Genomic DNA, 57671 nt, shown 5'->3' with positions numbered 1-57671 from the left:
CGGCAGTTCGGCGGGCGCGGCCGGTTCGGCGACGGTCGGCTCGTGGGCGAGCAGGCCGGCGATCTTCTCCAGCGCGGCGGCGGCCGACTGGTAGCTGTTCAGGAACATCGCCAGCTGGTCGATCGGGTCGTAGAGCCGGCGCAGGTAGAGCACGAAGGCGGTGAGCACGCCCAGCTCGACCGTGCCGTCGGCGACCAGGTAGGCACCGAGCAGCACCACGCCGGTGGTCCACAGGTTGGCGGTGACGCGGGAGAGGCCGACGTAGCGGGCGATCTCCAGCAGGCCGTCCGCCGTCGCGGTGGCGGACTGCCGGTTGACCACGGCGAAGGCCTCGTCGTTGGCCTTCTCGCGGCGGAAGGCCTGCACCGGGCGGATGCCGTTCATGGTCTCGGTGAAACGGACGATCAGTGAGGCGGCCGAGGTGCGGGAGCGGCGGTAGACCCGGCGCGAGCGGCTGCGGAAGGACCGGGCGATCAGCGCCAGCGGCAGGATCGACGCCAGCGAGACCAGGCCGAGCCGCCAGTCCAGCACCAGCAGCAGCACCGAGATGTAGCAGACCGACAGGAGGACGGTCAGCAGCTCCTGGAGGCCCTCGGAGAGCAGCTCGCGCAGCGCGTCCACGTCGCTGGTGGCGCGGGAGATGATCCGGCCCGAGGTGTAGCGCTCGTGGAAGTCCAGGCTCAGCCGCTGGGCGTGCCGGAAGATCCGGCCGCGCAGCTCCAGCAGGATGTCCTGGTTGACCCGGGCGCTGATCTTGATGAACGCCCACTGCAGCAGCAGGCTGAGCAGCGCGCAGCCCAGGTAGGCGCAGACCACCGCGATCAGCGGGCCGCTGTCGCTCTCGCGCAGTGCCGGGATGCCGCGGTCCATCGCGATGGCGACCAGCAGCGGGCCGGACTGCAGGGCCGCCTGCTGGATGAGGATCACCAGCATCGCGACGGCGATCCGGGCCCGGTGCGGGCCGAGCAGCGAGCGCAGCAGCGCCCGGGGCGCGCCGGGCGGGACGGGGATGTCCTCCTCGTCGGCCGGGGGCGGCGGCAGCTGTTCCTCGACCGGTTCGGCGGTCTCCCGTTCGGCGGGGCCGACGGGCGAGATGGTGGTGGTCATCGGGTGGTGCCCCCCTCGGAGACCAGGACGGCCTCGGGCATCGGGGCGGACTCGCCCGACATCAGTTCGCGGTAGTGCGCGCAGTCGCGCAGCAGGTCCTGGTGGGTGCCGACGGCCTCGATCCGGCCGTCGGAGAGCACCGCGACCCGGTCGGCGAGCAGCACGGTGCTCGGGCGGTGGGCGACCACCAGGGCGGTGGTGGCGCCGAGGACCTGGCGCAGCGCCCGTTCGACCAGGGCCTCGGTGTGCACGTCGAGGGCGGAGAGCGGGTCGTCCAGCACCAGGAAGGCCGGGTCGCCGACCACCGCACGGGCCAGGGCGAGGCGCTGGCGCTGGCCGCCGGACAGGCTCAGGCCCTGCTCGCCGACCTCGGTGTCCACGCCGTCCGGGAGCTTGTCCACGAAGGAGGCCTGGGCGGTGGCCAGGGCGGCGCGCAGCTGCTGGTCGTTCGCGCCCGGGGCGCCCATCAGGACGTTCTCCCGGACGGTGGCGGAGAACAGGGTGGGCTCCTCGAAGGCGACCGCGACCAGCTCGCGCAGCCGCTCCCGGGGGAGGTCGCGGATGTCCCGGCCGTCCAGGGTGATGGTGCCGGCGGTGGCCTCGTACAGGCGGGGGAGCAGCGCGGTGAGCGTGGTCTTGCCGCTGCCGGTGGCGCCGACCAGGGCCATCGTCTCGCCGCTGCGGATGTGCAGGTCGATGCCGGCCAGCAGGTCGGGGGTGTCGGCGGGGGCGTCGGGGTAGCGGAAGCGGACGCCGGTGAAGCGGATGCCGTCGGGGGTGGCGCCGAGGCCGTCGGCGGTGCCCGGGTCGGCGGTCTCGGGCTCGTCCAGCACCTCGAAGAAGCGGTCGGTGGCGGTGGCGGCCTCGTTGGCGTAGGCGAGCAGCCAGCCCAGGGACTCGACCGGCCAGCGCAGCGCCAGCGCGGTGGAGAGGAAGGCGACCAGGGTGCCGGCGCTCAGCTCGTCGTGGGCGACCAGGTAGGCGCCGGCGGCGAGGGCGCAGCCGAGGGCGATCTCGGGCAGGCCGACGATGACCGCCCAGAGGTTGGCGAGCAGCCCGGCCTTGCGCAGTTCGGTGCGGCGCAGGTCGTGGGCCTGGGCGCGGAAGCGCTCGGCCATCGAGCGGTGGCGGCCGAAGGCCTTGAGGATGCGGATGCCGAGGACGGACTCCTCGATGACGGTGGCGAGGTCGCCGTTCTGGTCCTGGGCGCGGCGGGAGGCGCCGGAGTAGCCCGCCTCGAACCGCCGGGTGAGCACGAACAGCGGGACGGCGGGCAGCAGGATGATCAGGGCGAGCCGCCAGTCCTGGGTGAACATCACCGCCGTGCCGGCGAGGAACATCACCGAGTTGACGACCAGGAAGACCAGCGGGAAGGCCAGAAACAGCCGCATGGTGTACATGTCGGCGGTGGCCCGGGAGAGCAGCTGGCCGGATCCCCAGCGCTCGTGGAAGGAGATCGGCAGCCGCTGGAGCTTGGCGAAGAGGTCGCCGCGCATGGCCGTCTCCAGCCCGGCCAGCGGGCGGGCCAGGACCACCCGGCGGGTGTAGAACAGCGCGGCCTCGACCAGCCCGAGGACCAGCAGCAGGCCGATCAGCGGCCAGAGTCCGCTCAGGTCGTGTTCGGCGAGCGGGCCGTCGACGATCCGGCCGAGGACCAGCGGGACGCCGAGGACGCTCAGCATGGCGACCAGGGCGGCGGCCACCGAGGTGGCCAACCGGCGGCGGACGGCTCGGGCGTAGGGCCACAGGCGCAGGAGGGAGCGGACCGTGGAGCGGTGCCCGGTCGCGGTGTCGTCGTCTTGTCGGTTCTCGGCCATCGTCGTGAGGGTAGGACGAGGTCGCGTCATTTCTCATCAGGTTTTTCACCCCTGACAGAACCCTTCGGCGAGAACCGGCCACCCGTACGGGTGGGGCGCGGGTGAACGGCGGGGCGCGTGGGGCCGGCCGCACGGGCCGGAGTGCGCCGCAGGCGCGGCCGACGCCGCTCAGGCCGTGGCGGCGGGCGCGCGCAGCAGCCGCAGCGAGCGCCCGGCCAGCAGCGTCGCGCCCTGCGGACGGGGCTCGCCGCCGCCCTCGACGGCGGTGTCGACCACCGTCTCGTACGCCTCCTCCGGCGCGGCCCAGGGCTCGCCGGGGAGGGTGAACAGCACCGGTTCGTGGCCGGCGTTGAGCAGCAGCAGGAAGCTGTCGTCCAGCGTCGGCCGCCCGGCCTCGTCCCGTTCGGACATCGCGGTGCCGGACAGCAGCATGCCCAGGCAGGCGGTCGGGGCGAACCAGTCGGCCTCGGTCATCTCCTTGCCCAGCGGCGTGAACCAGGCGAGGTCCGGCTGGCCGCCCGGAGCGGCGGCCCGGCCGGAGAAGAACGCCCGCTGCCGCAGCACCGGGTGGGCCCGGCGCAGCCGGATCAGCCGGGCGGTCAGCTCGCACAGCCCGCGCCAGCGGGGATCCGCCAGGAGCGACCAGTCCAGCCAGCCGAGCTCGTTGTCCTGGCAGTAGGCGTTGTTGTTGCCGCCCTGGGTGCGGCCCAGCTCGTCCCCGGCGGTGAGCATGGGGACGCCGGTGGAGAGCAGCAGTGTGGCCAGCAGGTTGCGCAGTTGGCGCAGCCGCAGGGCGTTCACCTCCGGGTCGGTGGTCTCGCCCTCGACGCCGTGGTTCCAGGACCGGTTGTCGTCGGTGCCGTCCCGGTTGGCCTCGCCGTTGGCCTCGTTGTGCTTGCGGTCGTAGCTGACCAGGTCGCGCAGCGTGAAACCGTCGTGCGCGGTCACGTAGTTGACGGAGGCGTACGGGCGGCGGCCGCCGCGCTGGTAGAGGTCGGAGGAGCCGGACAGCCGGTAGCCCAGCTCGCGCACGTCCGGGCGGGCGCCGCGCCAGAAGTCCCGCACGGTGTCCCGGTACTTGTCGTTCCACTCGGCCCACAGCGGGGGGAAGCCGCCGACCTGGTAGCCGCCCGGGCCGACGTCCCAGGGCTCGGCGATCAGCTTCACCCGGCTGAGCAGCGGGTCCTGGGAGACGGCGGCGAGGAAGGGGTGGTCCATGTCGACCCCGTCGGTGCCGCGGGCGAGGGCGGCGGCGAGGTCGAAGCGGAAGCCGTCCACGCCCATCTCGGTGACCCAGTACCGCAGCGAGTCGGTGACCAGCCGGACCACCTGCGGGCGGCGGGTGTCCAGGGTGTTGCCGCAGCCGGTGAAGTCGGCGTAGCCGCGCGGGCGGTGCGGGGCCGGGCGGTAGTAGGCGGTGTTGTCGATGCCGCGCAGCGAGAGCATCGGGCCGAGTTCGGCGCCCTCCGCGGTGTGGTTGAACACCACGTCGAGGATCACCTCGATCCCGGCGGCGTGCAGGGCGCGGACCATCCGCTTGAACTCGCCGACCTGGCCGCCGCGCGAGCCGGCCGCCGAGTAGCCGGCGTGCGGGGCGAAGTAGCCGATCGTGTTGTAGCCCCAGTAGTTGACCAGGCCGCGCGACTGGAGGTGGTCCTCGCTGGCGTACTGGTGCACCGGCAGCAGCTCGACGGCGGTCACGCCGAGGCGGGTCAGGTGGGCGACGGCGGCCGGGTGGGCCAGGCCCGCGTAGGTGCCGCGGAGCTCCGGCGGGATGTCGGGGTGGCGCATGGTGAAGCCGCGCACGTGCAGTTCGTAGAGCACCGTCTCGGCCCACGGGGTCTTCGGGCGGTGGTCGTCGTACCAGTCGTCGTCATCGTGGACTACCACGGATCTGGGCACGTAGCGGGCGGAGTCTCGGTTGTCCCGGACGGTGTCGGCGACGTCCGCCTCCGGCCAGTTGCGGACGGCGGCGCAGACCGCGTCGTGGCTGGTGTAACAGCCGTCCACGGCACGGGCGTACGGGTCGAGCAGCAGCTTCGCCGGGTTCCAGCGGGCGCCCGTCCACGGGTCCCACCGGCCGTGCACGCGGAAGCCGTACCGGCTGCCGGGGCGGACGCCGGGCAGGAAGCCGTGCCAGGTCTGGAAGTCCTGCTCGGTGAGGCGGTGCCGGGCCTCCCGGCCGTCCTCGTCGAACAGGCAGAGGTCGACCGCCTCGGCACCGGCCGCCCAGAGCGCGAAGTTGGTTCCCTGGCGGCCCTGTTGGTCGGTCCGGAAGCGGGCGCCGAGCGGCTGCCAGCTGCCGGGCCACGGTGGCTCGGCGGTGTCCCCGCCGGGCGGCCGCACTCCGGCTTCCAGCTCCTGCCCTGACGCCATGGCCGCACCCTCCCTGGACGGGGTGTCCCGGACCCCGTTCACTTCCTCTTTCCCGGATTGCGCAGATCGGAAGCGGCTGAACGGGGGCTTACCGGCGGATGGCGGCCGATGGATGGGGGGATTTCGCGCGGCCGCGCGTGTCCCCGCCGCGATTGCCCTCGTTGTTCCCGGTATCGGGCGTTCCCGCCACCGGACGTTCCTGGCATCGGGCGTCACCGGTGGCGGAGGCTCCCGGTACCGGACCTTCCCGGTACCGGACGTGGACAGTGGGAGGCCCCGGAATGCGGCGCCGAGGACGGGTGTGGGCGCGGCGGGCGGCGGCGGTGGCCTGGGGCCTCGCCGTCCTGACGGGGTGCGGCGGCTCCCCGGCGGTCCCCGCGCAGGACGCCGCCGGGCCCGGGGCGCACACCCCGCCCCCGCCGCCGTCCCGGGCGGTCGTCACGGCGCTGCCCGCCGACGGCGCCCAGGACGTGCCGCCGGAGGGCCCGGTCCGGGTGACGGCGGCGCAGGGCCGGCTGGTCACCGTCCGGCTGGCCGACGCCAAGGGCACCGAGGTCCCCGGCACGATCGCCCCGGACGGCGCCGCCTGGACGCCCGACGGCCCGCTGCCGCTGGGCACCGCGTACACCCTGGACGCCGTCGCCGAGGACGACCAGGGCCAACGGGCGGCCCAGCACTCGGCGTTCTCCACGATGGCCCGGGCGCACACCTTCGTCGCCTTCTTCACCCCGGAGGACGGCTCCACCGTCGGTGTCGGCATGCCGGTGTCGTTGCGCTTCAGCCGGCCGATCACGGACCGGGCGGCGGTGGAGAAGGCCGTCCAGGTGAGCGCCGACCCGCCCGTCCCGGTGGCCGCGCACTGGTTCGGCAACCAGCGGCTGGACGTCCGCCCGCAGCAGTACTGGGCGGCGGGCACCAAGGTGACGGTGGCGCTGCGGCTGAAGGACGTGCAGGGCGCGCCGGGCGAGTTCGGGACCCAGACCAAGGACCTGCACTTCACCGTCGGCCGGGCCCAGGTCTCCACCGTCGACCTGGACGCGCACACCCTGACCGTCCGGGCCGGGCAGGGCGGCAAGGTGGTGCGGGTGCTCAAGGTGTCCGGCGGCAGCCGTGACCACTCCACCTACCGGGGCGTCATGGTGGTGTCGGAGAAGTACAAGGTGACCCGGATGAACTCGCAGACCGTCGGGATGGGCGACGAGTACGACATCAAGGACGTGCCGCACGCGATGCGGCTGACCGACTCCGGCACCTTCGTGCACGGCAACTACTGGGCGGACCCCGGGGTGTTCGGCGCCGCTAACACCAGCCACGGCTGCATCGGCCTGGCCGACGCCAAGGGCGGAGCGAGCAAGGACTCCCCGGCGGGCTGGCTGTTCGAGCACACCGTCCCGGGGGACGTGCTGGAGGTGAAGGCCTCCGCGGGGGACTTCGTGCCGCCACAGAACGGCCTCAACGGCTGGAACATGCCGTGGGAGCAGTGGGTGGCGGGCAGCGCCCTCGGGCCGGTCGCCGGGCCCGCGGCCGGGCCCGCCTCCAGCCCCGTCGCGCAGTAGTCGATCTTCACCGCCGATTCACCCCCGATCCACCCACCTCCCCCCCGGGATCCGCTCGGACGGCCCGGCTATCCTGCTCCGGCGCGCGCCCTGGTCCGGCGCGAAAGATCGGCGTCCGGTGCAACTCATGGGGGCACTCAACGCGTCGAGAGAGTGAATACCGGGAGGGGAGAAACCGTGAAGACGGGGAAGACGGCCGACGCCGCGATACGTACCACCAGCCGTTACGGGCGCAGGGGTGCGATGGCGTTGGTCATGGGCGGGGTGCTGCTGCTCACCGCGGCCTGCGGCGACGACAAGGGCGGAACGGGCGGCGGGGGCGACAACGCGGCGCCCGCGGCGACGGCGGGTGCGGGCGGGACGGCGGCCCCGGCGGGCGCGTCGGGCGAGCCGAAGGCCTCCGCCGCGGTGCTGGCCGTCGAGCCGAAGGACGGCGCACAGGACGTCGCACCGAGCAACGCGTTGCAGGTGTCCGTCTCGAACGGCAAGCTCACCACGGTCGAGGTGACCGACAAGAACGGCAAGCCGGTAGACGGGGCGATCACTCCGGACGGCATCGGCTGGAAGCCCGCCGCCGCGCTCACCGTCGGCATGGCGTACAAGGTGAACGCGCAGGCCAAGGACGCCGACGGCCTGGTGACCGCGTCCACCACGACGTTCACCACGCTGACGCCGGACAAGAAGGTCTCCACCAACGACAACATCAGCGACGGCGCCACCTACGGCGTCGGCATGATCGTCTCGGTGAACTTCAGCAGGACCGTCAAGAACAAGGACGCCGTCCTCAAGGGCATCACCTTCGAGACGAACAACGGCACCGAGGTGAAGGGCCACTGGTTCGGCGACAACCGGCTGGACTTCCGCCCGGCCGAGTACTGGAAGCCCGACACCAAGGTCACCATCAAGTACCGGCTGAAGAGCGTCGAGGTCGCCCCGGGCGTCTACGGCGACGTGGACAAGGACGAGCCGTTCACCATCGGCCGCTCCCAGATCGCCACCGCCGACGCCAAGGCGCACCAGATGACGATCGAGCGGGGCGGCAAGAGCACCACCGTGCCGGTCACCATGGGCGCGGAGGCTACGCCGTCCTGGAGCGGGACGATGGTGATCATGTCCAAGGAGAAGGTCACCCGGATGAACTCGCAGACCGTCGGCCTCGGCGGCGAGTACGACATCCAGGACGTGCCGCACGCGATGCGGCTGACCACCTCCGGCACCTTCGTGCACGGCAACTACTGGTCCAACGCGACCAATCCGTTCGGCAGGACCAACGCCAGCCACGGCTGCGTCGCGATGGTGGACGAGAAGGGCGGCAGCGACACCTCCGTCGCGGGCAAGTTCTTCAACGACTCGATGATCGGCGACGTGGTCAAGGTCGTGAACAGCAAGGAGAAGACCGTCGCGCCCTCCAACGGGCTGGGCGGCTGGAACATCGCCTGGGCGAACTGGTAGATCCTGCCCGCCGACTGACCGGATAGTCCCGGTTCGTCGGCGCGGTGCGGACGAGCGGCCCGATCCTCACCCGTTGGGGTCGGGCCGCTCGCGTTTTCGGAGCGCACCGGGCCCCGAATGGCGCAACCTTTCCGGAGGCCGGCGCGTGTAGTGGTCGAGCCCGTCGTGTGCGCGGGGTTCTGTGCGGGGTTTCGGGTCGTGGGGTTTCGAGTCGTGGGGTTTCGGCCCGCGGGTTTCGGTCTGCGGGTCTCGGTTCGTGGGGTTCGGTTCGTGGGGTTTCTGAGGGAGGGATCGACGTTGAGGTCGATACGCAGAGTGGTGGCCGTCGGTCTGGTGGGCGGCGCGATGGCGCTGACGGCCGCGTGCGGCGGCGGGAGTGGCGGGAGCGGTAGCGGGGGCGGGAGCGCGGCCAAGGCGGACCTGGGGGCCGGAGCGGCCGCCGGAACGGCCTCCCCGGGCGCCGCGGCGGCGAGCAGCGCGGCGCCGAAGGTGTCGCAGGCCGTGGTGAACATCGAGCCCAAGCCCGGCACGGTGGACGTCGCGCCCGACGCGCTCAAGGTCGGCGCGACCGGCGGCAAGCTCACCACCGTCAAGGTCAGTGACAAGACCGGCGCGGAGGTGCCCGGCACCATCGCCGCCGACGGCTCCAGCTGGACCCCGTCGGCCGGCCTCGCCGTGGGCAGCACCTACCAGGTCAGCGCGATGGCCGCGGACGCCAACGGCGTGGTCGCCAGCGCGGACAGCAACTTCTCCACGCTGACGCCGACGGCCCTCGCCAAGGCCGCCGACAACGTGGACAACGGCGCGACGTACGGCGTCGGCATGATCGTCTCGGTGAACTTCAGCAAGGACGTCAAGAACAAGGACGTCGTCGCGAAGGGCATCACCTTCGAGACCGACAACGGCACCGTGGTCAAGGGCCACTGGTTCGGCAACCGCCGACTGGACTTCCGCCCCGAGCAGTACTGGAAGTCCGGCACCAAGGTGACCGTGCACTACCGCCTCAAGAGCGTCGAGATCGCCCCTGGGGTGTACGGCACCGACCGGGACGAGCCCTTCACGATCGGGCGATCTCAGATTTCGACGGTTGACGCCGCCGCGCACAGGATGACCGTCGAACTCGACGGCAAACCGTCGGACATCGACATCACCTCCGGCTCGCCCGAACACCCGACCTGGAACGGCACGATGGTCGTCATGTCCAAGGAGGGCGTGGTGCGGATGCAGTCCAGCACCCTCCCCGGCATGAGCGGCTCCCCGTACGACCTCCAGGTGCCGCACTCGATGCGGCTCACCGACAGCGGCACCTACCTGCACGGCAATTACTGGAGCAAGCTCATCGGTGAGGACAACGTCAGCCACGGCTGCGTCGCCCTCAAGGACGTCGAGGGCGGCGGCGAATCCACCTCGATGGGCAAGTTCTACGCCGGCTCGCTCGTCGGCGACGTGGTGGTCGTGAAGAACTCCACCAAGAAGGAGACCCTCGACCCGGCGAACGGCCTGAGTGGCTGGAACGTGCCCTGGAGCGCCTGGTAGGCCGACCGGTAGCCGCCCTGGTCGGGGCGGTTCCGTGGCAACCCGGGATTGACGGCGGACGGGCCCCGGGTTGCCTGCTCCCCACCCTCTCCCCACCCCTTCCGGGCCCCTTCCGGGCCCCTTCCGGGCCCCTTCCGGGCCCCTTCCGGGCCCCCGCCTGGCACTCTCCGCGGGGTCTCCTTGCACGCGGCATATGCCGACTCGGAGGAGATCGTTTGCTCATTGTCCGTACGCGGCCGCTTGCGTTCCGCAATGATGGACCGCATGGCGGGTTGGGGCGAAACAGATCAGTCATCAGTTCCCGGGGCCGGATTGGTCGCCGAGGCGTCGTGGATCGATGTCCAGGGCGCGCTGGCGGCGCTGGAGCGGCTCAGCTCGGAGGAACTGGAGGAGATGTATTGCGGCAGGCTGAGCGATCAGTCCGTGCCGAACGAGGTGCGACTGCCGTCCCGGCCGGAGACCGGCCCGGTGGCCCGCCGGCTGGTGCTGTCGGTCCTGGAGTCCTGGGACCTCCACCAGCACCTGGAGGCCGGTGAGTTACTCACCAGCGAGCTGGTCTCCAACGCCGTCCGGCACGCCGCCGGACGCACCATCGGGCTCCAGGTGATCCGCAAGCCGGGCTGGCTCCGCGTCGAGGTCCGCGACTCCTCCCGGGCGCTGCCCTGCATGATCCTCGCCGAGCCGAAGCCGGTGACCGAGCGGGGGCGGGGCCTGCGGGTCATCGACGACCTGGCCGACCGCTGGGGCGCCGACCTGCTGCCGCGCGGCAAGGGCGTCTGGTTCGAGCTGAAGGTCCGCGAGCGGCACTGACCGTTTCGGGCCTTCCCGGGTCCGTCTCGGCCTTCCGGGCCGTCCGGGTCTTTCCCGGCTTTCCGGGTCTTCCGGGTCTTCCGGGTCTTCCCGGGAAAACGCGCAGGGCCCCCGAAGTCGCCGTGGTCCGGCGGATGGGGGCCCCTGCAAGTCATCGCGCCGGCCAAGGGGGTGCGTGCCGCGCGATGGGCGTCGGCCGTGCCAGGTCGGGCCAGCCGAAGTCTCCACGCCCAGGCCGGCGTGCTGTGCCGCCCGCCGTTGGGCTGCTTCGACTATCGCACGGATCTCAGCATGTGGGCAAACCAGGTGACTTGGATTGAAAGGTTTGTAACCTAGTTCACCTTTGGATTTTGCATAGGTTCACGCTGTTGCCTGTGAATATTCACCATCCTTGCCGTCGGGCCTCCGGTGCTTCGTCGCCCGGCCGCCAATTCCTCCGTGCACCCCACCACGCCGGAACTGCCGGGTAGCATCAGGCCCGTGGACCTGTACTGGCACGTCGTACTGCCACCGCTCAGCGCCTGATCGGGCGTACACGCCGGTGGCTCGAGCCCCGCGCTCCCTGCTGCGGCCCCCTTCGGCCGCCAGGGGGCTGCCGTGTGCGCCCGGTGCGAAACCAACTCCCCTGACGGTCTTCGACGACGGAAGTTCACGACTGTGCCGAACCGCACCTCCACGCCCGCGCCCACCCGGCCCACCACCACCCCCACCGCCCGCCGCACCAGCCCGCTCGGCGGGCCGGTCCCGATCCTGGTCGCCGCACTGCTGTGGGGCACCACCGGGACGGCCAGCTCCCTCGCACCCGACGGCGCCCCTTCGGCGGGCATCGGCGCCGCCGCGCTGGTCCTCGGCGGACTCCTCCTCTTCCTCTCCACCCGCAGCGCCCGCGCGCTGCCTCGGGCCTGCGGCCGCCGGGAGCGGTGGCAACTCGCCGTCGGCGCCGTCGCGGTGGTCGGCTACCCGGTCACCTTCTACCCGGCGGTGACCCGCGCCGGGGTGGCGGTGGCCACCGTGATCGCACTGGGCAGTGCCCCCGTCTTCGCCGGCCTGCTCGGCTGGCTCACCCGGCAGGGGCGGCCGAGCGGCCGGTGGGCCGGTGCCACGGTGACGGCGGTCGTCGGCTGCGCCGTCCTGGTGCTGGGCCCCGAACTCACCGGCGACGGCGCGGCGGTGGACGCCGTGGGGGTGGCGCTGGCCGCGCTCTCCGGCCTCTCGTACGCGGTGTACTCGCTCGTCGGCGGGAGGCTCATCTCGCGCGGGCACCCGTCCGCCGGGGTGATGGGGGCGATGTTCGGCGCGGCCGCGCTGCTCGTCCTGCCGGTGCTGTTCCTCGGCGACCTGCGGTGGCTCGCCTCGCCGCGCGGCGCGGCGGTGGTGCTCCACCTCGCGGTGATCACCACCTTCCTCGCCTACCGCCTCTTCGGCCACGGGCTGCGCCGCACCTCCGCCCAGACCGCCACCACCCTCACCCTCGCCGAACCCGCCGTCGCCGCCCTCCTCGGCGTCGCCGTCCTCGGCGAACGCCTCCCCGCCGCCTCCTGGTGCGGCCTCGCCATCCTCGCCGCGGGCCTCGCGGTCCTCACCGTGCCCGTGGGCACCCGCCGTCACTGACCTGCGGGTGGCCCCACGCGCAGGAAGTCGGCGGGGCCGACTTCCTGCGCAGGAGGTGCGTGGGGGTGCACTGAAGAGGTAGACCGGTCTGCATATTCCGCACCTGGAATGTAGACCGGTCTACATAATTTCCTCCACCTGGGGGCCGGGTCGCGCTCGGATGTCCAGGCGCGCTCAGATGCCGAGGTGGGTGGCGATGCCGGTGAGGACGCAGTCGAGGCCGGTCTCGAACTGCCAGGTGGGGTCGTCCTTGCGGGTGGCCTTGTGGAGGTAGCGCTGGTAGGTGGGGTAGCGGCCGGTGTCCATCAGGAAGGACATCCGGGGGGCGAGGCCGGCGCGGGTCTCGTCACCGTCGGACCAGCCGTGCTCGCGCTGGAGGGTGCGCAGGGCGAGCTCGGCGGCGACGGAGCCGTGGACATAGCCGGTGACGGTGCGGAAGACCGCCATGGTGGTGTCGGCGTCCAGGCCGTGGTCGGCGAGGGCGGCGAAGGCGCGTTCGGGGATGGCGAGCTGGTTGGGGGTGAGGGGGACGGCGCCGGCGCGGACGACCCACGGGTGGGCCAGGTTCATGGCGCGCAGGTGGAGCGCCAGGGTGCGCATGGTGTCGCGCCAGCCGCTGGAGGGAGTGTCCAGGGAGAGTTCGCCGTAGACGAAGTCGACCATCAGGTCGATGAGTTCGTCCTTGCCGGAGACGTACCGGTAGGCGGCCATCGGGGCGACGCCGAGGGCGGTGGCGAGTCGGCGCATGGTGACGGCGTCGAGGCCTTCGGCGTCGGCGATCGCGATCGCGGCCTCGGCGATCCGCTGCGGGGTGAGGGTGGTGCGCGGCGCGGGGGTCGGGCGGGCGAGGCGCTCCCAGAGTGAGGCCTGGGGCTTGGTCTGGTCGTCGTCCCCGGTGGGGGCCTGCTGGGCGGGCATGACGGCGGGCTCCTTCCGGCTGGGGGTTCCCACCGTACCACCCGGCGTGTACGGCGTATTGGGAGTAGACGGCGTACGCGCCGATGTGTACGTTGCATCCAGGAGATACGTTGTACACATCGTCCCGGAGGGGGATGTTCATGGCCAAGGACGTTTCGGAGAAGAGCCTGAAGGTCGCGGTCGTCGTCGGCAGCACCCGGAGCGGCCGGTTCGCGCCCGTCGTCGCCGACTGGCTGCTCGGCCACCTCGGCGCGCGCGGCGACATGACCGCCGACCTGATCGATCTGGTCGAGACCCCGCTGCCGACCACCTTCCCGTCCTTCGGTGGTGAACTGGAGCCGGGCGCCACCGAGTTGCTCGCCGCCGTCACGCCCCGGCTGGAGGCCGCCGACGCCTTCGTGGTCGTCACACCCGAGTACAACCACAGCTTCCCGGCCCCGCTGAAGAACGCCATCGACTGGCACAACAGCCAGTGGCACGGCAAGCCGGTCGGCTTCGTCTCCTACGGCGGCCTCTCCGGCGGTCTGCGCGCCGTCGAGCAACTGCGAGTGGTGCTCGCCGAGTTGAACGCCATGACGATTCGCAACACGGTCAGCTTCCACGGCGCCGCCCAGTGCTTCGGCGCCGACGGCAAGCCGCTCGACCCGGCCGCCGACGCCGCCGCCAAGACCATGCTCGACCAACTCGCCTGGTGGGCGGAGGCGTTGCGCGACGCCCGGCGCGTCCGCCCGTTCGCGGCCTGAGCAGGCGCCTCGGGACGCCTCGGGGTGCTCGGGGCGCCTCGGGACGCCCTGGAACGCCGAGAGCCCCCGGACGGGTCCGGGGGCTCAGGCGACAGCGGGTGTGATCAGCACTCGATGACGTTGACGGCGAGGCCGCCGCGCGAGGTCTCCTTGTACTTGATCTTCATGTCGGCGCCGGTCTCCTTCATCGTCTTGATCGCCTTGTCGAGCGAGACGTGGTGCCGGCCGTCGCCGCGCAGGGCCATCCGGGCGGCGGTGACGGCCTTGACGGAGGCCATGCCATTGCGCTCGATGCAGGGGATCTGGACGAGCCCGCCGACCGGGTCGCAGGTGAGGCCGAGGTTGTGCTCGATGCCGATCTCGGCGGCGTTCTCGACCTGTTCGGGGGTGCCGCCGAGGACCTCGGCGAGGCCGCCGGCGGCCATCGAGCAGGCGGAGCCGACCTCGCCCTGGCAGCCGACCTCGGCGCCGGAGATGGAGGCGTTCTCCTTGAAGAGCATGCCGATGGCGCCGGCCGCGAGGAGGAAGCGGACGATGCCGTCCTCGTCGGCGCCCGGGATGAAGTTCAGGTAGTAGTGCAGGACGGCGGGGATGATCCCGGCCGCGCCGTTGGTCGGAGCGGTGACCACCCGGCGGCCGGAGGCGTTCTCCTCGTTGACCGCCATCGCGTAGAGGGTCACCCACTCCATCGCGTTGGCCGGGCCGATGCCCTCGGCGCGCATCGCGCGGGCGGCCGCGGCGGCGCGGCGGCGGACCTTGAGGCCACCGGGCAGGATGCCCTCGCGGGACATGCCGGCCCGCACGCACTCCTGCATGACCTGCCAGATCTCCAGCAGCCCGGTCCGGATCTCCTCCTCGGAGCGCCAGGCCTTCTCGTTCTCCAGCATCAGGCCGGAGATCGACAGCCCGGTCTCCCGGGTGAGCCGCAGCAGCTCCTCGCCGGTGCGGAAGGGGTAGCGCAGCGCGGTGTCGTCGGGCTTGACCCGGTCCGCGCCGATGGCGTCCTCGTCGACGACGAAGCCGCCGCCGACCGAGTAGTAGGTCTTCTCCAGCAGCGTGGAGCCGTCCGCCGCGTACGCCCAGATGGTCATGCCGTTGGCGTGGTACGGCAGCGAGCGGCGGCGGTGCAGGACCACCTGGGTGCCCGGGTCGAAGTCGATGGGGTGGGTGCCGAGGAGGTTGAGCCGCTTCTCGGTGGTGATCCGCTCGACGTCCTTGTCCGCCTGGTCGACGTCGACCGTGCGGGGGGAGTTGTTCTCCAGGCCGAGCAGGACGGCCTTCGGGGTGCCGTGGCCGTGGCCGGTGGCGCCCAGCGAGCCGTACAGCTCGGCGCGCACGCTCGCCACCTCGGCGAGCAGGTCCTCGGACCGCAGGCGCCGGGCGAACATCCGGGCGGCGCGCATCGGGCCGACGGTGTGGGAGCTCGACGGGCCGATGCCGATGGAGAAGAGGTCGAAGACGCTGAGGGCCACGGGGGACGTCCTTGTCTGTCTCGTGGAAGGACTGGCGGGCGGGGGACGACACGGGTCGGGGCACCGCGCGCACTGTCCAGTGTGCGCGGTGCCCCGGGATCCCAGGTGCCGTGGCGGGGTGAGGCCGGTCACCCCGCCCGAACGATCACCGCGGTGATCAGAGGTTCGGGTAGAGCGGGTACTTCTCGGCCAGCGCGGTGACGCGGGCCTTGAGCGCGGTGGCGGCGTCCTCGTCGAAGGCGGGCTTGAGCGCCTCGGCGATGATGTCGGCGACCTCGCGGAAGTCCTCGGCCTGGAAGCCGCGGGTGGCGAGCGCGGGGGTGCCGATGCGCAGGCCGGAGGTGACCATCGGCGGCCGCGGGTCGTTCGGGACGGCGTTGCGGTTGACCGTGATGCCGACCTCGTGCAGGCGGTCCTCGGCCTGCTGGCCGTCGAGCTGGCTGTTGCGCAGGTCGACCAGGACCAGGTGCACGTCGGTGCCGCCGGACAGCACCGAGGCGCCGGCCTCGGCGACGTCGGCCTGGAGCAGGCGCTCGGCGAGGATCTTGGCGCCCTCCAGGGTGCGCTGCTGGCGCTCCTTGAACTCCTCGGACGCGGCGACCTTGAAGGCGACGGCCTTGCCGGCGATCACGTGCTCCAGCGGGCCGCCCTGCTGGCCGGGGAACACCGCGGAGTTGATCTTCTTGGCGTACTCGGCCTTGGACAGGATGACACCGCCGCGCGGGCCGCCCAGGGTCTTGTGGGTGGTGGTGGTGACCACGTCCGCGTACGGCACCGGGTTGGGGTGCAGACCGGCGGCGACCAGGCCGGCGAAGTGCGCCATGTCCACCATCAGCAGCGCGCCGACCTCGTCGGCGACCCGGCGGAACGCGGCGAAGTCCAGCTGGCGCGGGTAGGCGGACCAGCCGGCGATGATCAGCTTCGGCTGGTGCTCCTTGGCCAGGCGCTCGACCTCGGCCATGTCGACCTGGCCGGTCTTCTCGTCCACGTGGTAGGCGGCCACGTTGTAGAGCTTGCCGGAGAAGTTGATCTTCATGCCGTGGGTGAGGTGACCGCCGTGGGCCAGGTCCAGGCCCAGGATGGTGTCGCCCGGCTTGATCAGCGCGAACATCGCGGCGGCGTTGGCCTGCGCGCCCGAGTGCGGCTGGACGTTGGCGTGCTCGGCGCCGAACAGGGCCTTGATGCGGTCGATCGCGATCTGCTCGACCACGTCGACGTGCTCGCAGCCGCCGTAGTAGCGGCGGCCGGGGTAGCCCTCGGCGTACTTGTTGGTGAGCACCGAGCCCTGGGCCTCCATGACCGCCACCGGGGCGAAGTTCTCGGAGGCGATCATCTCCAGGGTGGTCTGCTGGCGGTGCAGCTCGGCGTCGACCGCGGCGGCGATCTCCGGGTCGAGGGAGTGCAGGGACTGGTTCAGAACCGTCATGGTGTGGTCTTCCCGGGAGGAGAGAGACGGGAGCGGAGAAGGGGGGAGCCTGGCGGGGCGGCCGCCGCGCTGCGACCGCCCCGTCACGAGCGGGTCAGCCGCCGATGAAGGCGGTGTACTCGTCCGCGCTGAGCAGCTCGTCGGTGGACTCCACCTGGACCTTGAACAGCCAGCCGCCCTCGAACGGGGCGCTGTTGACCAGGCTGTTGTCGTCCAGGACGTCCTGGTTGATCTCGACGATCTTCCCGGTCACCGGGGAGAACAGGTCGCTGACCGACTTGGTGGACTCCAGCTCGCCACAGGACTCGCCCGCGGTCACGTCGGCGCCGACCTCGGGCAGCTGCACGTAGACGATGTCACCGAGCGCGTCGGCCGCGTGGGCGGTGATGCCGACCGTGGAGACACCGCCCTCGACGGCGGTCAGCCACTCGTGCTCCTTGGTGTACTGCAGGTGCTGGGGGTTGCTCATGGCGTCATTCTCCAGGATGGGAAGCGGGTACGACGAAGCGGGCCGCCGCACGGACGGCTTCGACGCGGATCAGGCGTGGTTCGGGCATGGGCCAGGCCTGGTTCGGGCATGGGCCAGGCCTGGATCAGGCGTGGCTCAAGCCCGGGTCGGGCATGGTGCAGGCCCGGGTCCACGGGGTCTACGGGGAGGGCGGGGCCTCAGCGGGCGCGCTTGTAGAACGGCAGCGCCACGACCTCGACCGGCTCGTGCTTGCCGCGCACGTCCACCGCGACGGCGGTGCCGGGGGCGGCGTGGGCCGCGTCCACGTAGGCGATCGCGATCGGCCGGCCCAGGGTCGGGGACGGGGCGCCCGAGGTGATCCGGCCGATCGGGGCGCCGTCGGCGGAGACCACGGTGTACTCGGCGCGCGGGACGCGCTTGCCCTCGGAGACCAGGCCGACCAGCACCCGCGGCGGATTGGCCTCGGCCTCGGCGGCGGCCTTCTCCAGCGCCTTGCGGCCGACGAAGGTGCCCTCGTTGGTGGTCTTGTCGAAGCGCACGACCCGGCCCAGGCCCGCGTCGAACGGGGTCAGGTCGGTGGAGAGCTCGTGCCCGTACAGCGGCATGCCGGCCTCCAGGCGCAGCGTGTCGCGGCACGACAGGCCGCACGGGACCAGGCCGCGGCCCTCGCCGGCGGCGGTCAGCGCCTGCCAGACCCCCTCGGCGTCGCCCGGGTTGCAGAAGATCTCGAAGCCGTCCTCGCCGGTGTAGCCGGTCCGGGCGAGCAGCACGTCGCGGCCGGCGACCTGGGCCGGGAGGATCGCGTAGTACTTCAGGCCGGGCAGGTCGGCGTCGGTGGTTCCGGCCAGGATCGCGGTGGCCTCCGGGCCCTGGACGGCGATCAGCGCGTAGGTGTCGCGGTCGTCCGTGACGACGGCGTCGAAGCCCTTGGCGCGGGCGATCAGCTCGTCCAGCACCAGCTGGGCGTTGGAGGCGTTGGCGACGACCAGGAAGGCGTCCTCGCGCAGGCGGTAGACGATCAGGTCGTCCAGGATGCCGCCGTCCTCGGCGCAGATCATGGTGTAGCGGGCGCGCAGCACGCCCAGCGCGGAGACGAAGCCGACCAGCGCGTGGTCCAGCATCTCGCCGGCCTGCTGGCCGGTGACGGTGATCTCGCCCATGTGGGAGAGGTCGAACAGTCCGGCCCGGGTGCGGACGGCGAGGTGTTCCTCGCGCTCGCTGCCGTAGCGCAGCGGCATGTCCCAGCCGGCGAAGTCGGTCATGGTCGCGCCGAGGGCGCGGTGCAGCGCGTCGAGCGCGGTGAGGCGGAGGGACGACATGGCCTGGAACTCCTCGGTCTGGGCACTCATGGGTGCACGCGCCGGAACCGGACCCGCTCGGGGGCCGACCCTGCGCGCGGGCATGCGGCGGCGTGGGTCTCCCCATCTGTCGTCGAACCTGAGAGCTTCACCGCCCACCTGCCCGCAGCTGTTTCCAGCATCCAGGACAGCATGGTGGCTTGCACCGTGGGTGGGCGCGCGACAGGGCCGTGCGCCACTTTCCAGATGTGCCTAACCCGTGCGGTAAGGGGGCCTGAGAGATTCCGGGGAGGAGTTGCTCCTTCGGCGCCGGCTGTGCCGCCTGACGGGGCACTCCGGGCTCTCCCGCGCGGGTTCGAGCGGCCGGTATGGAGTTGTCGGTCCGCCGGCGCGCCGCGCCGTCGAACGCGCACATCATGGCACGTCCGCGCCGACGACGGGAGAGGGGACCCGGTCACACCGCGCCACCGCGAACCGGCGCCCCCGGGGCGTGCGCCCTAGACTGCTGCGCGTCGGCGCAGCAGAGGGCGGCCGACCGGCAGAGGGCGGATCAGGCGCGCATGGGGTACCCGGTGGAGCAGCAGCAGGGGTGGGGCGGGCCGGAGTCGGCGCCGCCGGGCGGCGGGTGGCCGGCCAACGAGCTGGAGCAGGTGCTGACCGCCGCGCTGGGCGATCCGGGTGCGACGCCGCGGGTGATCGAGGTGCTGGCCCGCAGCCAGGTGTGGATCCCGCTGCCGGCCGGCGGCGACCCGCGGGGGCCCGCGCTGGACCTGCCGACCATCGAGCTGGCCGGCGAGCCGTACGTGCCGGTGTTCTCCTCGCAGGAGGTGTTCCTGCGGCAGGCGCCGGGGATGGCCTTCGCGGTGGCGCCGGTCTGGGAGTTCGCCCGCGGGCTGCCGCTGGGCGTGGGCATCGCGGTCAACCCGGAGGCGGCGGTGGGCATCCCGGTGCCGCCGCAGGGTGTGGCGGAGCTGCGGCGCGGCCCGCGCGAGGAGCGCCTGGCCGACCAGGAGCAGAGCCAGAGCCAGAGCCAGAACCAGGGACAGGGCCCGGAGGCGCCGACCGGTGGCCGGGTGGCGCTGCGCGAGCCGGTGCCGGGGGAGGACCCGGAGCACTTCCTGGCCGCCTGCCGGGCCGAACTGTCGGCCCTGCCCGGAGTGTTGACCGCGCGCCGGGCGCTCGCCAGCATCGAGGGCGAGCCGACCGTGATGTTCGTGGGCGTCCAGCTGGACCAGACGGCCCCGGCCGACCCGGGTGCGGTGAACGAGGCGCTCGGCCGCGCGCTGGGAACCGCGCCGCTGCCGGGGGGCGTCCACCTCGTACTGCTCGATCTCGCCGATGACCCGGTGGTCGAGTGGCTGCTCACCCGGGTACTCCCTTTCTACGCGCGGGGTTGAGCGGGGTTCGTATCGGAGGCACGTCGCCGTGGCGGTGGCCGGTGCCGCGCCATAGGGTGCGTGCAGACGGCCGACGGGTCGGCAGGCTTGAGGAAAGAGGCGCGGCGAGGTGGGCGCATGAGTGCGGGAGCGGTAGCGGGCGGTGCACCGGGGCCCTGGGGCCAGGCACCCGCCGGGCGCCCCGGAGCGGATCCGGGCGCGCTGGAGCGCGCCCTGCGCGAGGTCGCGCCGGAGCGCTACGAGGCGTACGAGCAACTGCTGCACGCACTGGCCGACGGCCAGGTCTGGATGCTGCTGTGGCACGGCGCGCCGGGCAGCGCTGACGCCCAGTACGGGAACATGGAGATCAGCGGCCACGGCTACGCGCCGGCCGTCACCTCGTCCGAGCAACTGGCGTCGTCCGGCTGGGCGCGGGCCCACGAGGTCATCTCCGGGCGGGAGATCGCCGCTTCGCTGTACCGGACCCGCTGGGGCCTGTGGCTCAACCCGCACGCGCCCGGCGGCGGGGTCGGGGTGCCCTGGGCGGACCTGCGGCGGATCGCCGCGGGCCTGGAGCGGCTGCCGGCCGGGCCGTTGAAGCTGAGCGAGCCGCAGCTGAACGCCCAGCCGTTCTTCGCGCTGCTGGAGCGGCAGGCCGGTGAGGTGCGCGCGGTGCGGGCGCTGCGCCGGGCCTGGGTGCAGCCGGCCGTGGGGGAGCCGTACCTGGCGATCGGCCTGGAGCTGTACGAGAGTTCACCGCCGGCGGTGGAGGCCGTGCGGGCGCTGATGCAGCGGGCGATCGCGGTGGCCCCGGAGGGGCTGGCGGTGTCCACGGTGGCGATGGCGGACGAGTACGACCCGGTGGCGCTGTGGATGCGGGCGCATGCGCGCCCGTTCTTCGACCGGGAGGCGGGGCGGCCGCCGACCGGCCCGTACCCGCCGGTGCCGCCTCCGCCGTACCCCGCGCAGCAGGGGCCGGGCTACGGCTACGGCACGCAGCAGCCCGCGCAGGGCTGGACCGGGCAGCCGCAGCAGCCGTGGCCCGGATACCCGGGGCGCTGACAACCAAAACCTTTTTCCAGAAGCCGACTTGATCTTGCGTCAGGTCGGCTTCGGTGCTTTCCGGACGAACTTCCGGCCGTTACCGTCGATCATCTTGACATGCCAGTTACAGCCGTGTGAAGAGGGATATGCCGAAGACGGAGGAGGTGCATGCGCACAGATCACAGTTGGGCATCTGTCGGTTGTGAGGGCTGGCGCAAGCCAGTTCGGATGGCAGAGAGTTCTGCGCAACGCACCGCGCGTACTGGGAACCCCACGAAGGTGAACGCGCACGCCGACCGCCAGAACCACGCGAAGCCCATCCCGCGTTGGGGCAGTACCCGTGCACGACGTACTGCCGCGAACACCCGTTCCAAGCACCTCCGCACGTCCGCAGCCGTACCGCCGAACCGGTGACCGGCGCCCGTGGGCCGGCCACCGTCGGCGAGGGGACCAACTGACCATGACCGCACCCATCGCAACCACCGGGAACGAACCGGAGGCACCCGCCCCCGCGAGCCCGGCCAAGAAGATCGAGGGCCGCTCCCTCGGCCAGATCGCCTGGACCCGCTTCAAGCGCGACAAACTCGCCGTCGCCGGCGGCGTCGTGGTGATCCTGCTGATCCTGCTGGCCGTACTGGCCAAGCCCATCGAGGCCCTGTTCGGCCTCGACCCCGACGCCCTGAACCAGGACCTGCTCGACGCCAACCTGGGCGGCATCCCGCTCGGTGACTGGGGCGGAATGAGCTGGGACCACCCGCTCGGCGTCGACCCGCTCCAGGGCCGTGACCTGCTCTCCCGCGTGATCGAGGGCTCCTGGGTCTCCCTGCTGGTCGCCTTCGGCGCGACCCTGCTGTCGAACACGATCGGCACCGTGCTCGGTGTCATGGCCGGCTACTACGGCGGCTGGGTGGACACCGTGATCAGCCGCATCATGGACGTCTTCCTCGCCTTCCCGCTGCTGCTCTTCGCCATCGCGATCTCGACCTCGCTGCAGGGCGGCGCGTTCGGCCTGCACGGCCTCCCGCTGCACATCATGGTGCTGATCTTCGTGATCGGCTTCTTCAACTGGCCCTACATGGGCCGGATCGTGCGCGGACAGACGCTGTCGCTGCGCGAGCGGGAGTTCGTCCACGCGGCCCGCAGCCTGGGCGCCCGCGGCCCGTTCATCCTGTTCAAGGAACTGCTGCCGAACCTGGTCGGTCCGATCCTGGTCTACTCGACCCTGCTGATCCCGACCAACATCCTCTTCGAGGCGGGCCTCAGCTTCCTCGGCGTCGGCATCCAGCCGCCGCAGGCCTCCTGGGGCGGGATCCTCCAGGACGCGATCAAGTACTACCAGGTGGACCCCCAGTACATGGTGGTCCCCGGTCTGGCGATCTTCCTCACCGTGCTCGCCTTCAACCTGCTCGGCGACGGGCTGCGTGACGCCCTCGATCCCAAGAGCAACTGACGCAACGTCAGGCCCTCCCTCCTTCCCATCCTCAAGGGGTTGATCTCACCCATGCGCAGGTCCCGTACCGTCGCCCTGACCGCGGCGGCAGCCGCCGCGGTCCTGATCGTGACCGGCTGCACCTCCGGCAGCAAGGGCTCCGGCTCGTCCTCCTCCGCCAGCGGCAGCAGCGCCGGTGGCGGCGGTGCCGACGCCGCCACCAAGGGCATCGTCAACGCCTCGGACAAGAAGGGCGGGACGGTCACCTACGAGATGAAGGGCGCCCCGGACTCCTTCGACCCGGGCAACACGTACTACGCCTACATCTACAACTTCTCGCGCCTGTACGGGCGTCCGCTGACCACCTTCGCCCCGGGCGCCGGCTCGAACGGCAACAAGCTGGTCCCGGACCTCGCCGAGAGCCTGGGCAAGGTCAGCGCGGACGGCCTGACCTGGACGTACAAGCTGCGCGCGGGCCTGAAGTTCGACGACGGCACCCCGATCAGCTCGAAGGACGTCAAGTACGCCGTCGAGCGCTCCAACTTCGCGCCGGACGTGAACTCCAACGGCCCCACCTACTTCCACGACCTGCTGGTCGACAACGAGACCCCGTACCAGGGCCCGTACAAGGACAAGACCGGCGGCCTGAACTCGATCGAGACGCCGGACGACCAGACCATCGTCTTCCACCTGAAGCAGCCGTTCGCGGACTTCGACTACCTGGTCGGCTCCCCGCAGACCGTCCCGGTCCCGCAGGCCAAGGACGACGGCGCCGGCTACGTGAAGCACGTGGTCGCCTCGGGTGCCTACAAGTTCGAGTCCTACGAGGACGGCAAGCAGCTCACCCTGGTGCCGAACACCAACTGGGACCCGAGCACCGACCCGATCCGCAAGCAGCTCGCGGACAAGATCGTGGTCCGGATGGGCATGGAGCAGTCCACCATCGACAAGGACCTGATCGCGGGCAACGCCCAGGTGGACCTGGTCGGCAGCGGCGTCGACCCGCAGACCCAGGCGCAGATCCTGCAGAACCAGAAGCTCAAGGCGAACACCGACAACGCCTACGGCGGCCGCCTGGCGTACGTCGCGATCAACACCAAGGTCGCGCCGTTCGACAACCTGGAGTGCCGCAAGGCCGTCCAGTACGCGATCGACAAGGTCTCCGTGCAGACCACGCTCGGCGGCCCGATCCGCGGCCAGATCGCCAACACGGTGATCCCGCCGGACGTCCCGGGCCACCAGGACTTCAACACCTGGGCGACCAACGGCAACAAGGGTGACGAGGCCAAGGCCAAGGACGCCCTCAAGGCCTGCGGCAAGCCCGACGGGTTCAGCACGGTGATCACCGCCCGCACCGAGCGCGACCCGGAGGTCCAGGCCGCGACCGCGATCCAGGCCGCGCTGAAGAAGATCAACATCAACGTCGAGATCCAGAAGTACGCGCAGGGCAAGTACTTCTCGGATGCCGCCGGTGTCCCGCAGTTCACCCAGGACCACAACATCGGTCTGATGATGATGCAGTGGAGCGCCGACTGGCCGACCGGCTACGGCTTCCTGCAGCAGATCTCCGACGGCCGCGCCATCAAGGCCTCCGGCAACAGCAACCTGGCCCAGCTCAACGACCCCGAGGTCAACAAGCTGCTCGACGACGCCATCACCAACACCGACCAGTCGGCGCGCGAGAAGATCTACGGCCAGATCGACAAGAAGATCATGGACCAGGCGGTCTACGTCCCGCTGACCTACTTCAAGGTCTTCCTGTACCGCCCGGACAGCGCCACCAACCTGGCGTCCACCTCGGGCTTCTCGGGTGAGTACGACTACCTGAACATCGGCACCACCAAGTAAAGAGCCTGGCTCCACATCCCTGAAGGCAGGTGAAGGCAGCGGCCGCCCGCCGCCGTCCGGAAGACCCCGGACGGCGGCGGGCCGCCGGAGCCGCCCAACTGTGTTTGCCTACATCATCCGCAGGATCTTCGCGGCCGTCGTGCTGCTGCTGGTGGTCAGCGCTGTCACCTTCGCGATCTTCTTCCTGCTCCCGCGCATCGCCGGCGAGACCACCGACCAACTGGCCACGCAGTACGTCGGGAAGAACCCCTCCCCCGAGGCGATCGCCGCGGTCAAGAAGAACCTCGGGTTCGACCAGCCGCTGTACACCCAGTACTGGAACTTCCTCAAGGGCCTGGTCAGCGGCGCCGAGTACAAGTTCGGCCCGGACCCGGTCACCTGCCACGTACCGTGCTTCGGCTACTCCTTCAAGAACCACCTGGAGGTCTGGCCCGAGCTGATCAAGCGCGTCCCGATCACCCTCTCGCTCGCCGTCGGCGCGGCCGTGCTCTGGCTGGTCTCCGGCGTCGCCACCGGCGTCGTCTCCGCGCTCAAGCCGCGCTCGGTCTTCGACCGGATCGCCATGGGCATCTCCCTCGCCGGCGTCTCGCTGCCGGTCTTCTTCACCGGCGCGGTGCTGCTCGCCCTGTTCAGCTACGAGTGGCCGATCCTGGACAACCTCCAGTACGTCGACTTCGCCGACGACCCGCTGATGTGGGCCCGCAACCTGATCCTCCCGTGGATCTCGCTGGCCTTCCTCTACTCCGCGCTCTACGCCCGGCTCACCCGCGCCGGAATGCTGGAGACCATGAGCGAGGACTACATCCGCACCGCCCGGGCCAAGGGCCTGGTCGAGCGCAAGGTCGTCGCCCGGCACGGACTGCGCGCCGCGCTGACACCCGTCATCACCATCTTCGGCATGGACCTCGGCCTGCTCCTCGGCGGCGCCCTCATCACCGAGCAGGTCTTCTCGCTCCAGGGCGTCGGCGCCTTCGCCGTCCAGGCGATCGCCGACAACGACCTGCCCAAGATCCTCGGCGTCACCCTGCTCGCCGCCTTCTTCATCGTCGCCTGCAACCTCGTGGTCGACCTCCTGTACGCACTCGTCGACCCCCGGGTGAGGCTCTCGTGACCGAGCTCCAGAAGACCGAGGCGGTCGCCGCCCAGGCCCCGTCCGGCGACCCCTTCCTCTCCGTCCGCGACCTGCGGATCCACTTCGACACCGACGACGGCCTGGTCCGCTCGGTGGACGGGGTCAGCTTCGACCTGCACAAGGGCCGCACCCTCGGCATCGTCGGCGAGTCCGGCTCCGGCAAGTCCGTCACCTCGCTCGGCATCATGGGCCTGCACCGCACCAAGCGGGCCCGGATCACCGGCGAGATCCGGCTGGACGGCGAGGACCTGATCGCGGCCGGCCCCGAACGGGTGCGCCAACTGCGCGGCCGCGAGATGGCGATGATCTTCCAGGACCCGCTGACCGCGATGCACCCCTACTACACCGTCGGCGCGCAGATCGTCGAGGCGTACCGGGTGCACCACCCCCAGGCGTCCAAGAAGCAGGCCCGGGCCCGCGCGGTCGAGATGCTCGACCGGGTCGGCATCCCGCAGCCCGACCGCCGGGTGGACGACTACCCGCACCAGTTCTCCGGCGGCATGCGCCAGCGCGCCATGATCGCCATGGCACTGGTCAACGACCCCTCGCTGCTGATCGCCGACGAGCCCACCACCGCCCTGGACGTCACCGTCCAGGCGCAGATCCTGGACCTCATCCGCGACCTCCAGGACGAGTTCGGCTCGGCCGTCATCATCATCACCCACGACCTCGGGGTGGTCGCCGAACTGGCCGACGACATCCTGGTCATGTACGGCGGCAAGTGCATCGAGCGCGGTCCCGCCGAGACCCTCTTCGACGCGCCCGAACACCCCTACACCTGGGGCCTGCTGGGCTCCATGCCGCGCCTGGACCGCGAACTCCAGGACCGCCTCGTCCCGGTCAAGGGCACCCCGCCCAGCCTGATCAACGTGCCGTCCGGCTGCGCCTTCCACCCGCGCTGCCCGTACGCCGACCGGACCGGCGGGCGCTCCGCGAGCGAGCTCCCGGTGCTGGCCGAAGCCTCGCCCGGCCACTACGCGGCCTGCCACCTCCCGGCCGCCGAACGGCACCGCATCTTCGCCGAAGAGATCGCGCCCCGGCTGTGAGCCCGGCCTCGTACCACCTTTCTGGAGAGAACCGATGACGGACACTCAGGCAGCCACGGCCACCGCGCCCGCGCCCGCCCCCGACCGCGAGCCGCTGCTCCGGGTGACCGGCCTGACCCGGCACTTCCCGATCCGCGGCGGACTGCTGCGCCGCCAGACCGGTGCGGTGCGGGCCGTCGACGGCATCGACTTCACCGTCAACGCCGGTGAGACGCTCGGGGTCGTCGGCGAGTCCGGCTGCGGCAAGTCGACGATGGGCCGACTGGTCACCCGGCTCGACGAACCGACCGGCGGGAAGGTCGAGTTCGAGGGCACCGACATCACCCACCTGGGCGTCGGCGCGATGCGGCCGCTGCGCCGCGACATCCAGATGATCTTCCAGGACCCGTACTCCTCGCTCAACCCGCGGCACACCGTCGGCACCATCGTCGGCGCGCCGTTCCGGTTGCAGAAGGTGGAGCCCGAGGGCGGCACCAAGAAGGCCGTCCAGGAACTGCTGGAACTGTGCGGGCTCAGCCCCGAGCACTACAACCGCTACCCGCACGAGTTCTCCGGCGGCCAGCGCCAGCGCATCGGCATCGCCCGGGCACTCGCCCTCCGGCCGAAGATGATCATCGCGGACGAGCCGGTCTCCGCCCTGGATGTCTCCATCCAGGCCCAGGTGGTCAACCTGCTGGACGACCTCCAGCGCGAACTCGGCCTGACCTACCTGATCATCGCGCACGACCTCTCGGTGGTCCGGCACGTCTCGGACCGGGTCGCAGTGATGTACCTCGGCAAGATCGTCGAGATCGCCGACCGCGACTCCCTCTACGCGAGCCCGCTGCACCCGTACACCAACGCGCTGATGTCCGCGGTGCCGGTGCCCGACCCGCGCCGGCGCCAGCGGGCCGGCCGCGAGCGGATCCTGCTCACGGGCGACGTCCCCTCGCCGATCAACCCGCCCAGCGGCTGCCGCTTCCGCACCCGCTGCTGGAAGGCCCAGGACGTCTGCGCCGGCCAGGAGCCGCCGCTGACGGCACTGAAGACCGGGCACGAGGTGGCGTGCCACTTCCCCGAGCTGGGCGAGGGGAAGTAGGGCGCGGGCCCACGCGCACGATGCGCCGCACCGGAGCACCGGCTTTGATCAGCCGGTCGTTCCGGTGCGGCGCATCGTGGCGTCCGGGCCCTCATCCCGGTGAAGGCGGTGCGGTGTTGATCACGCGTCAGGGTCGGGGCCCTTGCCGGCGGGCAGCCGGGTCGCCGCAGGCATCGCGAGCCCGGCCGCGAGGAAGACGGCCGCCAGCGCCACCCACCCGTACTGACCGGCCCCGACGACCGCGACCAGGGCGACCGGCGCGGCCACGTTGGCGGCTCCGCGGCCGATGGCCAGGACGCCCTGGTACTGGCCGGTGGCGTGCTCGGGAGCGAGCTGGAAGCTGAGCCCCCATTCGCCGGAGACCTGGTACATCTCCCCCCACGTGTGGGCGATCATCCCCAGGGCGAGGATGCCGGTCGCGACCAGGGCGTTCCCCCAGCCTGCGACGCCGTACAGCAGGCAGGCGCAGCCGAGGAAGAACCCGCCGAGGCGGGAGATCCGCCCCCACAGGCCCGGGGTGGTGTCGTTGCCCTTGGAGCTCACCTGGACCTGGAAGATCACCACCAGGACCGTGTTCAGGACGATCAGGGCGCTGAACAGCCAGGCGGGTGCCTTGGTGTGGGTGACCAGCCACAGCGGAACGGCGATCTCCATGAGGGCGCCGTTCAGCGACAGCACGGCGTTCAGCCCGGTGAACCGCAGGTACCGGAGGTCCTTGAGCGCTGCCCCCAGCGGCTGCTTCTCGACGTGCGCGGGAGGCGGATGCCGTACGGGCATCCGGTTCAGCACGAGGGCCGACCCCGCGTAGGCCAGTGCCGCGGCGACCACCATCGCCTCGTACGCGGCCCGGGTGTCCAGGTACAGGGCCAGGCCGGCGGCTCCCGCGCCGAGTGAGATCCCGATGTTGCTCACGACCTGCTGGTGCGCGCGCGCGGTCACCCGCTCCTCGGCCGAGGCGATCAGGGACACCAGGGCGGGCAGGACCGTGCGGCATCCCCGCTGCACGACGCCCACCGCGCACGCCGTGACGGCGAACGGCCAGAAGGAGCCGACGGCCAGGTAGCACAGCACCGCCGGCCCCGCGGCGACGGTGAGGACGAGCAGGACCCGCCGCGGCCCGATGCGGTCGGAGAGGTGCCCGATCGGCAGGGCCGCCAGCAGGCCGGCCAGGCTGGCAACCGTGAGCCCGACGCCCACGTCCACCATCCGCAGACCTACCACCCGGGTGAAGAACAGCACGCTGACGGTGGCGAACAGCCCGTCCCCGAGGGTGGTCAGGAACGTGGACAGCGTCAGTCCGCGCACCGGCCCGGCCGGCGGGACCGCCCTGGCGAGGGCCAGCCGGGCAGCGCTCGTCCGGGTCGGGGGAGCCGTCGTATCCGTTTTCGTCACGTGGCGGCAGCCGCCTGGAAGGCGACCGGCAACGTCGCCAGGTAGCGCATGGTCGCGGTGCGCTGGCGCAGTGGCTCCCCGGCCATCCGCAGGCGTGTGGGGCGCCGCAGAATGGCCTTGATCAGCGCCTGCAGCGTCACCTGGGTGAACAGGTTTCCGACGCAGGTGTGCGGGCCCCGGCCGAATGCCATGTGCTGATTCGGTGTCCGGTCCAGAATGATTTCGTCGGGACGGGTGAATTTTTCGGGATCGCGGTTTGCCGCGCCGAAAAGCACCACGACGACGTCTCCGCGCTTGAGCTGGACGGATCCGACGACGACGGGCTCGGTGACGATGCGGCTGGTCCCCTGAACCGACGCGTCGTAGCGCATGAGTTCGTCGAAACCACTCGACAGCAGCGCCGGGTCGCGCATCGCCTCGAATTTGTCGGGGTTCTCCAGCAGCGCCAGCATGGCATTTCCGGCACCGGCGACGATCGAGCTGTAGCCGGACTGGAAGACGACCCGCACCGTGTTCCGGACGAAGGAATCGGCGACATCCACCTCGGCGCGGTTGCCGGCGACATGGGCCAGCAGCCCGGGGCGCGGATTGGCCGTGAACCAGGACTCGACCATTTCGCTCAGTCGGCCGCGCGCCTCGATGCCGAGTTTCCTGAGTTCCGCACCGGTCTCGATTCCGTCCCCGGCGGTTTCGGGCGCCAATCCGGCGTCCATGCTCCGCACGATGGCGTCCGATATCGCGGCGAAGGTCCTGACGTCCGGCTGCTCGATGCCCATGAGCTCCGAGATGGTCGCCAGGGCGAGCGGCTCGACGACCTCCGACATGAGATCGAACTCCGCCCTGCCCTCCAGGCCGTCGAGCAGCGACCCGACGAGGGCCTCGCCCTGCTCGCCGACGGCCTCCAGGTCCTGGGCGCGCAGGGCGTTCATGAAGAGGCTGCGGAGCGGGCCGTGGTCCGGCGGGTCGAGGGTCTGCAGGCTCAGCCACGGCTCGGAGACCGACTCGCCGGCACGCCGCCAGTCCGTCGCGAACACCGCGGGGTCCTGCAGCACCATCTGGCAGTCGCGGTACCGGGTCAGCACCCAGCTCTGCATCTTCTCGTGCCAGTGCACAGGCTCCGACGCGCGCAGCTCCGCGTAGACCGAATAGGGATCGGCGAGAGTGGAGCTGTCGAGGGGGTCATAGCGGACCGGGAGTTTCATGGACAATTCCTAGGATTCTTGAACGGCCTATGAGGCCCATGTTCCCGCTGGGCCAAGAGCGTGCGCCGGACCCGGACGAATCCGGGTCCGGCGCCAATTCTCGCCGACGATACCGGGCTCTGCCGCGGTTCGGGCAATATAATTAGTCGTTGTAACGCATGGAAATTCACCTACCCGAGCTAAATGTCCCGGCCGTTGGCGCGGACTGTCGACGTTCGGACATCGGGGATGCCGGTGCAATCGGCATCAGGGATTTCAGTCGTTGTAGCGCACGGAAGTCTCCTCTCCGGTTGTTCATGTTCGAAGCCCCAGTGCTTCTCTCGATGGAAATGAAACTACCACCGGCATTCGGCCCCGTCCATGAGTTATTTCCGGGATCAATTTCCCAAACCAGCCAACCCGGGCAAAGGGTGCATCGAATTCGGGAGGGAAATGCGAATTGTATTCTCCATACCGTACGACCCGCAGTATTTCGCGAATATGTCGAAATTTGGTGTTCACGTCAACTCTGCGCAGAGTGTCCGGACCGGCGGCGGTCGTCGCCCGGGCCGCGCGCCCGAGGCGGGGCCACGGACCGCGGCCGTACGCGGAGGGGGGGAGGGTTTCGTACGGGGCATAGTTGTTCGGTGACCTCGCAGATCTTCCCCTCCGACGTGCAGCAGTCGCTGGACCTCGTCGGCATCTTCGTCTTCGCCCTCTCCGGGGGGCTGCTCGCCGTCCGCAAGAACATGGACATCTTCGGCATCGCGGTGCTGGCCGAGGTCACCGCGCTCGGGGGCGGCGTGATCCGGGACCTGGTGATCGGGGCGACGCCCGTCGCGGCGTTCAGCAACCTCGGGTACTTCATCACCCCGCTGGTCGCCGCGCTGGTGGTGTTCTTCCTGCACCCCGAGGTCGAGCGGATCAACCGGGCGGTGCAGACCCTGGACGCCCTCGGCCTCGGCCTGTTCTGCGTCACCGGCACCGCCAAGGCGCACGACTACGGGCTCGGCGCGGTGTCGGCCGTCGCACTCGGCATGGTCACCGCGGCCGGCGGCGGGGTGATCCGCGACGTGCTGGCCGGCGAGATCCCCTCGCTGCTGCGCTGGGACCGGGAGATCTACGCCGTCCCGGCCCTGGTCGGCGCCGCCCTGGTGGCGGTGCTGATCGGCGTCGACCGGCTGACCGGCGCCACCGGCACCGCCGCCGCGCTCACCGCCTTCGGGCTGCGGATGCTCGCGCTGAAGTACGGCTGGCGCGCCCCGAGGGCCTGGCACCGCAACGGTTCTCGCACCAGCGAGGAGTAGGCGAGCCGCCGTACGCGAGCGAGATCGCCTCCGCCGTGCAGAGCAGTTCCGGCACCATCCGGGCGAGTTCGGCCGGCGGCACCTGGCTCGCCGGGGCGCTCAGCGCGCAGGCCGCGACCGTCCGGCCGCCGCTGCCCGCCACCGGCGCGGCCACGCACGTCACCGGCTCCCGGTGCTCGGCCGACTCCGCCGCCCAGCCCCGCAGCCGCACCGCCGCCAGTTCGGCCGGCAACTCCTCGTCGGGGGTGCCGTCCTCGGGCAGCCCGGCCAGCAGCACCCGGCCGATCGCCGTCCCGCCGGCCGGCGCCCGCCGCCCGATCCGGGACGCCCGGGCGGTGCCCGGCCCGGCCCAGCTCCCGGCCACCTCGTCCAGGTACAGCACCTCGCCGTCCTGGAGCACGGCCAGCTGGACGGTGTAGCCGCAGCGCGCGTTGAGCGCCGCCAGGTACGGCGCGGCGACCTGCCGGACGTCGATCTCCTCCAGCGCCCGGTGGGCCAGTGACAGCACCCGGCCGCCGAGGCGGTAGCGCAGGTCGGGCTGGCGCTGCGCGAAGCCGTGCTCCTCCAGGGTGCGCAGCAGCCGCAGCGCGGTGGACTTGTGCACCCCGATGCTGGTCGCGGCCTGCTCCAGGGAGACCGGCCCGTCGCCGAGCGACCCGAGCAGGGTCAGGGCGCGGTCGACCGACTGCGACATGGCGCACCGCTCCTGTCCGCGCCGATGGGAAGTGAGAGTGGGACGTGATCCCGGGCCGTGCCCGCGGGCCGGGCCGGGGCCCGTCCGCGGGAAGCGTTCGTCAGGCTAACCGCTCGGCCGCGCGGCGGGTCAAACGGGTGCCGGACACCGGTGTCCGGTGGGCGCGCGGTCCGGGAACCGGCCGGGCGAGACACCCGGGAGTCGTCCGGTGGACGCCCGGTGGCCGGATCGGTGCGCACACCGGGACGGGGCCCGGGGAGTGCCCTCTACAATCGGATGGTTATGCCATACCTGGACCATGCGGCGACCACGCCGATGCTGCCCGAGGCGATCGCCGCGATGTCGGCGCACCTGGGGGTGGTCGGCAACGCCTCGTCCCTGCACGCGGCCGGCCGCCGGGCCCGCCGGGTGGTCGAGGAGGCCCGCGAGTCGCTGGCCGACTCGCTGGGCGCCCGCCCGAGCGAGATCGTGCTCACCGGCGGGGGCACCGAGTCCGACAACCTCGCCGTCAAGGGCCTGTACTGGGCCCGCCGGGACGCCGACCCGGCCCGCACCCGGGTGCTGTGCAGCCCGGTCGAACACCACGCGGTGCTGGACGCGGTGCACTGGCTCTCCGAGCACGAGGGCGCCGACGTCGAGTACCTGCCGGTCGACCCGCTCGGCCGGGTGCACCCGCAGGCGCTGCGCGAGGCGATCGAGCGGGACCCGTACTCGGTCGCGCTGGTCACCGTGATGTGGGCCAACAACGAGGTCGGCACCGTCCAGCCGGTGCGCGAACTCGCCGCCGTCGCGGCCGAGTACGGCATCCCGATGCACGCCGACGCGGTGCAGGCGCTCGGGCAGGTCCCGGTCTCCTTCGCCGAGTCGGGGCTCACCGCGCTCACCGTCACCGGACACAAGATCGGCGGCCCGTTCGGCATCGGCGCGCTGCTGCTCTCGCGCGGCGCCGCGCCCGTCCCGCTGCTGCACGGCGGCGGCCAGGAGCGCGACGTCCGCTCCGGCACCCTGGACGCGCCGGCCGCCGCCGGCTTCGCCGCCGCCGCGGCCCTCGCGGTCGAGCGCCAACCGGAGCACGCGGTCGTGCTCGGCGCGCTGCGCGACGAGCTGATCGCCGCCGTGCTGGCCACCGTCCCCGCCGCGGTGCTCAACGGCGACCCGGCCACCGAGGGGCGGCTGCCCGCCAACGCGCACTTCTCCTTCCCCGGCTGCGAGGGCGACGCGCTGCTGATGCTGCTCGACGCCCAGGGCATCGAGTGCTCCACCGGCTCGGCCTGCTCGGCCGGGGTGCCGCAGCCCAGCCACGTGCTGCTCGCGATGGGCGTCGACCCGGCGCTGGCCCGGGCCTCGCTGCGGTTCTCGCTCGGGCACACCTCGGTGCGCGAGGACGTGACGGCGCTGGTCGAGGCGCTCGCCCCGGCCGTCCAGCGCGCCCACAACGCGGGGCTGGCCTCGGTGCGGCGATAGTTCCTTGGCGCGGCCGGGCATGGACGGTGGCCCCGTACTCTTGTAGTCACCATGACTGACTTCCCGGGTGCCCCGACCACTCCGTCCACCGGCCGTCTGCGCGTGCTCGCGGCGATGTCCGGCGGCGTCGACTCCGCCGTCGCCGCCGCCCGCGCCGTCGAAGCGGGGCACGAGGTGACGGGCGTCCACCTGGCGCTGTCCGCCAATCCGCAGTCGTTCCGTACCGGGGCCCGCGGCTGCTGCACCATCGAGGACTCCCGGGACGCGTGGCGGGCGGCCGACGTGATCGGCATCCCGTTCTACGTCTGGGACCTCGCCGAGCGCTTCCGCGAGGACGTCATCGACGACTTCGTCGCCGAGTACGCGGCCGGCCGCACCCCCAATCCCTGCCTGCGCTGCAACGAGAAGATCAAGTTCGCCGCGCTGCTCGACAAGGCGATCGCGCTCGGCTTCGACGCGGTCTGCACCGGCCACTACGCCCGGATCGTCGACCTGCCGTCCGGGGAGCGCCAGCTGCACCGCGCCGTCGACGCGGCGAAGGACCAGTCGTACGTCCTCGGCGTGCTCGACGCCGACCAGCTCGCCCACTCCCTCTTCCCGCTCGGCGACACCACCAAGGACGCCATCCGCGAGGAGGCCGAGCGCCGCGGCCTGGCCGTCGCCAAGAAGCCGGACAGCCACGACATCTGCTTCATCGCCGACGGCGACACCCAGGGCTTCCTGGCCAAGCACCTCGGCACCGCCACCGGCGACATCCTCGACGCCGACGGCACCAAGCTCGGCGAGCACGACGGCGCGTACGGCTTCACCATCGGCCAGCGCAAGGGCCTGCGGATCGGCCGCCCGGCGGCGGACGGCAAGCCCCGCTACGTCCTCGACATCTCGCCGGTGAACAACACCGTCACGGTCGGCCCGCTGGAGGGTCTGGACGTCACCGGGCTCACCGCGATCCGGCCGCGCTGGTGCGGCACCGAGCCGCTCGCCGACGGCCGGTACACCGCCCAACTGCGCGCCCACGGCGAGGAGGTGCCGGTCTCCGCCTCCGTCGTGGACGGCGAGCTGCGGGTGCAGTTGGACAGCCCGGTGCGCGGCATCGCCCCCGGCCAGGCCGTGGTGCTGTACGACGGCACCCGCGTCGTCGGCTCGGCCACCATCGCCACCACCGAGCGCCCGGCAGTCCGGGCGTAGTCCGGCTCCGAGTGCCCGGCCGTCCGGTGCGGACGGCCGGGCTCGCTCAGTGCTGCGGGACGGGGTTGCCCGGGGAGTCCAGCCAGACGTGCTGGCCCTCCAAGGTGACCGTCAGGCCGAACCGCTCGTACCCGGGGCGGCCCTGGTCCGCCCACCACCGGTAGGCCGCTTCCAGCTCATCCCAGAGGTTCCGGGGGCCGGACTGGTACACCTCGTACCTCGTGCGGTCGCGCTCGTAGTCGGCGGAGGCCCAGGAGAGGGTGTCGCGGCTGTAGAGCCACAGTGTGTAGGCGTCGTTGTCGTAGCGCTCTGTCCGCCAGAACGTACCGGGTACGCCGGATCCGATGACGAACTGCTCGAACCACCCGCCCGTGGCCCGAGGGGACAGACTGGTGGTGCTCCGCACCCCGTGTGCTGGCCACTCCTTCCCGTGCAGGTAGGCGTCGAACGACGGCCGGTCCGTGCGCTGGTGGCGGAGTCGCATGAACGCGGAGCCTCGGGTGAACTGGCCGCTCGCGCTGGTCCCGTCGTCGTTCACGGTCAGACGGATGATCTGCTCGCCGCCGTACTCGGTGCCGACCGGGGCGACGATGATTCCGCCGGGGGCCGTCTGTTCCAGCCATGCGGGAGGGATCTCCAGCAGGGAGCAGGTGGCGATGATCCGGCTGTAGAGGGTGTCGTCCGGCGGCTGCCGGCTCATGGGGAGGTCGGCTTGGGCGTCGGGAGGTCCGCGTGCACGACCTACCCGAACGGGCGGGGGCTGGCGCCCCAACGGCCCTCGGTGAGCCGGTGGACCATCGCCAAGCCTCGACCCGACGTGGCGTCGGGCCCGGCCTGGATCATCACGGGCATCGAGCAAGAGCCGTCACCGACGAGGATGCGGATGATTCGGTCGCTCGGGCGGCGCACGGCGACAATCATGCGCGTCTGACAGTCGGTCCTGACGGCGTTGGTGGCCAACTCGCTGGCGATCAGGGAGGCATCGTCCACCAGATCGTCCGACCCCCACTCCCGCAGCTTCGCCACGACGAACCGACGCGCGGCGCCCACCGACTCGGCCTGGTACGGCAGGCGGATGGTCGTCGGTGTGGTGAAGCGAGCGGTATCCGGTGTAGCGACGGCAGTCAGCAGCGTTTCCCCAGTGCAGCCGATCAACTTGGTCGGCAAAGCGGTGAGTGGAGACATCAGGATTCGCTCCCGTGGATGGATCAGGGCGGCTGATGCCGAGTCGTCCATCGGATGGATGGCCTCGGTGAACTCTTCGGGCGGTACCGCGAGTACGGCCCGGTGCGTGAATACCTGGCACGATTCGATGAGGCGCGCAGAGCCCGGCTGCTCCTGCTCGCCGACATCATCCCGTCGCCTCGGGGAGGTTCGACGTGAGACCCGCACCCACCGACACCGATGCCTGGCACGCCTACCTCGCCGAGGGCAATGCCCGGCAGGCTCGCAAGCGCGTCTCTGCGGACGTGATCCTGCGCGACCAGGCTGGTCGCATCCTGACCGTCAACCCGACCTACAAGGAGGGTTGGGACCTGCCCGGAGGGATGGCTGAGGCCAATGAGTCGCCGGACGAGGCCGCAGTGCGGGAACTGCGCGAGGAACTGGGCCTGGAGATCACGGTCCACCGCCTGCTGGTCGTGGACTGGGTTGCCCCGCACGGCCCGTGGGACGACCAGATCGCGTTCATCTTCGACGCGGGTACCCTCTCGTCCGACCTGGCCGCGCGGGTGCGGCCGCACGACGACGAACTGTCCGAGGTCGTCTTCCTGTCCGCGCCGGAGGCCGCCGACCGGCTGCGAACCCGCCAGCGGAACCGGCTGAACGCGGCTGTGAGAGCGATCGCGGATGGCGGCTCACGGTATCTGCGGGACGGGGTGGAGACGTGGTGATGGATCCGGGACAGGAGAAGGACGGCCATGGTTGAGAACGGCAGGCAAAGGGCGCGGCGGGTACCTCTTCGAGGCGGGGATGCTCAAGCGGGCGAAGCGGTCGGGCTGGTGGATCGCCGGGGTGAAGGATCCCGAGACCATCGCGGAGCACTCCTGTGGATCGACAGCAGTCTCGGCAGCCTCAAGACCGAGTCCGCCCGCCAACTCGCCGAGGCGGCACTGTCGATGACCTCGCTGGAGTGGCAGCAGGCCTACCTCGCGTAGCGTGCATCCCGAACTCATGCGCGAGCACTCGCCGCAGTGAATTCATGACTGTCCGTCAAATCCGCTGATCTGTCGGCGTAAACTGCAATGGCCACCGCCCAGTTGGGCGGTGGCCATTCCCGCGTACGCCCGTAAACTTGGCGGTTCCGGCGCACGCGCATAACACCTCGGCCAGTATGCCAGCCCGGACGCGCTCCGGCTCGCATATCGGCCACGAAAGGCCGAACGTGCCCGTCGCCGTCACCACCGAAGCCCTCGCCCTCTCCCGCCCCACCGGCACCCCGCCCGCCAACGAGTTCCGGGTCCGCATCGGGCAGTGGATGCAGAGCGTCCCGACCGGTGGGCCCTGGAAGTCCCTCGGGCCGTCCTTCGTCCTCTTCCTCATGCACGCCGCGCAGAAGGCCGACGCGGACGGGACCAACCTCCACTGCCCGCCGTCCAACCTCTGGTTCTCCCGGGCCTGCCGGGTCTCCAAGGACTCCGTCCCCGGCTTCTACCGGGCCGCCGAGGCGGCCGGGGTCATGGCCCTCGTCCACGGCCCCTCCGGCACCCGGGTTCGCGGCTACGCCGTCACCGTGCCCCTGGGCGGCGTCCCCGACTGGGACGCCGCCCTCGCCGTCCTGCGCGCCGACGCCCGGCGCGTCAAGCAGGAGCAACTCCGCTGCGCCGCCGGTAAGTCCGCACGTGCGGAGTCGGTGAAGTCCGCACCTGCGGCGCTGCCGAGGCCGCGCTGCGGCGAACGGAAGTCCGCACGTGCGGAGCCGGACAAATCCGCACGTGCGGGCTCGTCGCTCCGCACGTGCGGACGCAACCAGGAAGTCCCTTACCAGGACAAGAAGATGGTTGCTGTTGTAGTGACGGGTACCACTCCGCGCGCGAGCGAACAGCCCGCACCGGCACCGCTGCCGCCGCCGCCCGACCCCACGGGCTGGGAGCGGATGACCGAGCACCTGCCGCCCGACCTCCAGGAGCCCGCCCGCGCCGTCCCGGAGGACGACCTGCTGCGCCGGTTCACCACCATGGCCGTCCGGGCGGGCTGGGCGTCGCCGGGTTGGCTGGCCGCCCGCCTGGCGTCCCACCGGCCCGAGAACCCACCCGGCGCCGACCCCGCGGATCGTCTCGCCGCCGCTCTGGTCGCCGTCCTGGGTGTCCTCTCGGACCGACATGCCCACCCGGGCCGGGGGATCCTGGCCTCCTGCACGTGAGCGGCAGCGTCGGCCAAGGGGGCGATCGTCCTGTCGACCCGGCCGGATCGAACGCTCCTGGCATACTCGGAGTGCCGGCTGCGCGGCTTCCTCGCACGGGACAACGCGACTGCCCGGGCCCGGGAGATGGACCACTACCAGCTCTCAGCACTCCGAAGGCCGAATCGGCAACTCGCCGCGGCCGCCGGCGCACCCTCCGGAGAGGACGACATGATGCTCGGAGGAGGCTGGCCGAGGCCTAAAGCCGGTGAGTGAGTGCGCCGGGGCGTGATAGACCAGATGGCACTATGAACATCACAGTCTTCTGCTCCGCGTACTCGCTCGACGACCGCTACACCGCCCCCGCCGCCGAGTTCGCGCGGCTCCTCGGCGAAGGTGGCCACACCCTGGTGTGGGGCGGGTCCAACGCCGGGCTGATGGGGCTGCTGGCCGACGAGGTGAAGGCGGCGGGCGGCAGGCTGGTCGGGGTGCTGGTCGAGATGCTGAAGCACAAGGGGTACGTCGGTGCCGACGAGCTGGTCATGACCCGTGACCTGGCCGAGCGGAAGGCGGAGCTGGCGTCCCGGGCGGACGCGATCGTCGTGCTCGTGGGCGGGCTGGGCACCCTCGACGAGGTGACCGAGGTGCTGGAGCTCAAGAAGCACGGCATGTTCGACAAGCCGGTGGTCGTCCTGGACACCGAGGGCTTCTACACGGGCCTGCGCACGCAGATGGAGCGGATGGACGCCGAGGGCTTCCTGCCCCGCCCGCTCGCCGAGCTGATCCGGTTCGCCGACACCCCGGCCGAGGTCTTCGCGCAGCTCAAGGCCTGAGAGGATCACCACCATGGCCACTCATCTGATCACCGGCGCCGGCTCCGGCATCGGCGCCGTCCTCGCCGAACGCCTCGCCGAGCGCGGGGACGACCTCTGGCTGCTGGCCCGCGACGCCCGCCGCGCCGCCGAGCTGCGCGAGCGCTTCCCCGGGGCGAAGACCCTGGTCGGGGACCTCGGCGACCCGGCCAAGCTCTCCTGGGCCTTCGGCCACCAGGCGCTGCCCGTCGAGCTGGACTCCGTGCTGCACGTCGCGGGCATGGTCGAGCTGGGCACGGTCGGCGACCTGTCGGTCAAGGCCTGGCAGGAGACGCTGAACGTCAACCTGGTCGCCCCCGCCGAGCTGACCCGGCTCCTGCTGCCCTCGCTGCGCCTGGTCAAGGGGCACGTGGTGTTCGTCAACTCCGGTGCCGGGCTGTCCGCCCATGCCGAGTGGTCGGCCTACGCGGCGAGCAAGCACGGCCTCAAGGCGCTGGCCGACGCGCTGCGCCAGGAGGAGCACCCGAACGGCGTCCGGGTCACCTCGGTCTACCCGGGCCGCACCGCCACCGCGATGCAGGCCAAGGTGCACCAGCAGGAGGGCAAGGCCTACGACGAGGACCGCTGGATCGCCCCCGAGTCGGTGGCCAAGGCGATCCTCGCCGCCCTCGACGCCTCCCGTGACGCGGAGCTCACCGACATCACCGTCCGCCCGGGGCGCTGAAACGCGCGCGGCGCCGCGCACTAGGCTCGGGCGGGTGAGCACCCCACAGCCCTTCCCCGACCTGCGCGGCGCCGCCACCGGCGTCGGTTCGCTGCCCGGCACCGACGCCCGGGAGGCCGCCAAGACCTCCACCGGGGCGTTGGAGCAGTTGCCGTTCCTGCCCGAACTGCCCGTCCGCGGGCCGGGTGCCGACATGATCGGCCGTGGCGCCGGCCTGCTGGTCGAGCTGTTCGCGCAGACCGAGCCGAGCGGCTGGCGCTTCGCCGACCGCCCCGGCCGGGACACCCGGCGCGCCCACTCCTGGCTGCGCGAGGACCTGGACGCGCTGGAGGAGTTCACCCAGGGCTACCAGGGCGCGCTCAAGCTGCAGGCCGTCGGGCCGTGGACGCTGGCCGCCTCGATCGAGCTCAAGTACGGCGAGAAGGCGCTCTCCGACGCCGGCGCCTGCCGGGACATCGCCGGTTCGCTCACCGAGGGCCTGCGCCGCCACCTCGCCGACGTCCGCAGTCGGGTCCCGGGCGCCCAACTGGTCCTCCAGCTCGACGAGCCCTCGCTGCCCGCCGTGCTGGCCGGTTCGGTGAAGACCGCCAGCGGCTTCCAGCGGCTGCGCTCGGTGGACCGGCAGGTCGCCGAGGAGGTGCTGCGCGAGGTCATCCGGGGCCTGGACGCGCCCGTCGTCGTGCACTGCTGCGCGCCGGACGTGCCGATCCCGCTGCTGCGCCGGGCCGGTGTGGCCGGGGTCTCGCTGGACTTCTCACTGCTGACCGAGCGGGACGACGACGACCTGGGCGAGGCGGTCGAGGCGGGCACGGCGATCCTCGCTGGTGTCGTGCCCTCCACTGACCAGGAGGTGTCCGACCCGGCCGGTAGTGTCCAGGGTGTCAGGACCTTGTGGCGCAGGCTCGGGTTCGCCCCGGAGCTGCTGGGCCGCCGCGTGCTGGTGACGCCGACCTGCGGGCTGGCCGGGGCGTCCCCGGCGTACGCGCGCAAGGCGCTGTCGCTTGCGGCGCGGGCGGCGCAGAGCCTGGTGGACAACCCGGAATGAGAACGTAGGAGGGCTTGCGGTGGTGGCTGTCGAGGGCTGGGAGGACGTCCCTGCGGAGGTGCGCAGGCGGCACGCCGAGCTGGTCGTGGAGATCACCGAGCACCGCGCCCGGTACTACGTGCAGGACGCCCCGGTCGTCAGCGACGCCGAGTTCGACGTCCTGATGCGCGAGCTGGAGGCGATCGAGGCCGCGCACCCGGCCCTGGTGACGCCGGACTCGCCGACGCAGGAGGTCGGCGGCGACGTCGCGGAGGGCTTCACCAAGGTCGAGCACCGCGAGCGGCTGCTCAGCCTCGACAACGCCATGGACGACGAGGAGCTGGCGGCCTGGGCGGACCGGGTCGCCCGCGAGCTGGACGGCATCGACTACCACTACCTGTGCGAGCTCAAGGTGGACGGCCTGGCCGTCAACCTCACCTACGAGCGCGGCCAGTTGGTCCTCGCCGCGACCCGGGGCACCGGCCGGGTCGGCGAGGACATCACCGCCAACGTCCGCACCATCAAGGAGATCCCGCAGCAGCTCACCGGCGACGACCTGCCCGAGCTGGTCGAGATCCGCGGCGAGGTCTACCTGCCGACCGAGGCCTTCGAGGAGCTGAACGCCTCGCTGGCGGCGGAGAACGAGCGCCGCCGGGCGGAGAACGAGGAGCGCGCCAAGGAGGGCAGGCGTCCGCAGGCGCTGGTCCACCTGTTCGCCAACCCCCGCAACGCCGCCGCCGGTTCGCTGCGCCAGAAGGACCCGCTGGTCACCGCGTCCCGTCCGCTGCACATGGTGGTGCACGGCATCGGCGCCCGGGTCGGCTTCGACATCGACTGCCAGTCGCACGCCTACGACCTGCTGCGCGCGTGGGGCCTGCCGACGGCCCGGCACAACAAGGTGGTCGGGACGCTCGACGAGGTGCGGGCGTTCATCGACCACTTCGGCGAGCAGCGGCACTCGGTCGAGCACGAGATCGACGGCGTCGTGGTCAAGGTGGACGAGATCGCCCTGCAGGGGCGGCTCGGTTCCACCTCCAAGTCCCCGCGCTGGGCGATCGCCTGGAAGTACCCGCCGGAGGAGGTCACCGGCAAGCTGGCCGCGATCAAGGTCGGCATCGGCCGCACCGGCCGGGCCACCCCGTACGCGGTGCTGGCCGAGCCGGTGAAGGTGGCCGGCTCGATGGTGCAGTACGCGACGCTGCACAACCAGCAGGTCGTCAAGGCCAAGGGCGTGCTGCTCGGCGACACCATCGTGCTGCGCAAGGCCGGTGACGTCATCCCGGAGATCCTCGGCCCGGTGGAGAGCCTGCGGGACGGCACCGAGCAGGAGTTCGTGATGCCCTCGCACTGCCACGAGTGCGGGGCCGAGCTGCGCCCGATGTCCGAGGGGGACATCGATCTGCGCTGCCCCAACGCGCAGTTCTGCCCGGCGCAGATCCGCGAGCGGATCGCCTTCCTGGGCGGCCGTTCCTCGCTGGACATCGAGGGCCTGGGCTATGTCGCGGCGACCGCGCTGACCCAGCCGCTGGAGCCGGCAGAGGCGCCGGTGCGGGACGAGGGCGACATCTTCGGCCTGACGATGGAGCAGTTGCTGCCGATCGAGGTGCTGGTCCGCGACCAGAAGACGGGCATGCCCAAGCTGGACGACCGCACCGGCAAGGAGAAGAAGGCCACCTTCTTCGCGAACCAGAAGGGCGAGCCCAAGAAGACGGCGGGCGTGCTGCTGGAGAATCTGGAGAGGGTGAAGGAACGTCCGCTGTGGCGTTTCCTCAACGGCCTCTCGATCCGGCACGTCGGGCCGGTCGCGGCGCAGGAGCTGGCACGGGAGTTCCGGGACCTCGACCGGATCTTCTCGGCCACCGAGGAGGAGCTGGCCGCCGTCGAGGGGGTCGGGCCGATCATCGCCCGCTCCGTCGTCGAGTGGTACCAGGAGGAGTGGCACCGGGAGATCCTGGAGAAGTGGCGTGCGGCCGGTGTCCGCTTCACCGAGGAGCCCGCCGACGAGGAGGAGGCGGAGCGCCCGCTGGAGGGCCTGACCGTCGTGGTCACCGGCACCCTGGCCGGGCACACCCGGGACGGGGCCAAGGAGGCGCTGACCTCGCGCGGCGCGAAGGTGACCGGTTCGGTATCGAAGAAGACAGATTTTGTTGTGGCCGGTGACAACCCAGGGTCCAAGTACGACAAGGCCGTTCAGCTCGGACTGCCGGTCCTGGACGACGCCGGCTTCGCCGTGCTGCTCGCCGACGGACCGGCCGCGGCCCGTGCCCACCTCGGCCTGCCCGAGGTCGGGGAGGCCCCCGCCGAGTCAGCTCCGGAGGCCGACCCGAGCGGAGCGTGACCGAGCCCGTCTTGTTATCGTCCTGATGCAACGTCACCGGGTGTCGCGCCGTGGAAGCGGGCATTGTGTCACTGTGCGACACCCGGGCGCGGTGGCGCGTTTCCGGTTGTCCGAAAGTCTGCCCACCGGGTGGACCCCGGCATACCCTGGAGCGCAACAGAGTGTCAGCAGGGGTGGGGGCACCGGCTGAGCCGGTGCTCCGCGGGGTCGCTCCATGCCCGGCAGCTGTCGGTACCGGCACGGTGCCTCACCGTAAGGCGGCCTGACGGGGCGGGCCCGACGGAGGACAGGGCTTATGGATCGTACGACCGGCGGTGCGCCCACACGCCCGCCGCAGGGGGTGGCAGGTGCGGTCCTGCTGCTCGGCGTGCTGCTGGCCGGTGCCGCGCCGCTCATCCCGCTGGCCGTCCTGGTCTACCGGTACGAGCCCGAACTGCTGCCGCTGTTCGCGGTGCCGCTGGCGGTGCTGGTCGCCGCCTGGCGGATCGCCCGCGACCGCGCCCGTGACCAGCTGACCGACCCGCTGACGGATCTGCCCAACCGTCAGGCCCTGTTGATGGCCGCCCAGGAGGCGATCGCGGAGCGCGCGGAAGGTTACAGCGTCGGTCTCATCCTGCTCGATCTCGATCGCTTCCGATCGCTCAACGACACCCTCGGTCACACCGCCGGCGACCGGCTGCTGGTGCACATCGCCCGCCGGCTGCACCGCGCGCTGCGTTCCGGAGGCCCGGCCGGCAGCGCCACCCGGGAGTCCATCGACGACGTCTTCGCGGGCCTGCCCCGGAACTACCGGCGCGGCCGTCCGATGGTGGCCCGGATGGGCGGCGACGAGTTCGCCGTGCTGCTGCCCGGCATCAACTGCCCGGACAGCCTGGAGCGGGTCGCCAAGGCGCTGATCGCCGAACTCGCCGCGCCGATCCGGCTGGACGGGCTGCTGCTCGTGCTGGAGGCCAGCGCCGGCGTCTGCGTCTACCCGCAGCACGCCCAGGACGCCGAGGCGCTGCTGCGCCGCGCCGACGTGGCGATGGGCCACGCCCAGCGCGGTTGCAGCGGCGTCGCGCAGTACGACGAGACCCAGGACGCCGACACGCCGTACCGGATAGGGCTGCTCGGCGACCTGCGGAGGGCCCTGGAGACCGGCGAGGTGCAGCTGCACTACCAGCCCAAGGTGGCCTTCGACGGCCGGGTGGTCGGCCTGGAGGCGCTGCTGCGCTGGGAGCGCCCCGGCCAGGGCCGGGTCTCGCCGGACGAGTTCGTCGGACTCGCCGAGTCCAGCGGCCTGATGCCCCGGCTCACCGACTACGTGCTGGAGGCCGCCGTCGGGCAGCTCGCCTACTGGCGGGAACAGGGCCTCCAGGTGCAGGTCGCGGTCAACGTCTCCCCGCGCGACGTGCTCAACCCCGGCTTCGCCCAGCGCGTCGCCGGCCACCTCGTCCGCCACCAGGTGCCGGCCCACGCGCTCCAGCTGGAGATCACCGAACGGCTGCTGCTGGACGACTCCCGCCGGGCCGCCGACACCCTCGCCGAACTGCGCGGCTACGGCGTCGGGATGTCCCTGGACGACTTCGGCACCGGCCACTCCTCGCTGGTGCGGCTGCGCAGCCTGCCGGTCGGCGAGCTGAAGATTGACCGTTCCTTCGTCTCCCGGATGGTCGCCGACGACCACGACGCGGCGGTGGTGCGCTGCTCGGTGGAGCTCGCCCACTCGCTGGGCCTGACCGTGGTCGCCGAGGGCGTCGAGGACGACGAGACCTGGGAGCGGCTGCACTGCATGGGCGTGGACGCCGTCCAGGGCTGGCTGGTGTCGGCGGCGCTGCCGGCCGAGCAGGCCACCGCCTGGCTGCGGGTGCACCGCACCGGCGCCCCGCCGGTGGAGCGGCTGGTCCCCCCGCCGGGCCGGCTGCCGTCGGCCCTCCACGCGGTGCAGGGGGGCCAGGGCCTGCCGGTCCAGCCGGTGCTGCCGCAGGCCGTCCAGCCGGTGGTCCAGCAGGCCATCGTGCCGGTGCTGCCCCCGACCCTCCCGTCGGTGCTGCCCCCCGTGCTGCCCCCGACCCTCCCGCAGGCCGTGCAGGCCGTGCAGGCCGTTCAGACGGTCCAGGCCGTGCCCGCGCCCCAGCCCGTGTCGGCCGCGCAGATCGAGATCAAGGCGCCGGGCACGCAGAGTTGGGCCCGCACCAGGCCGCAGTGACGGGCGCGCACGCTCACTCGTTGGCCGGTGGCCGGGCCGGGCCCCATAGGATGGGGTCCAAAGACCACGAGGACGGAGCACCGGACCGGTTGCTCCTGCCCGGGCCCGGCACCGCCTGCGCGCGGCGCCGGGCCTCACCAGAACTCACCCTGAGGATCGCTGCATGCCTGGCATCACGCGCGAGGAGGTCGCCCACCTCGCCCGGCTGTCGCGTCTTGAGCTGAAGCCCGAAGAGCTGGACCACTTCGCCGAGCAGCTCGACGTGATCATCGGCGCGGTCGCCCGCGTTTCCGAGGTCGCCGGACAGGACGTCCCGCCGACCTCCCACCCGCTCCCGCTGACCAACGTGATGCGCGCGGACGAGGTGCGGCCGTCGCTCACCCCGGAGCAGGCGCTGTCCGGCGCCCCCGCCGCCGAGGAGCAGCGTTTCCGTGTGCCGCAGATCCTCGGGGAGGACTGACCGAGATGACCGAGTTGATCAAGTACACCGCCGCTGAGACGGCCTCCGCCATCGCCAAGGGCGAGGTGTCCGCCGTCGAGGTGGCGCAGGCGCACCTGGACCGCATCGGCGCCGTCGACAAGAAGGTCAACGCCTTCCTGCACGTCGACACCGAGGGCGCGCTGAACGCCGCCAGGGCCGTCGACGAGAAGCGCGCCAAGGGCGAGGAGCTGGGCCCGCTGGCCGGCGTCCCGCTCGCGCTGAAGGACGTCTTCACCACCAAGGGCGTGCCGACCACCTGCGGCTCCAAGATCCTCGAAGGCTGGATCCCGCCGTACGACGCCACGCTGACCACCCGTCTCAAGGACGCCGGCGTGGTCATCCTCGGCAAGACCAACATGGACGAGTTCGCGATGGGCTCCTCCACCGAGAACTCCGCCTACGGCACGACCGGCAACCCGTGGGACCTCTCCCGCATCCCCGGCGGCTCCGGCGGCGGTTCGGCCGCCGCGCTGGCCGCCTTCGAGGCCCCGCTGGCGATCGGCACCGACACCGGCGGCTCGATCCGCCAGCCCGGCGCCGTCACCGGCACCGTCGGCGTCAAGCCGACCTACGGCTCGGTCTCCCGCTACGGCCTGGTCGCCTTCTCGTCCTCGCTGGACCAGGGCGGCCCGTGCGCCCGCACCGTGCTGGACGCGGCGCTGCTGCACGAGGCCATCGCCGGGCACGACCCGCTGGACTCCACCTCGATCGACGCGCCCGTCCCGGCCGTGGTCGAGGCCGCCAAGCTGCGCGACGTGCGCGGCATGCGGATCGGTGTGGTCAAGGAGTTCGCCGGCGAGGGCTACCAGGCCGGCGTGATGGAGCGCTTCAACGAGTCGGTGGAGCTGCTGCGCGAGCTGGGCGCCGAGGTCGTCGAGGTCTCCTGCCCGTCCTTCACCCTGGCGCTGCCCGCGTACTACCTGATCGCGCCCAGCGAGGCCTCGTCCAACCTGGCCCGCTTCGACGCGATGCGCTACGGCCTGCGGGTCGGCGACGACGGCTCCCGCTCGGCCGAGGACGTCACCGCCCTGACCCGCGAGGCCGGCTTCGGCCCCGAGGTCAAGCGCCGCATCATCCTCGGCACCTACGCCCTCTCCTCGGGCTACTACGACGCCTACTACGGCTCGGCCCAGAAGGTCCGCACGCTCATCTCGCGCGACTTCGACGCCGCCTTCGCGGGCGTGGACGTGCTGGTCTCGCCGACCACGCCGACCACCGCCTTCCCGATCGGCGAGCGCGCCGACGACCCGATGGCGATGTACCTGGCCGACCTCTGCACGATTCCGTCGAACCTCGCGGGCAACGCGGCCATGTCGCTGCCCTGCGGTCTGGCCCCGGAGGACAATCTCCCGGTCGGCCTGCAGATCATCGCACCCGCGATGGCGGACGACCGCCTGTACCGGGTGGGCGGCGCCGTCGAGGCCGCACTCAACGACAAGTGGGGGCACACCCTGCTGGAGGAGGCACCGGCACTGTGAGCAAGATCGAGAAGGCCAAGGCCCCGTCGTCCCTCAAGGCACCGTCGTCCCTGAAGGGCTTCAAGCACAGCAAGCCGGGCCTGTGGCTGTCCATCGGCACCAGCGCCTTCGGCGCGGTCTCGGTCGTCAAGGACGTCCGGAAGGCCCGCGAGGAGAGCGACACCCTCAAGCTGGTCAACGCCCTGGTCGGCGCCGCCGCGCTGATCACCGGTACCGCCCTGCTGGTGCGCGAGCTGCGCCAGCTCGGCTCCGACGACGTCCTGCTGGGCTGAGCTGAGCGCCCCGGCCCGGCCCCGCGCGAGCGGCGGCCGGGCCCGTACCTCCCAAGTCTTTTAGTGAAGGGGACGCTGTGAGCGTCATGAACCTGGTCTCCTACGAGGACGCTCTCGCGTCGTACGACCCGGTGATGGGCCTTGAGGTCCACGTCGAGCTGGGCACCAAGACCAAGATGTTCTGCGGTTGCTCGACCGAGCTGGGTGCCGAGCCGAACAGCCAGACCTGCCCGACCTGCCTGGGCCTGCCCGGCTCGCTGCCGGTGGTCAACGCGATCGGCGTGGAGTCGGCCGTCAAGATCGGCCTGGCGCTGAACTGCGAGATCGCCGAGTGGTGCCGGTTCGCGCGGAAGAACTACTTCTACCCGGACATGCCCAAGAACTTCCAGACCTCGCAGTACGACGAGCCGATCGCCTTCAACGGCTACCTCGACGTGCAACTGGAGGACGGCTCGACCTTCCGCGTGGAGATCGAGCGCGCCCACATGGAGGAGGACACCGGCAAGTCCAGCCACGTCGGTGGCGCCACCGGCCGCATCCACGGCGCCACCCACTCGCTGCTCGACTACAACCGGGCCGGCATCCCGCTGATCGAGATCGTCACCAAGCCGATCGTCGGGGCCGGTGAGCGCGCCCCCGAGGTCGCCAAGGCGTACGTCGCCGAGCTGCGCGAGCTGATCAAGGCGCTGGGCGTCTCCGAGGCGCGGATGGACAAGGGCCAGATGCGCTGCGACGTCAACCTGTCGCTGCGCCCCAACGGCACCGAGACCTTCGGCACCCGTTCGGAGACCAAGAACGTCAACTCGCTGCGCAGCGTGGAGCGGGCCGCCCGGTTCGAGATCCAGCGGCACGCCACGGTGCTGACCGACGGCGGCACGATCATCCAGGAGACCCGGCACTTCCACGAGGAGGACGGCAGCACCACCTCGGGCCGGATCAAGGACAACGCCGAGGACTACCGCTACTTCCCCGAGCCGGACCTGGTGCCGATCGCCCCCGCCCGCGCCTGGGTCGAGGAGCTGCGCGCAGGCCTGCCCGAGCTGCCGCGGGTGCGCCGGGCCCGGCTGCAGGCCGAGTGGGGCCTGTCCGACAAGGACATGCAGTCGGTGCTGAACGCCGGCGCCGTCGAGCCGATCCAGGAGACCATCGCCGCCGGCGCCCCGGCCGACCAGGCCCGCAAGTGGTGGATGGGCGAGCTGGCCCGCCGGGCCAACGAGACCGGCACCGAGCTGAGCGAGCAGCCGATCACTCCGGCGCAGGTCGCCCGGGTCACCGCGCTGGTCGCCGAGGGCAAGCTGAACGACAAGCTGGCCCGCCAGGTCATCGAGGCCGTGCTGGCCGGCGAGGGCGAGCCGGACGAGGTCGTCGAGAAGCGCGGCCTGGCCGTCGTCTCGGACGACTCCGCGCTCGGTGCGGCCGTCGACCAGGCCATCGCCGAGAACGAGGCGATCGCCGCCAAGATCCGCGACGGCAAGGTCGCCGCGGTCGGCGCGCTGGTCGGTGCGGTCATGAAGGCCACCCGGGGCCAGGCCGACGCGGCCCGCGTCAAGGACCTGATCCTGGAGCGGCTCGCCGCCGAGGGGCAGTAAGCACTACCCAGAGAATCTGGGCGCCTTTGCCTGAGGTCCTAAGGCATCTAAGGCACCTAAGGCCCTCTAAGTAAGGCCTAAGGCCCGGTCTCACCTCTAAAACGAGGTAAGACCGGGCCTTGGTCGTTCCCGGGGCCCCGATCTAAGGCATCCGGGGCCCGGAAGATCGGTAGGGCTTCCGATGCGGCACCCCCCGCTGGGAGAGGAAGCTCTTACTCGACAGCGAAACGCAGTGAAACCCACAGGGGGAACCGAAAGTGATCGAGTACGAGCTCATCCAGCAGCACGCCCACGAGCTGGCCGTCCGCGCCGAGCACGAGCGCCTGGTCCGGGAGGCCAAGGAGGGACGCCGCCTGCGGCAGCGTCCGGTGGCCGCCCGCTTCCAGCGGCGCCCCGCGCGCCAGCGCGAATGCTGACGGACCGGCACCACGACGGTGCCGAGGGAGTTTCGGAGGGGGAGGCGCAGCAGGGGAGCGCCTCCCCCTCCGGGCGTTCGCCAGGGGAGATAACCCCTCGGCCCGCCACCTCCGGCTATGGCATGCTCGCCTCCATGCAGCAGATATCGGTGAGTCCCGTCTTCGTCGGCCGCGGCAGCGAGATCACCGAACTGACCGACGCGCTGCGCCGGGCGGGCTCCGGCAGCCCGCAGGCCGTGCTGATCGGCGGCGAGGCGGGCGTCGGCAAGACCCGGCTGCTGGAGGAGTTCCTGCTGCGGGCCGCCGCCGGGGGAGCGGTCACCACGCTCGGCGGCTGCCTGGAGATCGGCGCCGAGGGCCTGCCGTACGCCCCGCTGGCCGCGGCGCTGCGCCGGCTGCACCGCTCGCTGGGCGCCGAGCTGGAGGCCGCGGCGGCCGGCAGCGAGGGGCACCTGGCCCGGCTGCTGCCAGAGTTCGGCGAGGCCGACGGCGAACCCAACGACGAGTACGGCCGGGCCCGGCTGTTCGAGCACACCGCGAGGCTGTTCGAGCGGCTCGGCGCGGAGCGTACCCTCGTGTTCGCCGTCGAGGACCTGCACTGGTCCGACCGCTCCACCCGCGAACTGCTCGCCTTCCTGGTCCGCACCCTGCACCGGTCCCGGGTGCTGCTGGTCGCCACCTACCGCTCCGACGACCTGCACCGCCGCCACCCGCTGCGCCCCTTCCTGGCCGAGCTCGAACGGCTGCGCACCGTCCAGCGGCTGGAGCTGGAACGGTTCGGCCGCGGCGAGGTCGCCGCCCAGCTGGCCGGCATCCTCGGCACCGCCGACCCCGACCGGAAGCTGGTGGACCGCATCCACCGCCGCTCCGAGGGGAACCCGTTCTTCGTCGAGGAGCTGGCCACCGCCTTCGAGGACGGCTGCGGCGCCGGGCTCACCGACTCGCTGCGCGACATCCTGCTGGTCCGGGTGGAGAGCCTGGACGAGGAGGCCCAGCGGGTGGTGCGGATCGCCGCCGAGGGCGGCTCGCACGTCGAGCACGCCCTGCTGGCGGCCGTCCTGCACGACGACGAGGAGGCGCTGATCGAGGCGCTGCGGGCGGCCGTCGGCGCCAACATCCTGCGCCCGGACGGTGAGGGCGAGGGCTACCGCTTCCGGCACGCGCTGGTCCGCGAGGCGGTCTCGGACGACCTGCTGCCCGGTGAACGGCACCGGATCAACCGCAAGTTCGCGCTCGCCGTGGAGGCGAAGCCGCAACTGGTCTCCTGCGACGCCCTGCCCGCCCGGCTGGCCAACTACTGGTACCACGCGCACGACCCGGCCCGCGCCCTGCCGACCGCCCTGGACGCCGCCCGGGCGGCCCGCCGCCGCAACGCCTTCGCCGAGCAACTGGGCATGCTGGAACGGGCCCTGGAACTGTGGGACATGGTCTCCGAGGAGGTGCTGGCGCACACCCTGCGCCCGTACGACTGGGCCGAGACCTATCCGCCCGGCTCCTGCGACCACAGCACCGCCGAGGGGGACTGCGACCGGATCCAGCTGGTCGACGTGCTGGCCGAGGCGGTGGTCGCGGCCCGGCGCTGCGGCGACCGCGAGCGCGGCCTGAGCCTCGCCAGGCGGGGGCTGCGGCTGGTCGACGAGGCCGTGCACCCGGTGCGCGCGGCCTGGTTCCGGATCAACCGGGCCCGGATGCTGGGCAATCTGCGCCGCTCCGGCGACGACGAGGAGATCCTCCACGCGCACCGGCTGGTCGACCACCTGCCGCCGTCCGCCGTCCAGGCCGAGGTGTTCGCGCTCGGCGCCGGGGTGGCGATGCTCAAGAAGCCCGGCCCCGAGCACATCGAGCTGGCCGAGCGGGCGATCCGGATCGCCCAGGAGGTCGGCGCGCACTCCGTCGAGGTGCACGCCCGGATGACGCTCGGCGGCCTGCGCTACGACGTGCACGGCGACGCCGACGGCGGGCTGGCCGAACTGGCCGGGGCGGTCGAGGCGGCCCGCCGGCTGGGCGTGCCCGACCTGCTGCTGCGCGGCGTCAACAACCTGGCCAGCATGCAGCGCGGGGTGGGCCGGGCCGAGGAGGCGGTGGTGCTGGCCCGCGAGGGCCTGGTCTACGCGGACGGCAACGGCCTGCTGCGCAACATCGGCACCATCCTGACCGGCAACCTGGCCGAGGCGCTGACCGACCTGGGGCGGATCCGGGAGGCCGCCGAGGTGCTCGACGCCTGCGAGCTGACCAGCCTGACCGGCACCCACGCCGAGTTCCTGGACCGGATGCGCGGCGACCTCGCGCTGCTGCGCGGGGACCTGGCCGGCGCGGCGACCATGCTGGCGCAGGCCCGGTCGGCCAACCGGGTCGGCCAGCTCCAGCACAGCGTGCCGATCAGCCGGCTGGCGGTGCGGATCGCCGCGCTCGCCGGCCGGCCGATGGAGGCCCGGGAGGAACTGCTCGCCGCGCTGGCGGAGGAGGGGCGGCTCGGCCACGAGTCCGACGTGTACCCGCTGCTGGTCGAGGCCGCCACGGTGGAGGCGGACAGCCGGGGCCTGCCGGAGGCCGCGGCGGGCCGGGCCGAGGCGCTGGCCGCGATCGCCGCGCGGGCGGCCCGGCTGCGGCCGCGGGCGCCGGTGCACCACGGCTGGGCCCGGCTGCTGGAGGGCGAACTGGCCCGAGCCGAGGCCGCCGACACCCCGGAGCAGTGGGCCGCCGCGGTCGCCGCGCTGCGCCCGACCGGGCTGCCGTACCCGCTGGCGGTCGCCCTGCTGCGGGCCGGCGAGGCCGAGGTGCTGGCCGGGCGGCGCGAGGCCGGGGCCGCACTGCTGCGCGAGGCGCGGGAACTGGCCAGCGTCCGGGGCGACCGTCCGCTGCTGGCGGAGGTCGCGGGCCTGGCCGACCGGGCCGGGCTGACGCTGACCCCGGTGGCGGCCGCGGGCCCGGCCGCCGGGCCGGCCGCGACCCCGCCCGTCGGGGAGTCCTTCGGCCTCACCCCCCGTGAGCGGGACGTGCTCCGGTTGCTGGCGCGCGGCTGGAGCAACCGGCAGATCGCGGAGGAGCTGTACATCTCTCCGAAGACCGCGAGCGTGCACGTTTCCAACATCCTGGGCAAGCTCGCGGTCACCGGCCGGGGTGAGGCGGCGGCGCTGGCGCACCGGTTGCGGTTGTTCCCGGACGATCCGGCTTAGGCCGGACAGGACCTGGGCCGTGTCCGGCCCGGGCCTCCCGATGACCCGTGCGCCCGGCGCCGGGCCCCCGACCGTCTCCGGTCCGGGTGGCCCGGGGCCGGGCGCCGTCGCGTGCTCCCGTGCGCGCCGCGTGAGCCCCCGGCCGCGCGCCGCCGCCAACCGGGCCGATCCGCCGGAATCGGGTGCATTTCCCCACCCCGTCGCCATTACTCTAAGTTGAGTGCATGTGTCATTGAGTGACGGATTTGGTGTAGGGTCCCGATCGGGAACATCGGTGCGGTGTGGTGACCGGAAGGCCGCCCACCCCCTGGGCCTCCGTCCTGACGGGGCGCCAGGCCACCGCGTACGGCCAAGAGGCGCGCGGCCGGTGGCCCGTGGCCGGGGCGCCAGGCCCCGGGCCGGAGGGGGAGAGGCCGAGTGAGCTCCACCGATACGGTGCTGCCCGGGGCCGGACGGCCGGGCGTGCCACCCGCCGACGCGTCCGAGCCCGACGCGTCCACGCCCGGCGCAGCCGCAGCCGGCGCGTCCGCCCCCGGCCGGCGCGGCCCGCTGTGCCGGCTCCGGGAGAGCCGGACGCTGCCCGGCCTCGTCCTCGGCGCGCTCTGCCTGGCCTACGCCCTGGGTGCCGCCACCGGCTGGGGTTCATTCCAACTCTCCATCTTCATGGGAGACTTCGGCCTGGCCGCGGCGGCGCTCGCGGCCGCGCTGTCCTGCCTGGTGTACGGCTGCACGGCCGGCGGGCGCGCCCGCCCGGCCTGGCTGCTGTTCGGCCTCTCCTCGCTCATGGTGGCCTGCGGCAACGGCACCTGGGGCTGGTACGAACTGGTCGCCCGCAGCCCGCTGCCGCAGGACTCGCTCGCCGAGTACGCCTTCCTGCTGTTCTCCCCGCTCGCCATCACCGGTGTGCTGGTGCTCGCCCAGCGCCCGCGCTCGGCCGCCGGCTGGCTCTGCCTGCTGCTCGACGGCTGGCTGATCGCCGGCTCGCTGTTCACCCTCAGCTGGAGCCTGGCGCTCGGCCGGATCGCCGCCGGCGAGGCCGGCTCGCCGCTGCGGCTGGCCCTCAACCTGGCCTACCCGGTCCTGGACATCCTGCTGGTCAGCCTGGTCGTCGGGCTGCGCTTCGGCGGCCGGGACGGCAACCGGGCGGCCGTGCACACCGCGATGGTGGCGCTGGCCGTCACCGTCCTGTGCGACGCCCTGTTCACCTCCCCGGAGCTGCGCAGCAGCTACCGCTCGGGCGAACTGCTGGACGCCGGCTGGTTCTCCGGCAGCCTGCTGCTGGCCTGGGCGCCGTGGTCGCCGCGCTGGCGCCGCCCGCTGCGCGAGCACCCCTCGGCCGGAGGCCTGCCGCGCCGCCGGGTGGCCACCACCTTCAGCGCGCTCACCCCGTACGCGGCCGCCGCGGTGTGCACCGCCGGGATCCTCTACAACGCCCTCGGCGGGCGGGAGTTGGACCGGGTGGTGGCCGCGGCGGCCTGCACCGTCGGCCTGGCACTCATCCTGCGCCAGGGCGTGATGCTGCTCGACAACCTCTCGCTCGCCCAGGAACTCGCCCACAAGGAGGCGCACTTCCGCTCCCTGGTGCAGGGCTCCAGCGACGTCATCATGATCGCCGGTGCCAACGGCGTGCTCTCCTACGTCTCCCCGGCCGCGCTCGGCGTCTACGGGCGGGACCCGGAGGAACTGGTCGGCGGCAACCTGCTGGACCTGGTCCACCCGGAGGACGTGGACCGGGTGCTCGCCGAGGTCCGCCGCTACCTGGCGAGGGTCCGGCTCACCGCCCACCGCTCCCCGGGCACCGCCGAGCCGTCCGCCCGGGTGGAGTGCCGGATCAGCTCCGGCGACGGCGAGTGGCTGCACGTCGAGTCGACGGTCAGCCGGCACCGCGACGGCCTGATCCTCAACAGCCGGGACGTGACCGAACGCGTGATACTCCAGGCCCAGTTGCAGCACAACGCCTTCCACGACCCGCTCACCGACCTGCCCAACCGGGCGCTGTTCGCCCAGCGGCTGCGGGCCGCCCTCGGCGCCCGCGGCCAGCAGGGCGAGGGCGGCGCCGGGGTCGCGGTGCTCTTCCTCGACCTGGACGGCTTCAAGGCGGTCAACGACACGGCCGGCCACCAGGTGGGCGACGAACTGCTGGTGCAGGCGGCCCGCCGGCTCCAGGGGGCCGTCCGCTGCGGGGACACCGTCGCCCGGTTCGGCGGCGACGAGTTCGCCGCGCTGGTCTGCGGCCCGCTCGGCCGGCTCCAGGTCCAGGAGCTCGCCGAGCGGCTGCGGGTCGCGCTCTCCGAGCCGTACTGGATCGGCGGCGCCGAACTCGGTGTCGCCGCCAGCATCGGCATCGCCTTCGGCACCCCCGAACGCGGCCCGGCCGCCGACCCGAGGGCGGCCACCGACGAGCTGATGCGCAACGCCGACCTCGCGATGTACCGGGCCAAGTCCGAGGGCAAGGGCCGGGTGGTGCTCTACAACCCCGCGATGCGGGCCGATCTGGAGCGCCGCACCGAACTGGAGGAGCGGCTGCGGGCCGCCGTCCGCGAGGGCGGCTTCACCCTGCTCCACCAGCCCGTGGTGGACCTCGCCAGCGGCGCGGTGACCGGCGTCGAGGCGCAGGCCCGCTGGCGCTCGGCGGGCGGACTGCTGCTCACCCCGGCCGAGTTCCTGCGCTCGGCCGACCACGGCGACGCGGCCACCCGGTTCTCCCGCTGGCTGGTCCAGGAGGCGGTGACGGCCGCGGCCAACCGGCGCGGCCAGTCCGGCCGCGGCCGCAGCGGCCCCGCGCCCGTCCCGGTCGCGGTCCGGCTCTCCACCGAGCGGCTGTGCTCGCCCGGTCTGTACGAGACGGTGGCCGCGGCGCTGCGCGACAGCCGGCTGCCGGCCGGCGAGCTGGTGATCGAGGTGGCCCGGATGGGCCCGGACTCGCTCGCCGACGAACTCGGCCGCCGGCTGGCCGCGTTGCGCCGGCTCGGGGTGACCACCGTGCTGGCCGGCTACGGCGCCGGCAGCGGCTCGCTCGGCGAGCTGGCCCGGCTGCCCCTGGACGGCCTCAAGCTGGACCGCACGCTGGTGCAGGACCTCGGGGAGTCCGCGCTCAGCCGCACGCTAGCCGGGCACGCCCTGCGGCTCGGCCACGACCTCGGTCTGGTCACCGGCGCCGAGGGGGTGGACCTGCCCCGCCAGGTCGCCGCGCTCCAGGAGCTGGGCTGCCGGCAGGGCCAGGGTTCGGCCTTCGCGCCGCCGCTGGACGAGACCCGGCTGCGCCGGGCGCTGGTGCGCCGGGGCTACCCGCTGCCCAGGCCGCTCGGCTCGGTCTCGGCCCGGCGCGCGTACCTGGCCGCGGAGGCCCGGACGGGTGGCCGCGGGGAGGGCGGCGGGGGGCGTGTCGTGCATCACCACGGAGCCCCCGACCTGCCCGAACGCCGCGCGGCGACCGGTCCAGGGTCGGGTCCGCATGGCGAGACGGTCATCCCACCTGCTTGACACGCGCCCCCGGACAGGAGGAGGGTCGTTGCCATGCGCACCCGAATTCTCGTACTTGGCGGGCGCGTCGGCTGAGCGGGCTCACACGCCCCGCTTGTGACAGACCGACGCGCCACCCCTCGCATGCCCTTGGCACGAGGGGTTTTTTGTTGCACTGACGCTGTTCCACCACCGCAAGACCCCTGGTCCCGACCGCCCGATCCGCCCCGATTCCCGGGGAGGAAGCGGGACGATTGGGGCAGAGCCGGCGATCGGCCCGCAACCGGGACCCCACCTTCGCACCACCGGGGCCCGCAACCACCGGGCCGGCACATTCCGAGAAGAGACAGGCAGATGACTGAGCACGCCGCATCCCCCCGCCGCGGGGACACCACGGCCGCCCACGCTCCCGCTCCCCAGCACGTCGTCGAAACCATGACCGGCGCCCAGTCGCTCATCCGCTCGCTGGAGGCCGTGGGCGCGGACACCGTCTTCGGCATCCCGGGCGGGGCCATCCTTCCCGCGTACGACCCGCTGATGGACTCGGCCAAGGTGCGCCACATCCTGGTCCGGCACGAGCAGGGCGCCGGCCACGCCGCCACCGGCTACGCCCAGGCCACCGGCCGGGTCGGGGTCTGCATGGCCACCTCCGGCCCGGGCGCGACCAACCTGGTGACCCCGATCGCCGACGCCTACATGGACTCGGTGCCGATGGTCGCGATCACCGGCCAGGTCTCCTCCAAGGCGATCGGCACCGACGCCTTCCAGGAGGCGGACATCTGCGGCATCACGATGCCGATCACCAAGCACAACTACCTGGTCACCGACCCCGCCGAGATCCCCCGGGTGATCGCCGAGGCGTTCCATATCGCCGCCACCGGACGCCCCGGCCCGGTCCTGGTCGACATCGCCAAGGACGCGCTCCAGGCCACCACCACGTTCCGCTGGCCGGTCGAGCTCTCGCTGCCCGGCTACCGGCCGGTCACCAAGCCGCACGCCAAGCAGATCCGCGAGGCCGCGAAGATGCTGGTGGGCGCCAAGCGCCCGGTGCTGTACGTCGGCGGCGGCGTGATCAAGGCGCAGGCCACCGCCGAGCTGCGGATCCTCGCCGAGCTGACCGGCGCACCCGTGGTCACCACCCTGATGGCGCTCGGCGCCTTCCCCGACAGCCACCCGCAGCACCTGGGCATGCCCGGCATGCACGGCTCCGTCCCGGCCGTCACCGCACTCCAGAAGACCGACCTGCTCTTCACCCTCGGCGCCCGCTTCGACGACCGCGTCACCGGCAAGCTGGACAGCTTCGCCCCGCACGCCAAGGTCGTCCACGCGGACATCGACCCCGCCGAGATCGGCAAGAACCGCCCCGCCGACGTGCCGATCGTCGGCGACGCCCGCGAGGTGCTGGCCGATCTGATCGTGGCCGTCCAGGCCGAGTTCGACGCCGGACACAAGGGCGACTACTCGCAGTGGTGGGAGAAGCTCGACGAGTGGAAGAAGACCTACCCGCTGGGCTACGAACCGGCCCCGGCCGGCCGGCTCTCCCCGCAGCAGGTCATCGAACGGATCGGCCGGCTGGTCGGCCCGGAGGCGATCTACGCCGC

The 57671-nt window shown here is 72.2% G+C and carries 43 protein-coding genes, 2 pseudogenes and 1 riboswitch (1 of these 46 running past the window's edge); of the genes and pseudogenes, 32 read left to right on the top strand and 13 right to left on the bottom strand.

What is annotated here, in order from left to right:
• The 3 genes from ACIO9K_RS18705 to glgX all read right to left on the bottom strand — a co-directional run.
• Positions 1-1107, bottom strand: partial view of an ABC transporter ATP-binding protein gene (locus ACIO9K_RS18705; protein ID WP_363582065.1) — the 5' portion only. 750 nt of this gene lie to the left of the window's left edge; 1107 of the gene's 1857 nt are visible here — the first part of the coding sequence; its start codon is at positions 1105-1107; its stop codon lies beyond the left edge, outside the window.
• Positions 1104-2924 (bottom strand): ABC transporter ATP-binding protein, encoded by a 1821-nt coding sequence (locus ACIO9K_RS18700; protein ID WP_363619276.1) that lies wholly within the window; start codon positions 2922-2924, stop codon positions 1104-1106. The genes ACIO9K_RS18705 and ACIO9K_RS18700 overlap by 4 nt, the downstream gene beginning before the upstream one ends.
• 168 nt (positions 2925-3092) lie before the next feature.
• A complete protein-coding gene (gene glgX, locus ACIO9K_RS18695; RefSeq protein ID WP_400331176.1) occupies positions 3093-5300 on the bottom strand; it encodes a glycogen debranching protein GlgX in 2208 nt (735 codons plus the stop codon).
• Positions 5301-5581: 281 nt separating this feature from the next.
• Between glgX and ACIO9K_RS18690 the strand changes: the two genes are divergently transcribed.
• The 5 genes from ACIO9K_RS18690 to ACIO9K_RS18670 all read left to right on the top strand — a co-directional run bounded on the left by ACIO9K_RS18690 (position 5582) and on the right by ACIO9K_RS18670 (position 12265).
• The gene (locus ACIO9K_RS18690; RefSeq protein ID WP_363619274.1) at positions 5582-6856 is read left to right on the top strand and encodes an Ig-like domain-containing protein; all 1275 of its coding nucleotides are present in this window, start codon (positions 5582-5584) and stop codon (positions 6854-6856) included.
• Positions 6857-7033: 177 nt separating this feature from the next.
• Entirely contained in the window at positions 7034-8308 is a 1275-nt protein-coding gene (locus ACIO9K_RS18685) for an Ig-like domain-containing protein (RefSeq protein WP_400331173.1), read from the top strand.
• Between the two features lie 297 nt (positions 8309-8605).
• Complete coding sequence (locus ACIO9K_RS18680; protein ID WP_400331170.1) at positions 8606-9844, top strand: Ig-like domain-containing protein; 1239 nt, start codon at positions 8606-8608, stop codon at positions 9842-9844.
• Between the two features lie 264 nt (positions 9845-10108).
• Entirely contained in the window at positions 10109-10654 is a 546-nt protein-coding gene (locus tag ACIO9K_RS18675) for an ATP-binding protein (RefSeq protein ID WP_079135615.1), read from the top strand.
• A 657-nt stretch (positions 10655-11311) separates the two neighbouring features.
• Positions 11312-12265: a DMT family transporter gene (locus ACIO9K_RS18670; protein ID WP_400331167.1), complete on the top strand. Its 954-nt coding sequence runs from the start codon at positions 11312-11314 to the stop codon at positions 12263-12265.
• 174 nt (positions 12266-12439) lie between these two features.
• Here the strand turns inward: ACIO9K_RS18670 and ACIO9K_RS18665 are convergent, their stop codons facing one another.
• Positions 12440-13183, bottom strand: a complete 744-nt coding sequence (locus ACIO9K_RS18665) for a TetR/AcrR family transcriptional regulator (RefSeq protein WP_400331164.1) — start codon at positions 13181-13183, stop codon at positions 12440-12442.
• A 140-nt stretch (positions 13184-13323) separates the two neighbouring features.
• Here ACIO9K_RS18665 and ACIO9K_RS18660 point away from each other — a divergent pair, with 140 nt between their 5' ends.
• The gene (locus ACIO9K_RS18660; RefSeq protein WP_400331161.1) at positions 13324-13926 is read left to right on the top strand and encodes an NADPH-dependent FMN reductase; all 603 of its coding nucleotides are present in this window, start codon (positions 13324-13326) and stop codon (positions 13924-13926) included.
• 104 nt (positions 13927-14030) lie between these two features.
• Here ACIO9K_RS18660 and ACIO9K_RS18655 read toward each other — a convergent pair whose 3' ends face one another.
• The 4 genes from ACIO9K_RS18655 to gcvT form a co-directional block, all read right to left on the bottom strand.
• Complete coding sequence (locus ACIO9K_RS18655) at positions 14031-15398, bottom strand: L-serine ammonia-lyase (RefSeq protein ID WP_363582083.1); 1368 nt, start codon at positions 15396-15398, stop codon at positions 14031-14033.
• 157 nt (positions 15399-15555) lie between these two features.
• Complete coding sequence (glyA, locus tag ACIO9K_RS18650) at positions 15556-16824, bottom strand: serine hydroxymethyltransferase (RefSeq protein WP_363582085.1); 1269 nt, start codon at positions 16822-16824, stop codon at positions 15556-15558.
• Between the two features lie 94 nt (positions 16825-16918).
• Positions 16919-17293, bottom strand: coding sequence for a glycine cleavage system protein GcvH (gene gcvH / locus ACIO9K_RS18645; protein WP_350884663.1), 375 nt, complete (start codon positions 17291-17293; stop codon positions 16919-16921).
• Between the two features lie 197 nt (positions 17294-17490).
• A complete protein-coding gene (gene gcvT / locus ACIO9K_RS18640; protein ID WP_400331156.1) occupies positions 17491-18642 on the bottom strand; it encodes a glycine cleavage system aminomethyltransferase GcvT in 1152 nt (383 codons plus the stop codon).
• A 201-nt stretch (positions 18643-18843) separates the two neighbouring features.
• Positions 18844-18949: riboswitch (glycine riboswitch) on the bottom strand.
• 202 nt (positions 18950-19151) lie between these two features.
• Here gcvT and ACIO9K_RS18635 point away from each other — a divergent pair.
• From ACIO9K_RS18635 to ACIO9K_RS18605, 7 genes are all read left to right on the top strand, one after another.
• Positions 19152-19988, top strand: coding sequence for an enhanced serine sensitivity protein SseB C-terminal domain-containing protein (locus ACIO9K_RS18635; RefSeq protein ID WP_400331153.1), 837 nt, complete (start codon positions 19152-19154; stop codon positions 19986-19988).
• 117 nt (positions 19989-20105) lie between these two features.
• Complete coding sequence (locus tag ACIO9K_RS18630) at positions 20106-21029, top strand: enhanced serine sensitivity protein SseB C-terminal domain-containing protein (protein WP_363582090.1); 924 nt, start codon at positions 20106-20108, stop codon at positions 21027-21029.
• A gap of 442 nt (positions 21030-21471) precedes the next feature.
• A complete protein-coding gene (locus tag ACIO9K_RS18625) occupies positions 21472-22461 on the top strand; it encodes an ABC transporter permease (RefSeq protein WP_350884655.1) in 990 nt (329 codons plus the stop codon).
• Positions 22462-22512: 51 nt separating this feature from the next.
• On the top strand, positions 22513-24288 hold the full coding sequence (locus tag ACIO9K_RS18620) for an ABC transporter substrate-binding protein (protein ID WP_400331148.1): 1776 nt from the start codon (positions 22513-22515) through the stop codon (positions 24286-24288).
• A gap of 100 nt (positions 24289-24388) precedes the next feature.
• Positions 24389-25399: an ABC transporter permease gene (locus tag ACIO9K_RS18615; protein ID WP_363582096.1), complete on the top strand. Its 1011-nt coding sequence runs from the start codon at positions 24389-24391 to the stop codon at positions 25397-25399.
• Positions 25396-26466, top strand: a complete 1071-nt coding sequence (locus ACIO9K_RS18610; protein ID WP_363582098.1) for an ABC transporter ATP-binding protein — start codon at positions 25396-25398, stop codon at positions 26464-26466. Before ACIO9K_RS18615 ends, ACIO9K_RS18610 begins: the two co-directional genes overlap by 4 nt.
• Positions 26467-26500: 34 nt before the next feature.
• The gene (locus tag ACIO9K_RS18605) at positions 26501-27544 is read left to right on the top strand and encodes a dipeptide ABC transporter ATP-binding protein (RefSeq protein WP_363619267.1); all 1044 of its coding nucleotides are present in this window, start codon (positions 26501-26503) and stop codon (positions 27542-27544) included.
• Positions 27545-27664: 120 nt separating this feature from the next.
• Here the strand turns inward: ACIO9K_RS18605 and ACIO9K_RS18600 are convergent, their stop codons facing one another.
• Both ACIO9K_RS18600 and ACIO9K_RS18595 read right to left on the bottom strand, forming a co-directional pair.
• Entirely contained in the window at positions 27665-28936 is a 1272-nt protein-coding gene (locus ACIO9K_RS18600) for an MFS transporter (RefSeq protein WP_400331144.1), read from the bottom strand.
• Positions 28933-30138: a cytochrome P450 gene (locus ACIO9K_RS18595; RefSeq protein ID WP_400331141.1), complete on the bottom strand. Its 1206-nt coding sequence runs from the start codon at positions 30136-30138 to the stop codon at positions 28933-28935. The genes ACIO9K_RS18600 and ACIO9K_RS18595 overlap by 4 nt, the downstream gene beginning before the upstream one ends.
• Positions 30139-30764: 626 nt before the next feature.
• Between ACIO9K_RS18595 and ACIO9K_RS18590 the strand changes: the two genes are divergently transcribed.
• Positions 30765-31424: a trimeric intracellular cation channel family protein gene (locus ACIO9K_RS18590; protein WP_363582106.1), complete on the top strand. Its 660-nt coding sequence runs from the start codon at positions 30765-30767 to the stop codon at positions 31422-31424.
• Here the strand turns inward: ACIO9K_RS18590 and ACIO9K_RS18585 are convergent.
• Positions 31330-32118, bottom strand: coding sequence for an IclR family transcriptional regulator (locus ACIO9K_RS18585; protein ID WP_363619264.1), 789 nt, complete (start codon positions 32116-32118; stop codon positions 31330-31332). The genes ACIO9K_RS18590 and ACIO9K_RS18585 overlap by 95 nt on opposite strands.
• Before the next feature lie 282 nt (positions 32119-32400).
• Between ACIO9K_RS18585 and ACIO9K_RS18580 the strand changes: the two genes are divergently transcribed.
• Both ACIO9K_RS18580 and mnmA read left to right on the top strand, forming a co-directional pair.
• Positions 32401-33582 carry a cysteine desulfurase family protein gene (locus tag ACIO9K_RS18580; RefSeq protein WP_400331137.1) on the top strand — a complete coding sequence of 394 codons (1182 nt, stop codon included), beginning with the start codon at positions 32401-32403 and terminating at the stop codon, positions 33580-33582.
• 51 nt (positions 33583-33633) lie between these two features.
• Positions 33634-34770, top strand: coding sequence for a tRNA 2-thiouridine(34) synthase MnmA (gene mnmA / locus ACIO9K_RS18575; protein ID WP_400331134.1), 1137 nt, complete (start codon positions 33634-33636; stop codon positions 34768-34770).
• 46 nt (positions 34771-34816) lie between these two features.
• Here mnmA and ACIO9K_RS18570 read toward each other — a convergent pair whose 3' ends face one another.
• Positions 34817-35470: a hypothetical protein gene (locus ACIO9K_RS18570; RefSeq protein WP_400331131.1), complete on the bottom strand. Its 654-nt coding sequence runs from the start codon at positions 35468-35470 to the stop codon at positions 34817-34819.
• Between the two features lie 41 nt (positions 35471-35511).
• Positions 35512-36006 carry an ATP-binding protein gene (locus ACIO9K_RS18565; protein ID WP_400331128.1) on the bottom strand — a complete coding sequence of 165 codons (495 nt, stop codon included), beginning with the start codon at positions 36004-36006 and terminating at the stop codon, positions 35512-35514.
• A 143-nt stretch (positions 36007-36149) separates the two neighbouring features.
• Here ACIO9K_RS18565 and ACIO9K_RS18560 point away from each other — a divergent pair, with 143 nt between their 5' ends.
• From ACIO9K_RS18560 to ilvB, 16 genes and pseudogenes are all read left to right on the top strand, one after another.
• Positions 36150-36662 carry an NUDIX domain-containing protein gene (locus tag ACIO9K_RS18560; protein ID WP_400331125.1) on the top strand — a complete coding sequence of 171 codons (513 nt, stop codon included), beginning with the start codon at positions 36150-36152 and terminating at the stop codon, positions 36660-36662.
• Positions 36663-36741: 79 nt separating this feature from the next.
• Positions 36742-36816: pseudogene (locus ACIO9K_RS18555) on the top strand (HAD family hydrolase); the annotation flags it as partial.
• 337 nt (positions 36817-37153) lie between these two features.
• Positions 37154-38131 carry a hypothetical protein gene (locus ACIO9K_RS18550; RefSeq protein ID WP_400331122.1) on the top strand — a complete coding sequence of 326 codons (978 nt, stop codon included), beginning with the start codon at positions 37154-37156 and terminating at the stop codon, positions 38129-38131.
• Between the two features lie 287 nt (positions 38132-38418).
• Positions 38419-38943, top strand: coding sequence for a TIGR00730 family Rossman fold protein (locus ACIO9K_RS18545; RefSeq protein WP_400331119.1), 525 nt, complete (start codon positions 38419-38421; stop codon positions 38941-38943).
• A 13-nt stretch (positions 38944-38956) separates the two neighbouring features.
• Positions 38957-39646: an SDR family oxidoreductase gene (locus tag ACIO9K_RS18540; protein WP_363582130.1), complete on the top strand. Its 690-nt coding sequence runs from the start codon at positions 38957-38959 to the stop codon at positions 39644-39646.
• A 34-nt stretch (positions 39647-39680) separates the two neighbouring features.
• Positions 39681-40691, top strand: a complete 1011-nt coding sequence (locus ACIO9K_RS18535) for a methionine synthase (protein ID WP_400331116.1) — start codon at positions 39681-39683, stop codon at positions 40689-40691.
• 22 nt (positions 40692-40713) lie between these two features.
• Positions 40714-43008 carry an NAD-dependent DNA ligase LigA gene (ligA, locus tag ACIO9K_RS18530; RefSeq protein WP_400331377.1) on the top strand — a complete coding sequence of 765 codons (2295 nt, stop codon included), beginning with the start codon at positions 40714-40716 and terminating at the stop codon, positions 43006-43008.
• A 358-nt stretch (positions 43009-43366) separates the two neighbouring features.
• A pseudogene (locus tag ACIO9K_RS18525) lies at positions 43367-44854 on the top strand (putative bifunctional diguanylate cyclase/phosphodiesterase); the annotation flags it as partial.
• A gap of 505 nt (positions 44855-45359) precedes the next feature.
• On the top strand, positions 45360-45656 hold the full coding sequence (gene gatC, locus ACIO9K_RS18520) for an Asp-tRNA(Asn)/Glu-tRNA(Gln) amidotransferase subunit GatC (protein WP_030057414.1): 297 nt from the start codon (positions 45360-45362) through the stop codon (positions 45654-45656).
• A 5-nt stretch (positions 45657-45661) separates the two neighbouring features.
• The gene (gene gatA, locus ACIO9K_RS18515) at positions 45662-47155 is read left to right on the top strand and encodes an Asp-tRNA(Asn)/Glu-tRNA(Gln) amidotransferase subunit GatA (RefSeq protein WP_363582136.1); all 1494 of its coding nucleotides are present in this window, start codon (positions 45662-45664) and stop codon (positions 47153-47155) included.
• Positions 47152-47427 (top strand): hypothetical protein, encoded by a 276-nt coding sequence (locus ACIO9K_RS18510; protein WP_350884604.1) that lies wholly within the window; start codon positions 47152-47154, stop codon positions 47425-47427. Before gatA ends, ACIO9K_RS18510 begins: the two co-directional genes overlap by 4 nt.
• A gap of 77 nt (positions 47428-47504) precedes the next feature.
• The gene (gatB, locus tag ACIO9K_RS18505; RefSeq protein ID WP_400331110.1) at positions 47505-49016 is read left to right on the top strand and encodes an Asp-tRNA(Asn)/Glu-tRNA(Gln) amidotransferase subunit GatB; all 1512 of its coding nucleotides are present in this window, start codon (positions 47505-47507) and stop codon (positions 49014-49016) included.
• A 257-nt stretch (positions 49017-49273) separates the two neighbouring features.
• The gene (locus ACIO9K_RS18500; RefSeq protein WP_159398431.1) at positions 49274-49432 is read left to right on the top strand and encodes a hypothetical protein; all 159 of its coding nucleotides are present in this window, start codon (positions 49274-49276) and stop codon (positions 49430-49432) included.
• Positions 49433-49566: 134 nt separating this feature from the next.
• Positions 49567-52608 (top strand): helix-turn-helix transcriptional regulator, encoded by a 3042-nt coding sequence (locus ACIO9K_RS18495; RefSeq protein WP_400331107.1) that lies wholly within the window; start codon positions 49567-49569, stop codon positions 52606-52608.
• 549 nt (positions 52609-53157) lie between these two features.
• Positions 53158-56091, top strand: a complete 2934-nt coding sequence (locus ACIO9K_RS18490) for a putative bifunctional diguanylate cyclase/phosphodiesterase (protein WP_400331375.1) — start codon at positions 53158-53160, stop codon at positions 56089-56091.
• Positions 56092-56424: 333 nt separating this feature from the next.
• Positions 56425-57671 (top strand): biosynthetic-type acetolactate synthase large subunit (gene ilvB / locus ACIO9K_RS18485; RefSeq protein WP_400331104.1); only part of this gene is annotated, 1247 nt, incomplete at its 3' end.

Origin of the sequence: Kitasatospora sp. NPDC087271 (genome assembly GCF_044744605.1) — a bacterium.
Lineage (GTDB): Bacteria > Actinomycetota > Actinomycetes > Streptomycetales > Streptomycetaceae > Kitasatospora.
Note: the sequence above shows the minus strand (reverse complement) of the source record. Positions and strands in the feature narration are given on the sequence as shown.

Coding starts and splice junctions, on each gene's coding strand:
- ACIO9K_RS18700 (WP_363619276.1), bottom strand. CDS start 2,924: ATGGCCGAGAACCGACAAGACGACGACACCGCGACCGGGCACCGCTCC.
- glgX (WP_400331176.1), bottom strand. CDS start 5,300: ATGGCGTCAGGGCAGGAGCTGGAAGCCGGAGTGCGGCCGCCCGGCGGG.
- ACIO9K_RS18690 (WP_363619274.1), top strand. CDS start 5,582: ATGCGGCGCCGAGGACGGGTGTGGGCGCGGCGGGCGGCGGCGGTGGCC.
- ACIO9K_RS18675 (WP_079135615.1), top strand. CDS start 10,109: ATGGCGGGTTGGGGCGAAACAGATCAGTCATCAGTTCCCGGGGCCGGA.
- ACIO9K_RS18665 (WP_400331164.1), bottom strand. CDS start 13,183: ATGCCCGCCCAGCAGGCCCCCACCGGGGACGACGACCAGACCAAGCCC.
- ACIO9K_RS18660 (WP_400331161.1), top strand. CDS start 13,324: ATGGCCAAGGACGTTTCGGAGAAGAGCCTGAAGGTCGCGGTCGTCGTC.
- glyA (WP_363582085.1), bottom strand. CDS start 16,824: ATGACGGTTCTGAACCAGTCCCTGCACTCCCTCGACCCGGAGATCGCC.
- gcvH (WP_350884663.1), bottom strand. CDS start 17,293: ATGAGCAACCCCCAGCACCTGCAGTACACCAAGGAGCACGAGTGGCTG.
- gcvT (WP_400331156.1), bottom strand. CDS start 18,642: ATGAGTGCCCAGACCGAGGAGTTCCAGGCCATGTCGTCCCTCCGCCTC.
- ACIO9K_RS18635 (WP_400331153.1), top strand. CDS start 19,152: ATGGGGTACCCGGTGGAGCAGCAGCAGGGGTGGGGCGGGCCGGAGTCG.
- ACIO9K_RS18630 (WP_363582090.1), top strand. CDS start 20,106: ATGAGTGCGGGAGCGGTAGCGGGCGGTGCACCGGGGCCCTGGGGCCAG.
- ACIO9K_RS18625 (WP_350884655.1), top strand. CDS start 21,472: ATGACCGCACCCATCGCAACCACCGGGAACGAACCGGAGGCACCCGCC.
- ACIO9K_RS18620 (WP_400331148.1), top strand. CDS start 22,513: ATGCGCAGGTCCCGTACCGTCGCCCTGACCGCGGCGGCAGCCGCCGCG.
- ACIO9K_RS18605 (WP_363619267.1), top strand. CDS start 26,501: ATGACGGACACTCAGGCAGCCACGGCCACCGCGCCCGCGCCCGCCCCC.
- ACIO9K_RS18595 (WP_400331141.1), bottom strand. CDS start 30,138: ATGAAACTCCCGGTCCGCTATGACCCCCTCGACAGCTCCACTCTCGCC.
- ACIO9K_RS18585 (WP_363619264.1), bottom strand. CDS start 32,118: ATGTCGCAGTCGGTCGACCGCGCCCTGACCCTGCTCGGGTCGCTCGGC.
- ACIO9K_RS18580 (WP_400331137.1), top strand. CDS start 32,401: ATGCCATACCTGGACCATGCGGCGACCACGCCGATGCTGCCCGAGGCG.
- mnmA (WP_400331134.1), top strand. CDS start 33,634: ATGACTGACTTCCCGGGTGCCCCGACCACTCCGTCCACCGGCCGTCTG.
- ACIO9K_RS18570 (WP_400331131.1), bottom strand. CDS start 35,470: ATGAGCCGGCAGCCGCCGGACGACACCCTCTACAGCCGGATCATCGCC.
- ACIO9K_RS18565 (WP_400331128.1), bottom strand. CDS start 36,006: ATGGACGACTCGGCATCAGCCGCCCTGATCCATCCACGGGAGCGAATC.
- ACIO9K_RS18545 (WP_400331119.1), top strand. CDS start 38,419: ATGAACATCACAGTCTTCTGCTCCGCGTACTCGCTCGACGACCGCTAC.
- ACIO9K_RS18540 (WP_363582130.1), top strand. CDS start 38,957: ATGGCCACTCATCTGATCACCGGCGCCGGCTCCGGCATCGGCGCCGTC.
- gatC (WP_030057414.1), top strand. CDS start 45,360: ATGCCTGGCATCACGCGCGAGGAGGTCGCCCACCTCGCCCGGCTGTCG.
- gatA (WP_363582136.1), top strand. CDS start 45,662: ATGACCGAGTTGATCAAGTACACCGCCGCTGAGACGGCCTCCGCCATC.
- ACIO9K_RS18495 (WP_400331107.1), top strand. CDS start 49,567: ATGCAGCAGATATCGGTGAGTCCCGTCTTCGTCGGCCGCGGCAGCGAG.